Here is a 56474-nt window from a genome sequence, read left to right as displayed (position 1 = left end):
GTTGTCCTTGTTCACGAGCAGCGTCACGCCTGACGGTGACAGGCGTTTTGCCTCATGCACCAGCAGTCTTGCCGCATCCGAGCCCCAATGATTGGGATCGACGACGAGCTGGTCGAGATAGCCGTCGCCGTCGATGGTGACGAAACCCGTCAGCGCGCCGTCCTGTTCCGAGACCACGATCTGGGCCTTCGGCACCAGATCCTTGCGCCAGCGTTCGCGCCACCAGTCGAGCCGCGCGGCAAAATCGATCTGCGGATAAGCCTGCTGCCAGGTCCGATGCCAGAGGTCGATCGCGGCCGCCTCGTCGGCGTCTGCATAGGGGCGGAGGCGGAGCGCGCTCACTACCGCTCCGTCAGCTTCAGCTCGATGCGGCGGTTGCGCTTGTAGGCCTCTTCGGTGTTGGCGGTGTCGAGCGGCTGGAATTCGGCAAAGCCCGCGGCGACCAGCCGCTGGGCCGGCACGCCGAGCGAGATCAGATATTGCACCACCGAGATCGCGCGCGCCGATGACAGGTCCCAGTTCGACTTGAAGTTCGGGCCGTTCACCGGCCGCACGTCGGTGTGACCGTCGACCCGCAGCACCCAGGCGATCTCGGCCGGGATCTTCTTGTCGAGCTCGATCAGCGCGGCGGCGACCGTGTCGAGTTCGGCGCGACCCTCGGGCAGCAGCGTTGCCTGTCCGGTGTCGAAGAACACTTCGGACTGGAACACGAAGCGATCGCCGACCACGCGGATATCAGGACGGTTGCCGAGAATGGCACGCAGCCGCCCGAAGAACTCCGAACGATAGCGCGACAATTCCTGCACGCGCTGCGCCAGCGCCACGTTCAGGCGCGAGCCGAGATCGGCGATGCGGTTCTGCGATTCCTTGTCGCGCTTCTCGGACGCATCGAGCGCCTCTTCGAGGGCCGCCAATTGCCGGCGCAGCGCGCTGATCTGCTGGTTCAGCACCTCGATCTGCGCCAGCGCCCGCGCCGAGACCGCCTTCTCGGAGTCGAGCGCCTTGCCGAGTTCGGCGGTCTTGCCTTGCGCGTCGTTGCCGGCGTTGGCGAGGCCTTCATAGAGGCCCTTCATGCGGTCGCGCTCGCTCTCGGCCGAGGCGAGGCCGGCCTTCAACTGCGAGACCTGGTCGTCGAGCGAGAGCTTGCCGAGTTTCTCCAGCGACAGCAGCTCGGTGAGCTGGGCGATCTTGGCGTTGAGCTGCTCCAGCGCCTTGTCCTTGCCGGTCACCTCCTGCGACAGGAAGAACTGCACGACCAGGAACACCGACAGCAGGAACACGATCGACAGCACCAGCGTCGACAGCGCGTCGACGAATCCGGGCCAGTAGTTGAAGGCGCCTTCGCTGCGGCGGCCGCGGGCTAGAGCCATGCTCGCCTCTCAAATCTGATTGCTTAACTCTTCTCGGGCTGGCGCGCGATGCGCTCCAGCAGGCGGCGGATCTCGCGGTTCTGCTCGCCCTGGCCGTCGGCCCATTCGCGGATCATCTGCTGCTCGGTGCGCATGTGCGAGACCAGCGCCTGGATCGCTTCGGCAAGGCTCGCCATCGCTGCCGTGGTGCCGCGGCTGGCGCTGCCTTCCTCGAGCACGGAGCGCAGCCGTTCCACAGCCGCTTGAAGCTCGCCGCTGGCAACGCCGCCCCCGCCAGTGCTCGCGACGGCGGAGACTTCGCCGCTGCCATACTCACGCACGGTGGTGGCGAGCCAGTCTTCGAGGTCGGTGTAGAAGCGGTTCTGCGCCTGGCTCGATTGCAGATCGAGGAAGCCGAGGATCAGCGAGCCGGCGAGGCCGAACAGCGAGCTGGAAAACGAGATGCCCATGCCGCCGAGCGGGGCGGCCAGCCCCTCCTTCAGCGTGTCGAACAGCGCGCCGGCATCGCCGCCGACCTTGAGCCCGTCGATGACCTTACCGACCGAGCCGACCGTTTCGATCAGGCCCCAGAAAGTACCGAGCAGGCCGAGGAAGACGAGGAGGCCGGTCATGTAGCGGGAGATGTCGCGGGCTTCATCCAGGCGCGTCGCGATCGAATCGAGCAGATGCCGCATCGTGGTCTGGGTGATCGACATCCGCCCGGTGCGCTCGCCACCCAGGATCATCGCCATCGGCGCCAGCAGCTTTGGGTGCCGGGCCGGCGCGAGGCCGGGATCGGCGATGCGGAAATTGTTGACCCAGGACACCTCAGGATAGAGCCGGATCACCTGGCGGAAGGCCAGCACGATGCCGATGAACAGCACCGCCCCGATCAGGGCGTTCAGCCCGGGATTGGCGAAGAAGGCCAGGATGATCTGCTTGTAGAGCACCACGCCCACCAGCGTGCAGAGCACCAGGAAAACCAGCATCCGCACCAGGAAGACGCTGGGCGAGGACAGTTTTGTGTACTCGATGTCGATGGCGGAGCGGGGCGAGGCGCCTGACGGCATGGCCGGGATCATCCATTACGAAGCTTGCTTGCCTCCGCACTATGGCACAGGCCGGGTGCAAAAAAAGCGCCGGATGTGCGGATTTCGGGAAGGAGCGCGGAACCCAAAGCTGAAACCGGGCTTTGATATCCACGTATTTTGCAAAACTTCGGCATTCCACAGGCTTAGGTCGGATTTTTTGCATGGCGATGTTTCTTTGGGGATTGGCGGCCATCGCGCTCTCGCTCGCGGTCCTGATGGCATTCGCCTGGGTTGTGCAGCAGCGCAGCGGCAATTCCGGCTGGGTCGACACGATCTGGACCTTTGCGATCGGCCTGGTCGGCGCCGGCAGCGCGCTGTGGCCGCTCGCAGGCGAAGGGTCCAACATCAGGCAATGGCTGGTCGCCGGCCTCGTCGCGGTCTGGTCGCTCCGGCTCGGCACCCATATCGCGATTCGCACCGCCGGGATCACCGATGACCCCCGCTACGCCGCCTTTGCCGCGGAGTGGGGCCTCAATGCCCCCAGGCGGATGTTCATCTTCCTGCAAAACCAGGCGCTGGGCTCGGTGCCTCTGGTGTTTTCGATCTTTGTCGCCGCGCATGTCCCCGCGCCGGCCTTGCGCATTCAGGACGTTCTGGGAGCGGCGATCCTGCTGATCGGAATCGCCGGCGAGGCGCTGGCGGATGCGCAGCTGCGCCGCTTCCGCCACGACCCCGGCAACCATGGCAAGGTTTGCGACGTCGGGCTGTGGCGCTGGTCGCGCCATCCCAATTACTTCTTCGAATGGTTCGGCTGGCTCGCTTATCCCGTGATCGGGCTTGCGGCGGGCTACCCCTGGGGCTGGGCCAGCCTGCTCGCGCCGATCTTCATGTACTGGATCCTGGTCCACGTCACCGGCATCCCGCCCCTGGAAGCGCAGATGCTGCGATCGCGCGGCGAGCGCTACCGCGCCTATCAATCCCGAACCAGCATGTTCTTTCCGTTGCCACCGCGAGAGGGAATGGCCGCATGAGCGTCGTGTCCACGATCATCGGGACTGCCGAACGCGTGCCGCTGCCGGACCTCGTGGTCCGCGCCGCCATCCAGCGCCTGTGCTCGCGCACCGCAACGCGCCTCGCCGCGGACGCCGCCGCCGACGATGCCGCCTTCGCAGGAAAGATGATGCTGCGGCCGATCGCCGAGCATGCGGATGCCGCCAACACCCAGCACTACGAGGTGCCGCAAAGCTTCTTCGCCCAGGTGCTGGGTCCGAACCGGAAATATTCCTCCTGCTTCTACAAGACGGACGCGACCACGCTGCAGGAGGCCGAGGAGGAAGCGCTGCGTCAGACCGTCGAGCATGCGGGCCTTGCCGACGGCCAGACCATCCTCGAGCTCGGCTGCGGCTGGGGCGCGCTGTCGCTATGGATCGCGCGGCAGTTTCCGCATGCCACGGTGACCGCGGTGTCGAACTCGCAATCGCAGCGCGCCTATATCGAGGGCATCGCGCAAAGCCGCGGCCTGCGCAATCTGCGCGTCGTCACATCAGACATGAACGTGTTCGCACCCGAAGGCCAGTTCGACCGCATCGTCTCGGTCGAGATGTTCGAGCACATGATGAACTGGCGCAAGCTGATGACGCGCGTGCGGTCATGGCTCGCGCCGGACGGGCGCTTCTTCATGCACATCTTCACCCATCGCGCCGGCTCCTACGTGTTCGACCGCGCCAATCGCGAGGACTGGATCGCGCAGCATTTCTTCACCGGCGGCGTGATGCCGAGCCATCAGCTCGTCAGGCAATATGCCGATATCTTCCAGGTCGAGAAGGAATGGCGCTGGAGCGGCACGCATTATCAGCGCACCGCGATGGACTGGCTCGCCAATTTCGACGCGCATCGCGACGCGATCGAAGCCGCCTTGCGCAACGTCTATGGCGATGAGACTCACCTATGGATGCGCCGCTGGCGCTGGTTCTTCCTCGCCACCGCGGGCCTGTTCGGCTACGCCGACGGAACGGAGTGGGGCGTCAGCCACTACCGGATGAAGGCGACGGATTGATTGCGATGTTCTGTCGCAGAGCGCCGCGACGGAACCTGACTCACAATCCGGTGAGTCCCGAAAATCAGCCTGAACTCAGCGCGATAGCTCATGTGACATTGAGCCGCCTGCTGCATGCATTGCGTCGCAGCACGTCCATTCTATTTTGATCGCATCAGTCGCGCAGCATTGTCCAGGACGGGCGTTGCGCGTGCTCGATCAGTTTCAACAATCTTGGGGCACTTAACTTCATGTCAGGACTTCGAGCGCGATCGGCATGCGTTGCAATGATGCTCGCGGCCCTTGCGCCGCTGCTTGCTGCTTGCGACGAATCTTCCTCCGCCGTCTCCGCCGCCCAACCTGTCGAACCCGACGTCAGCATCGTCACGGTCAAGCCGCAACCGCGCGCCGTGGTGCGCGAGCTGCCGGGTCGGATTTCGCCGACGCGCGTCGCCGAAGTTCGTCCGCGCGTGTCGGGCATCGTGGTCGAGCGGCTGTTTCGCCAGGGCAGTGAGGTGAAGGCGGGCGATCCGCTCTATCGGATCGATCCACGCCCGTTCGAGGTCGAGGTGATGGCCAATGAGGCCGGGCTTGCCAAGGCCGAGGCCGCGTTGATGCAGGCGCAGCAGCAGGCGCGCCGTATCGCGACGCTGACCAGCCAGCGCGCCGCGCCCGAAGCCGAGAACGAAAAGACCATCGCCGCCGAGCGTCAGGCCCAGGCCGAGGTCGAGGGCCGCAAGGCCGATCTCGCGCGCGCCAAGCTCAATCTCGATTATGCGACCGTGCGCGCGCCGATCGACGGCGTGGTCGGCGCTGCCCTTGTCAGCGAGGGCGCGCTGGTCGTGCAAAACGAGACCAATCTCGCCACCGTGCAGCAGCTCGATCCTGTCTATGCCGACTTCACCCAGTCGGTGACCGAGCTCAATCAGCTTCGTCGCGCCTTCGAAAGCGGCGATCTCGATCGCATCGAGTCCGATGCCGTCAAGGTGCGCCTCGTGCTCGACGACAACAGCCTCTACGGGCTCGACGGCAAGCTGCTGTTCTCCGAGGCCAAGGTCGACGCCCATACCGGCCAGGTGACCTTGCGCGGCGAGTTTCGCAATCCCAAGCGCGAGCTGCTGCCGGGCATGTATGTGCGCGTTCGTCTCGACCAGGGTCTCGACAGCGATGCGATCGCGGTGCCGCAGCAGGCGGTCCAGCGCAATGGCGGCGGCGGCAGCGAGGTGTTCGTCGTCAAGGACGACAACCGCATCGCGGTGCAGCCTGTTCGCACCGGCTCGGTGCAGGACGGCATCTGGTTCGTCACCGATGGACTGAAGGCCGGCGACAAGGTTGTGGTCGAAGGCTTCCAGAAATTTGCAGCCGGCGACAAGGTCAAGCCGCAATCCTGGTCCGAGGCCGAGGCGAGCGCGGACAACAGACACGCCCTCAAGGTCACGCGGTAGCTGATCATGCCGAGCTTCTTCATCGACAGGCCGATCTTCGCCTGGGTCGTCGCGCTGTTCATCTGTCTGATCGGCGCGATCTCGATCCCGCTGCTGCCGATCGCGCAATATCCGATCATCGCGCCGCCCTCGATCTCGATCTCGACGAGCTATCCGGGCGCCTCGCCGGAGAACCTCTACAACAGCGTCACCCGCCTGATCGAGGAGGAGCTCAACGGCGCTTCCGGCATCCTCAATTTCGAATCGACCAGCGACTCGCTCGGCCAGGTCGAGATCACAGCCAACTTCCAGCCGGGCACCGACACCAGCGCGGCCTCGGTCGAGGTACAGAACCGCATCAAGCGGGTCGAGGCGCGCCTGCCGCGCGCGGTGATCCAGCAGGGCATCTTGATCGAGGAAGCCTCCAGCGCGGTGCTGCAGATCATCACGCTGAACTCGACCGACGGCAGCCTCGATGAAGTCGGCCTCGGCGACTTCATGATCCGCAACGTGCTCGGCGAGATCCGCCGCATCCCCGGCGTCGGCCGCGCCACGCTCTATTCGACCGAGCGCAGCCTTCGCGTCTGGGTCGATCCGGCCAAGCTCGTCGGCTATGGGCTCACGGCTGACGACGTCAACAAGGCGATATCAGCGCAGAACGCGCAGGTCGCCTCAGGCAGCATCGGAGCCGAGCCGTCGACCGCGACACAGCGCACCTCAGCGCTGGTTCTGGTCAAAGGCCAGCTGTCCTCGCCGGACGAGTTCGGTGCCATCATCCTGCGCGCCAATGCCGACGGCTCGACCGTGCGGCTGCGCGATGTCGCGCGCATCGAGGTCGGCGGCCTCAGCTATCAGTTCAACACCCGCCTCGACGGCAAGCCGACCGCGGGTCTCTCCGTTCTGATGTCGCCGACCGGCAACGCGCTGGCGACGGCGAGCGCCGTGGAAGCGAAGATGAAGGAGCTGTCGCGCTTCTTCCCGGCCAATATCTCTTACGAAATCCCCTACAATATCACGCCCGTGGTCGAGGCCTCGATCAAGAAGGTGCTGACGACGCTGCTGGAGGCCGTGGTGCTGGTCTTCGTGGTGATGTTCCTGTTTCTCCAGAACATCCGCTACACCATCATCCCGACCATCGTTGTCCCGGTGGCGCTGCTGGGCGCCTGCACCATTCTGCTGCTCGCCGGCTATTCCATCAACATGCTCAGCATGTTCGGTATGGTGCTCGCGGTCGGTATCCTCGTCGACGACGCCATCGTCGTGGTCGAGAACGTCGAGCGCATCATGGCCGAGGAAGGCCTGTCGCCGAAGGAGGCGACGCGGAAAGCCATGTCGCAGATCACCAGTGCCATCATCGGCATCACGCTGGTGTTGATGGCGGTGTTCGTACCGATGGCGTTCTTCCCGGGTTCGGTCGGCATCATCTACCGCCAGTTCTCCGTGACGATGGTCGCGGCGATCGGCTTCTCCGCCTTCCTGGCGCTGTCGCTGACGCCTGCGCTGTGCGCGACCCTGCTCAAGCCCGTCGCGGCCGGTCACGGCCACGCGAAGAGGGGTGTGTTCGGCTGGTTCAACCGCATGCTCGAAGGTGGCAAGGAAGGTTATTCCCGCACGGTCGGCTTCTCGCTGAAGCGCACCGGCCGCCTGATGCTGGTCTATGCCGCGCTGCTGGCAGGTCTGTCCTGGGCCTTCGTCAGCCTGCCCGGCGGCTTCCTGCCGGTCGACGACCAGGGCTTTGTCACCACCGACGTGCAGACGCCGTCGGACTCGTCCTACGGCCGCACCGAGGCCGTGATCGAGAAGGTTGAAAAATATCTGGCGCAGCGGCCGGGCGTCGACAACGTCACCTTCCTCACCGGCTTCAGCTTCTCCGGCCAGGGCATGAACACCGCGCAGGCGTTCATCACGTTGAAGGACTGGTCGGAGCGCGGGCCGAAGGAGTCGGCCGCCGCCATCGTCAACGACATCAATCGCGACCTGTCATCCTCGATCCGCGACGCAAAAATCTCGGCGTTGCAGCCGCCGCCGATCGACAATCTCGGCAACTCCTCCGGCTTCTCGTTCCGCTTGCAGGATCGCGGCCAGAAGGGCTATCCGGCGCTGATGCGCGCCGCCGATCAGCTGATCGCGGAGGCCAATTCGAGCCCGGTGCTGCAGAAGGTCTATATTGAAGGCCTGCCTGAAGCCGGCGTCGTCAATCTGGTGATCGACCGCGAGAAGGCCGGCGCCTTCGGCGTCACCTTCGAGGATATCAACAACACGATCTCGACCAATCTCGGCTCGAACTACATCAACGACTTCCCGAACCGCGGCCGTATGCAGCGCGTCGTGGTGCAGGCCGACAGCCGCGACCGCATGAAGACCGAGGACATTCTCAACTACAACGTCAAGAACAGTCGCGGCCAGCTTGTGCCGTTCTCCTCCTTCGCGACGGTCGAATGGTCGCGCGGCCCGACCCAGATCGCCGGCTTCAATTATTATCCGGCCGTGCGCATCTCGGGCGAAGCAAAGCCCGGCTTCACCTCGGGCGATGCCATCGCCGAGATGGAGAAGCTTGCCGGCAAGCTGCCGCGCGGGTTCGGCTATGAGTGGACCGGCCAGTCGCTGCAGGAAAAGCTGTCGGGCTCGCAGGCGCCGTTCCTGCTCGCGCTCTCGGTCTTCGTGGTGTTCCTGTGTCTCGCCGCGCTCTATGAGAGCTGGACCATTCCGCTCGCGGTGCTGCTCACCGTGCCGCTCGGTATCGTCGGTGCGGTGGTAGCGGCCATGCTGCGCGGCCTGCCCAACGACGTCTATTTCACCGTCGGCCTGATCACCATCATCGGCCTCGCCGCCAAGGACGCGATCCTCATCATCGAGTTCGCCAAGGATTTGCGCAAAGAAGGCAAGCCACTGGTCGAAGCGACGATCGAGGCCTGCCGCCTGCGCTTCCGTCCCATTTTGATGACCGGTCTTGCCTTCATCTGCGGCGTGCTGCCGATGGCGATTGCCCACGGCGCTGGCGGCGCCAGCCAGCAGGCGCTCGGCAGCGTCGTGATGGGCGGCATGATCGCCGTGGTGATCCTGGCGCTGCTGATGGTGCCGGTGTTCTTCGTCTCGGTGCAGCGCGTGCTGGCGGGGGACAGGGAGAAGGTGGGGGCGAAGGAAGGCGAGGCCTATGGGCCGCCGGCGCCAGTAAGGCCATAGGGCACACTGTCATTCCGGGGCGCGCGTAGCGCGAGCCCGGAATGACGAGCGGAGCTTGCCTTCCCGGGTTCGTCGATCCAGAGTGCATCCCTGGATTGAACGAACGTGCAGTCGCACTGCGCTGCGAATGCACACCTGCCGATGGTGAGCACCTGATGCGTCCGACCGATATTGTGATCTCGAACTATCGCTCGATTCGGCGGCTCTCCCTACCCATCCACCCCCTGTCCGTGTTCGTGGGTGAGAACGGCGTCGGCAAATCCAATCTGTACAAATCCCTATCGCTGTTGCGCGACGCGGCGACCGGGCGGATCACGCGCACGATCGCCGAGGAGGGCGGACTGAATTCAATCTGCTGGTCAGGCATCCGCAAACGTGGCGAGGATGGACGCCTGCGATTGTCGGCGAGATTCGATCGCCTGAAATATTCTATTGAGATCGGATTTCCTGCCCCCGCTGAGGCGGCGTTTTCCGGCGAGCCGATGATCAAGGGAGAAAGCATCGAGGCGACGCAGGGCAAGCGAACGGTTCTACTGATGGAGCGGAAGAATTCGCTCGTCAGCATCCGCGACGACAGCGGCGCATGGAGCAGCCACAAGGATGCCGTGCTGCCGTCCGAGCCGGCGCTTGCGGGCTTTTTCGACGGCAAGGAATGCCCCGAAATCGATGTGATCAGAAACGCAATGCTGGGCTGGCGCTTCTATCACGACTTTCGCACCGATCCGGCCTCACCGATACGAAAGCCGTGTCTCGCGATCACGACGCCCTCGCTCAGTGCCGATGGAAGCGATCTGGCTGCCGCCCTGGCGACGCTCTATACGATCAGGGGAGATGCCACCGACCTCCAGGACGCAATCCAGGATGCGTTCCCGGGCGCTGAGCTCCGCGCATGGGAACAAAACGGCCTGTGTGAGTTCGATCTGCAACTCGAAGACATGCCGCGTCCGTTTGGCGCTCATGAACTGTCCGACGGGACGCTGAAATACATTTGCCTGCTGGCGGTGTTCATGGGCTACCGGCTTCCGCCGTTCATTGCGCTGAACGAGCCAGAGACCAGCCTGCATCCGTCGCTGCTGGCGCCATTGGCCCGGCTGATCGTCAAGGCATCGGCCCGCGCCGACATCTGGATCGTGACCCACTCGGAGCAGCTGATGGAAGCCTTGCGAAGCGAGAGCTCGGTCCCGCTTCGCCGGGTGATCAAGTCAAAAGGCGCCACGATGATCGAGGGCCTGACCCTCGGCGGTGAGTATCGGGAGGAGGAGGCCGACGATGACGATTCTTAGTCGCTGCGGGTCGAACCGCCGGGTGACTACGCCGGCCGCTTCAAAATCTTAACCAGCTCCCCGTGCACGTACTCATTGCCGCACACGACGTCGCCCGTGACCAGCGCATCGCCCGATGTGTTGATGTCGGTCACCGTGCCGCCGGCTTCGCGCACCATCAGCATGCCGGCGGCGATGTCCCAGGATTGCAGGTTGCGCTCCCAGTAGCCGTCGAGGCGGCCGGCGGCGACGAAGGCGAGGTCGAGGGAGGCGGCGCCGAAGCGGCGCAGGCCCGCGACGCGGTCCTGGATCGCGGTCATCTCACGGCGGAATTCCTCGTGGTCGCCGCGGCCGATATGGGGCAGGCCGCAGGCCACCACGCATTCGTTGAGCTGGCGACGGCCGGCGACGCGCAGGCGCTGGTCGTTGAGGAAGGCGCCCTTGCCGCGCTCGGCGATGTACAGCTCGTCATTGGCGGGGTTGTAGATCACGCCGGCGATGATCGTACCCTCGCGCACGAGGCCGATCGAGATCGCGAATTGCGGGATGCCGTGCAGGAAGTTGGTGGTGCCATCAAGGGGATCGACGACCCAGGTGTGGCTCCCGTCGGTGCCCTCGCGCGTACCGCCCTCTTCGCCGATGAAGCCGTAGCCGGGCCGGGCCTTGGCGAGGTCCTGGTAGAGGATCTCTTCGGCGCGCTTGTCGGCGAGCGAGACGAAATTGGCCGGCCCCTTCAGCGAGACCTGGAGATGCTCGATCTCGCCGAGATCGCGCTTGAGGCTGCGGCCGGCGCGGCGCGCGGCTTTGACCATGACGTTGATAGTGGCGGAATACAGCATGAGCTCTGGTCTTGATCGGGGGGAGGGGGCGCGAAAGGGCGCCATTTGAGGAGATTGGGTGCCCCGCGAGGGGCCAAAGGTCAAGTCATTCAGGTCACCTGCGGGTCGTTTGCAGGCCATTTGGCGTCAGGTCATTTGGTCCCAAGCCATTTCTTGGCGGCGGCCTCCGCCTTGGCGCGGTCGTCTGCAGGCAGGTCGGACAGCTCCTTGTCGAGCTCCGGATCGCCCTTGCCTGATGTTTTGGCCACCAGGTGCCATTTGAAACCCTCGATCTTGTCCACGGGCGCGCCCATGCCGTTGATCAGCACCCAGGCCAGGCGGTTCTGCGCGATCGCGCTGCCCTGGCGGGAGGCCTTGCGCAGCAACGCCACGGCCGCGGGCTGGTTCTTCGGCGTGCCGGTGCCGTTGAACATGGCGATGGCGTATTCGACCTCGGCATCGACATTGTCGGCGAGCGAAGCCGCCTGCAGCAGCCGCACCGATCGTTCGGGATCTTTCGGCACCCCGGTCCCTTCCTTGTAGAAGGTCGCAAGCGCGTATTGCGCCTCGGGCAGTCCGGCGTCGGCTGCCTGGCGCAATAGCTCGGCGGAACGCTTGACGTCCTGCGGCAGGGTCTGTCCGTCAAGATAAAGCAGAGCGAGATTGTAGGCCGCCTTGGGCTCGCCGAGCTTGGCGGCTGAGGCCATCAGCTTGACCGCCTCGCCCTTGTCGACCGGGCCGCCGCGGCCGGCCATGCGCAGCATGGCCAGCGCAAACATCGCCTCGCGGTCGCCGGCATCGGAGGCGCGCTTGTACCACTCGACCGCCTTGGCGTAGTCGCGCCTGATGCCCATGGCGTTGGAATAGAGCTCGCCCAGCATGGTCATGGCCTTGGCGTCGCCGGTCTGGGCGCGCGCGCTGGCGAGGTCGAAGGCGGTCTTGTACTGGCCGCGCTGATAGGCGCCGAACACCAGGTCGACATTGGAATTGTCGGTCGCCGGCGCCGGGATCACGGTTGCCGGCAGCGTCGGGCTCGGCGAGGCCGACGGCTTTGGCGCCGGCTCCTTCTTCTTGGCGATCGTGTGCGGCGCGACCTTTGGTTTCTCCTTCGTCGATTCCTTGGCCTTCTGCTTGTCGGGCGGAGGGCTCGGGATCGTGGCCGGCGGCGTGATCTGGAGCTGCGCGGCCGCAGGCGCCGCCAGCAGCAGCGTGGCCAGGAGGGTGATGCGCGGGAGCGTCATGTCGGCTGCTAGCTCTCGCCCACGGCGGCCGCCGTGAAGGCCTTCTTGATCGCGGCGTCGGCCTCGATCAGCGCGGCCTTGGGCCCGCGCGGGTCGGCCCAGATGAAATCGCCGACCAGCACGAAATCGGCGCCGCTGGCGGCGAAGTCGTAGGCCTCTTCGATCGAGGTGGCGAAGCCGACACAGGGCGGCTCGAACAGCTCGGCCCACCAGTCCAGCCGCTCGGCGATCGCCTGGGCCTGGGGACGCTGGCCTTTCGCGTCAGGCTCGCCGAACAGCACGTAATCCGCGCCCATCTCGCCCGCGTTCATGGATTCGTGGCGCGTTTCGAGCCCGCCGACGCCGGCGATGCGATCCGGTTTCAGCGACGGCATGGCATCTTCCAGCGCCGCGATATTTGAAAGATGCGCACCATCGGCGCCGCCGCGCGCGACGATTTCAGGATGGCCGTCGACGAGCAGGGCCGCGCCGGCGTTCTGCACGACCGGCGCCAGCGCCTTGATCCGCGAGATCATGGTGCGCTGGTCGGTCTCCTTCAGCCGCACCAGCACGGCCGCGACATCGGCGGCTGCGAGCAGATCAGGCAATGCCGCGAGGAGCGAAGCGGGATCATCGACGTCTGGCGTCGCGAGATAGAGACGCGGCGCCGGGCGCGGCGGAGGCGATTTGTTCGACAAGGTCTAGGCTGCCTTCTTTTCCAGGCTGCTTTGCCATTCGCCTTTGGAGGCGAGGCCGTTCATGCGGGCACGATGACTGAATGCGTTTTGTCCGGCCGTAACATTCTCGGGCCGACCCGACCAGGCCTTCTGTGGCGCGGCCTGCAGCGCTCGGCCGTAGGAGAAGGTCAGGCCCCAGGGCAGCGGACCAAGCTTGTGCATGGCGTTGAGATGCGCGGTCGCCTCCTCGTCCGACTGGCCACCGGAGAGGAAAGCGATGCCTGGGACCGCCGCAGGCACGCAGGCTTTCAGCAGGCGGATCGTCTTCTCCGCGACTTCCTCGACGGAGGCCTGCTTTGGGCATTTCTTGCCTGAGATCGCCATGTTCGGCTTCAGCATCATGCCTTCGAGCGCGACGCGCTGCACGCGCAACTCCTGGAACGTCTTGTTGAGCACGCGGCTCGTCACCTCATAGCATCGGTCGATGTCGTGATCGCCGTCCATCAGCACCTCCGGCTCGACGATCGGCACGATCTGCGCGGCCTGGCACAGCGCGGCGTAGCGCGCCAGCGCATGGGCATTGACGCTGATCGCGGTCATCGAAGGAATCCCGCTGCCGATATCGATCACCGCGCGCCATTTGGCGAAGCGCGCGCCGCGCTCGTAATATTTCTTCAGCCGCTCGGCGAGCTTGTCGAGGCCGACGGTGATTGTTTCACCCGGGCACATCGGTAAGCCTTGCGTGCCCTCGTCGACCTTGATGCCGGGAATGGCGCCGCTCTGCTCGATCAATTTCACCAGCGGCGTGCCGTCCTTGGCATCCTGCCAGATCGTCTCGTCATAGAGGATCACGCCGGAGATGTACTGGCTCATGGCCTCCTTGGAGCGGAACAGCATCTCGCGATAGTCGCGGCGGTTGCCTTCCGTCGATTCCACGCCGATCGCGTCGAACCGCTTCTTGATGGTGCCGGAGGATTCGTCGGCGGCAAGGATGCCCTTGCCTGATACGACCATGGCGGTCGCAACCCTGTTGAGCTCAGTCAGATTCATCGAGAGGTCCTCCCAAAACGATTCTGCCCTTGCCTGTGAAAATAGACGGTTCTCGGGCAATTGCCGAGTTAACGTTGGTCGCAGGGTAAAAGGGGGGGACATCGGTCATTCCGGGGCGCGCCCCTTGGCGCGAGCCGGAATCCATTGATCCGCGTCGACGGTGGCACCATGGATTCCGGGCTCGCCGCTTTGCGGCGCCCCGGAATGACGGGAGTGGGTGCCTGCGGAGCGGTCTTACGCCACCCACGCGATCGCTTACGCGACGCGGGGATCCAGCTCGCCCTTGGCGTAGCGCTTGGCCATGTCGGCGGGGGTCAGGATCTTCTTGAACTTGGAGGCCTGGCCTGCGGTGTTGAACTCCTGCAGCCGCTGCTTGCACAGCTTGGTCATGGCTTCCATCGCCGGCTTCAGATATTTGCGCGGATCGAACTCTTCCGGGTTGTCCTTGAGCACTTTCCGGATCTGGCCGGTCATGGCCATGCGGTTGTCGGTGTCGATGTTGATCTTGCGCACGCCGTTCTTGATACCGCGCTGGATCTCGGCGACCGGCACGCCCCAGGTCGGCTTCATCTTGCCGCCATAGGCATTGATGATGTCCTGCAGGTCCTGCGGCACCGAGGAGGAACCGTGCATGACCAGATGCGTGTTCGGCAGCTTGCGGTGGATCTCCTCGATCACGTTCATGGCGAGGATGTCGCCGTCGGGCTTCCGGGTGAACTTGTAGGCGCCGTGCGAGGTGCCCATGGCGATCGCCAGCGCGTCGACCTTGGTCTCCTGCACGAACTTCACGGCCTCGTCCGGATTGGTCAGCAGCTGGTCGTGAGAGAGCTTGCCCTCGGCGCCGTGGCCGTCTTCCTTGTCGCCCATGCCTGTTTCGAGCGAGCCGAGCACCCCTAACTCGCCCTCAACCGAGATGCCGCCGAGATGGGCCATGTCGGTCACGGTCTTGGTGACGCCGACATTGTAGGTCCAGTCGCCGGGGGTCTTGCCGTCGGCCTTGAGCGAGCCGTCCATCATCACCGAGGTGAAGCCGGCCTGGATCGCGGTCATGCAGGTCGCGGCCTCGTTGCCGTGGTCGAGATGCACGCAGACCGGGATGTGCGGATAGATCTCGGTCACCGCGTCCATCATGTGCTTGAGCATGACGTCGTTGGCGTAGGAACGCGCGCCGCGCGAGGCCTGGATGATGACGGGCGCGTCGACCTGGTTGGCCGCGTCCATGATCGCCAGCGCCTGCTCCATGTTGTTGATGTTGAAGGCCGGTACGCCGTAATCGTTCTCAGCCGCATGGTCGAGCAATTGACGCAACGTGATCCGAGCCATCTGTTTTTCTCTCCGTTTGGGCCTGAGGGCCGCTTGTTTCCTGCCGTTTGATTACTTGCTGCCAAGTTACTTGGTGCGAAGCACTTCGACGCCGGGCAGGGGCTTGCCTTCCATCCATTCAAGAAACGCGCCGCCGGCGGTCGAGACATAGGTGAATTGACCGGCCACGTGGGCCTGGTTGAGCGCCGCAACCGTGTCGCCGCCGCCCGCGATCGAGATCAGCTTTTTCGCCTTCGTTCGTTCGGCCGCGTGCTTGGCGGCCGCGACGGTGCCGCGGTCGAACGGCTGCATCTCGAAGGCCCCGAGCGGTCCGTTCCAGACCAGCGTGGCGGCATCGTCGATCGCGGCCTGGACGCGCACGATCGATTGCGGGCCGACGTCGAGGATCATGCCGTCGGCCGGGATCGCATCGAGCCCGTAAGCATGCGAGGGCGCGTTCGCCGCGAAATGATAGGCGACGGTGGCGTCGACCGGGAGGATGATGGCGCAGTTGGCGGCTTCCGCCTTCTCCATGATGCGCAGCGCGGTGGCTGCGAGATCCTTCTCGGCCAGCGACTTGCCGACGCCGACGCCCTGGGCGTGCAGGAAAGTGTTGGCCATGCCGCCGCCGATCACCAGCGCATCGACCTTGGTGACGAGGTTTTCCAGCAGGTCGATCTTGGTCGAGACCTTGGCGCCGCCGATGATGGCGATGACGGGCTTGGTCGGCGAGCCCAGCGCCTTCTCCAGCGCGTCGAGCTCGGCCTGCATGGTGCGGCCGGCATAGGCCGGCAGCTTGTGGCCGAGGCCTTCGGTCGAGGCGTGAGCGCGGTGCGCCGCCGAGAAGGCGTCACTGACCCAGATGTCGCCGAGCTTTGCCAGCTCCGCGACGAAGGCCGGATCGTTCTTCTCTTCCTCTTTGTGAAAGCGGGTGTTTTCCAGACAGAGGATGTCGCCGTCCTTCAACGCCGCAACCGCCTTGGCCGCGGGTTCGCCGATGCAGTCGTCGGCGAAGCCGACCGGCTTGTTCACGACCTTCGACAGCGCTTCCGCAACCGGCTTGAGCGATTCCTTGGGGTCGCGGCCCTTCGGCCGGCCGAAATGCGCGAGCAGGATGACCTTGCCGCCCTTGTCGGCGATTTCATTGATGGTCGGCGCGACGCGCTCGAGCCGGGTCGCGTCGGTGACGCGGCCATTGTCCATGGGCACGTTGAGATCGACGCGCAGCAGCACGCGCTTGCCCTTCACGTCGACGTCGTCGAGGGTGCGGAATTTGTTGGTCATGGGATATCTCACCACTTGGATTGTCATTCCGGGGCGCGCGTAGCGCGAACCCGGAATCTCGAGATTCCGGGTCTGGTCCTTCGGACCATCCCGGAATGACCAAATCGCTGCGGAGTTAGATCACCTTGCTCATCGCAACGGCGGTGTCGGCCATGCGGTTCGAGAAGCCCCACTCGTTGTCGTACCAGGACATCACGCGCACCAGCGTGCCGTTCTGCACCTTGGTCTGGTCCTCGTGGAAGGTCGAGGAATGCGGGTCGTGGTTGAAGTCGATCGAGACGTTCGGCGCGCTGGTGTAGCCGAGCACGCCCTTGAGCTGCTGCTCGCTGGCGCGCTTCATCGCCGCGTTGATTTCCTTGGCGTCGGTGGCGCGCTTGGCGACGATCTTGAGGTCGACGACCGAGACGTTCGGGGTCGGCACGCGGATCGCGACACCATCGAGCTTACCCTTCAGCTCGGGCAGCACGAGGCCGATCGCTTTCGCAGCACCGGTCGAGGTCGGGATCATCGACATCGCCGCCGCGCGGCCGCGATAGAGATCCTTGTGCAGCGTGTCCAGCGTCGGCTGGTCGCCGGTATAGGCGTGGATCGTGGTCATGAAGCCGGTCTCGATGCCGACGAGATCGTTCAGCACCTTGGCGACCGGCGCGAGGCAGTTGGTGGTGCAGCTGCCGTTGGAGACGACCAGATGATCCCTGGTCAGCGTCTCGTGGTTGACGCCGAAGACGATGGTGGCGTCGGCGCCATCAGCGGGTGCGGAGACCAGCACGCGCTTGGCGCCGGCGGCGAGATGCGCGGAGGCCTTGTCCTTGGAGGTGAAGATGCCGGTGCATTCCAGCGCGATGTCGACGCCGAGATCCTTCCAGGGCAGCTTCGAGGGATCGCGCTCGGCGGTCACCTTGATCTTGCCGCTGCCGAGATTGATCGAGTCACCATCGACGGTCACCGTGCCGGGAAAGCGGCCATGAACGCTGTCGTAGCGGAGGAGATGAGCATTGGTTTCGACCGGGCCGAGATCGTTGATGCCGACGACCTCGATGTCCTTGCGGCCGGACTCGGCGATAGCCCGCAGGACGTTGCGGCCGATGCGACCAAAACCGTTAATTCCAACGCGGACTGCCATGTTTCGTCTCCTTATGACCGTTCAGTGACGGCTGTTCAATGACCCCATCATCCCGCACAACGCGCTTTGCGCGCCTGCGAGGGTTTTTTAGAGGCGGACGCCCGGTTCGGCCGGGCGGTGCTTGATCATATGGGACCTTACGTAGTCCTTTTTTTTGGCAAGCTCAACTCTCAGGAAACGCGCTTCAGCACAGCGTTAACTGCGGCCTCGGCGGTAATACCGAAGTGCTTGTAAAGGTCCTTCGCCGGTGCGCTCGCGCCGAACGAATGCATGCCCACGAATTCGCCATCCTGGCCGATCACGGCATCCCAGCCCCAGCGCACCGCGGCCTCGATTGCGACCTTGACCGGCGCGTTGCCGATGATGGCGGCGCGCTTGGCCTCTGGTTGCGCTAACAACAGTTCGAGCGAGGGCACCGAGACCACACGCGACGGGATGCCGCGCTCGGCGAGCTGCTTCTGGGCGGCCACCGCGATCTCGACCTCGGAGCCGGAGGCGAACAGCGTCGCCTTGGCTTCGCCCTGGGCGGCGACCAGCTCGTAGGCGCCGGCCGCGCAGGGACTTTCGTTCGGCGCAGTGGTGCGGAGCTGCGGCAGGTTCTGCCGCGTCAGTGCCAGCACGGTCGGACCGTCCACGCGATTCAGCGCAAGCTCCCAGCACTCGGCGACCTCGATGGCATCGCAGGGACGGAACACGCGCATGTTGGGGATGGCGCGCAGCGCTGCGAGGTGCTCGACCGGCTGGTGGGTCGGGCCGTCTTCGCCAAGGCCGATGGAGTCGTGCGTCATCACGTAGACGACGCCGGCGCCCATCAGCGCGGCGAGGCGCATCGCGGGCCGCGCGTAGTCGGTGAACACCAGGAAGGTTGCGCCGTTCGGTGCGAAGCCGCCATGCAGGAAGATGCCGTTCATCGCGGCACACATGCCGTGCTCGCGGATGCCATAGTGGATGAAGCGGCCCTTCGGCGTCTTCGCCGAGAAGGCGGTCGCAGACTTCGCCTTGTTGTTGTTGGAGCCGGTCAGGTCGGCGGAGCCTGCGAGGAATTCCATCGGCATCGCGCCGGCGATCACTTCGATCACGGCTTCCGACGACTTGCGGGTCGCCGCATTCATCGGCTTTTCCAGCAGCTCCTTCTTGTAGGCGCGCACGGCCTTGGCGAGCGAAGCAGGACGCTCGTGGCGCAGGCGGCGCTCGAACTCGGCGCGCTTGCGGCTGCCGAGCTCGCCGAGCCGTGCCTCCCATTCCTGCCGAGCCGTGGCGCCGCGGCTGCCTGCTGCGCGCCAGGCCTTCAGCACGTCATCGGGCACGGAGAACGGCTCGAGCGAGATGCCGAGATTTTCCTTGGCGGCCTTCAGCTCGTCGGCGCCGAGCGCTTCGCCATGCGCCTTCGCCGTGCCGGCCTTGTGCGGCGCGCCGAAGCCGATGGTGGTGCGGCAGGCGATCAGCGTCGGCTTGTTGGATTTCTGCGCGCGGGTGATCGCAGCTGCAATCGCGGCCTGGTCATGGCCGTCGATCTTCTCGGCGGCCCAGCCGCACGCCTTGAAGCGCTTCACCTGGTCGACCGAGTCGGCGATCGAGGTCGGGCCGTCGATCGAGATGCCGTTGTCGTCGTAGAGCACGATCAGCTTGCCGAGCTTCCAGTGGCCGGCCATCGCGATCGCTTCCTGCGACACGCCTTCCATCAGGTCGCCGTCGGAGGCGAGCACATAGGTGTGGTGGTCGACGATCTTCTTGCCGAACTCGGCGGCGAGCATCTTCTCGGCGAGCGCCATGCCGACCGCGGTCGAGATGCCCTGACCGAGCGGACCGGTGGTGGTCTCGATGCCCTTGGTGTGGAAGTTCTCGGGATGACCCGGGGTCAGCGAGCCGAGCTGGCGGAAGTTCTTCAGCTGATCCAGCGTCATCGCGGCGTTGCCCGTGAGGTACAGCAGCGAATAGAGCAGCATCGAGCCGTGGCCGGCCGAGAGCACGAAGCGGTCACGGTCGGGCCAGTCGACGGCTGCCGCATCGAATTTCAGGAACTGCGTGAACAGCACCGTGGCGATGTCGGCGGCGCCCATCGGCAGGCCGGGATGGCCCGATTTCGCTTTCTCGACAGCGTCCATCGAGAGGCCGCGGATCGCGTTGGCCATGCGGTTGTGGTCGACCTGCGTCATGTCTGAAATCCGTCTGAAATGAGGCGCTTGGCGGCAGTTCGCCCGCGCGGAAAGGAGCCTTTCGGCCGCTGGGGTCGCGGCTGGGATAGCATCTCGGTTCCGGGAGTCCAAGGTGGTCAAACGTCTGTTTGGCGGTAAACGCTGCTTAGCGGTGCATAGTTTCGCGGCGGCGTTGCGATTCGCTAGCTTGCCACGTAAATTTCTGCTTCTAACCGCTTGCCGAACCGAGTCTTTTGCCGGCCGGCAAGTCCCTGAGGTAAAGGCCACGGGCAAGGCCCACAGGTTCCGCCGCTGACTGCATGAACGATCGCGTATCCAAAAGCTCTGCCATGACGGAGTCCTCCGCCGTCGAGATCGAGATCGCGACCCGCAGACTCACGGCGGCGCTCGACGCGCTCGAAAGCGCGGTGGAGCGGCGGCGCGATGCCGATCGCGACGAGAACGAGCTTGCGACGCGAATCCAGGCGCTGGGCGCGGACCGCTCGCGCCTTGCCGACGAGCTCGATGGTGCGCTGGTGAAGGCGCGCAAGCTCGAGCGCACCAATCGCGAAATCTCCGACCGGCTGGATTCCGCGATCGTCACGATACGCTCGGTGCTCGATACCGGAGAGGACGGATGAGCCACATCAACGTCACCATCAATGCCCGGCAATACCGCATGGCCTGCGAGGAAGGCCAGGAGGTGCGGCTGCTCAAGCTCGCCGAAAGCCTGGAGACGCGCATCCAGTCGTTGCGCGGAAAGTTCGGCGAGATCGGCGATGCGCGCCTCACCGTGATGGCGGCGCTGACCGTCTGCGACGAGCTGGTCGATGCCGGCAACCGCATCCGCACCATGGAGCAGGAGCTGGTCGAGCTCCGGGATTTCCGCAACGCCGCCGTCGAGCGGGCCAGATTGACCCAGACCGCCGTGGTGAATGCGCTGAACTCGGCCGCCGAACGCATCGAGAAGTCGACCCAGGTGCTGAACCGGACCGTTGGCAACGGGATTGCGATCGGGTGAGAGTTGTTAGAGCGAAGGGGCGCGAGCCGGCAAAGGTGCCCACCTCTCCCGGAGGGAGAGGTCGGATCGCATCGTAGATGCGATCCGGGTGAGGGCCTACGGTCCTTCTGAGTGCCGCGGCCCCTCACCCGGATTGCACTGGACGATGCTTCGCATCGCCAGGCGCAATCCGACCTCTCCCCGCTGGGGAGAGGTGGGCACCGAGCCCCGCTCGCCGGGCTGGCGATTCGTCAGTATCGTTGTTACATTGCGCGAGCGAGGCTGCGACGCGCGTCAGGAGCCATATATCCCCGGGGCCTTATCGATCCTTTAGGGAACTGTCCCTGGCCGGGCCCGTGGGCCCGGACATATGGTGCCCACCTACTTTCGTAGGGAACTCCGGGATCGAGTGCTTCAACGGCGTTTGCGGCTTCGCACTTTTGTTTGCTTGCAATGCGTTCTTGTCGACTAGCTGTCCACGACAAACCGGCAGTGTCATGCCCCGGCTTGACCGGGGCATCCAGTACGCCGCGGCGTCGATGTTTCATCACTGGCGTCTCTGGAATACTGGATCGCCCGCATCCGCGGGCGATGACGGCGGAGCAAGGCTTCGCATTCGGAGCAAGCGCACATGACCAACACCAAATCCGAACTCCGCGCCAAAGCCCTCGCGGCGCGCGACGCGTTGAGCGAGAAGAAGCGCACCGCCGCCGCCGCAAAGCTCGCCAAGCGCGGGCTGCCGTTCAAGCTGCTGCCTGGCAGCATCGTCTCCGGCTATTCGCCGATCCGCAGCGAGATCGACCCCCTGCCGCTGCTGAAGAAGCTCGCCGAGGACGGCGCCAGGCTGGCGCTGCCCTGCGTCACCGCGCGCGGCCAATCGCTGGTCTTCCGCATCTTCCATCCGAACGACCGCCTGATGCTCGGCCCGCTCGGCATTCCCGAGCCGTCGCCGGCGGCCGCCGAGGTCATCCCCGACATCATGCTGACGCCGCTCGCCGCCTTCGATCGTCTTGGCCATCGCATCGGCTATGGCGCGGGACATTACGATTTCACCTTCGCGCATTTGCGGAAGACCAAGAACATCGTCGGCATCGGGCTTGCTTTTGCGGCGCAGGAGATCAAGGCGGTTCCGGCACTGGCCCACGACGTCGCGCTGGATTATGTGCTAACGGAATCCGACGTGTTCGATTTCCGGAGTTCTGAAGTTGCGCATTCTGTTCGTGGGTGATGTCGTCGGCCGTAGCGGTCGCAACGCCATCGCCGAATATCTGCCCGGCATGGTCAAGGACTGGTCGCTCGATTTCGTCGTCGTCAACGGCGAGAATTCCGCCGGCGGCTTCGGCATCACGGAGGCGATCTATCAGGAGTTTCTCGACGCCGGTGCCGACGCGGTGACCTTGGGCAATCACTCCTGGGACCAACGCGAGGCGCTGGTGTTCATCGAGCGCGCCGAGCGCCTGGTGCGTCCCGCGAACTATCCGCGCGGCACGCCCGGCCGTGGCGCTGCCTTGGTCGAGACCAAGAACGGCAAGCATGCCCTCGTCGTCAACGCGCTGGGCCGCGTCTTCATGACCCCGTTCGACGATCCCTTTGCAGCGCTCGAGCGCGAGCTGGGCGCCTGTCCGCTCGGCGTTGCCGCCGATGCCATCGTCGTCGATTTCCATTGCGAGGCGTCCAGCGAGAAGCAGGGCATCGGCTTCTTCTGCGACGGCCGCGCCAGCCTCGTCGTCGGCACGCATACGCATGTGCCGACCGCCGACCACCAGATCCTGTCAGGCGGCACCGCCTACATGACCGATGCCGGCATGACCGGCGATTACGATTCCATCATCGGCATGCAGAAGGAAGAGCCGCTGCGGAGGTTTACGTCGGGGATTCCGTCGGGCCGCTTCGAGCCGGCCGCGGGCGTTGCGACGCTCAGCGGCGTTGCGGTCGAGACCGATGATGCGACGGGGCTCGCGCTGAAGATCGCGCCGGTGCGCGTCGGTGGACGACTGGAGCCGGCGACGCCGAAATTCTGGTTGAGCTGAAGAACGAAGCTACACGATCAGAAATCGTAGGGTGGGCAAAGGCGCACTTGCGCCGTGCCCACGATCTCTCTCCATGTTCGCAAAAAGTGCGTGGGCACGCTTCCGCCTTCGCTCTTCGAGCTTCGGCGGACAAGTCGCTTTGCCCAGCCTACGACTGGTTAAGCTAGCAGCGGCGCCACACACTCGGTGTCGTCCCGGCGAAGGCCGGGACCCATACCCACAGGGAGTGGTTGCTGCGCGAAGCCGGTCACTCCGAGCCTTCGCAAAACGATTGCTGCGGCGCATGGGTGCCGGATCTGCGCTGCGCTTGTCCGGGACGACAGCGGACTTCGACGCGCGACCGCGCATCAATCTCGCCGCAGGTCACGCCGATTACCTACTCCGCCGTCTGCTCCCGCAGCTCAGCCACATCCTTCGCCGTCAGCTTCGAGCCCTTCGTCCCGAACCGCGCCGTGACGTAGTTCGCCACCGCCGCGATCTCGTCGTCCGTATACGCATTGCCGAACGCGGGCATCGACAGCGCACCGTCAGGCGTATGGCGCTTGGTGCCCGAGATCACGATCTGCGCGACGTTGGTGGCGGCGGGGTCGTTGACGGCCCAGGTGCCGGTGAGTGTCGCCATCGGCGAGACCGGGCTCTCACCGCTCCAGCCGTGGCAGCTGGCGCAGGCGCTGGCGAACACCTTCTTGCCACGGGCGTCTGCTGTGACGCCGTCCTTGTGCGAGGCCGGCGCGACCGGCGCCGTGGTGGCCGGCAGGTCGGGCGAGGAGACCGGCGGCACGCTGCGCAAGTAGGCAACGATGGAACGGATGTCCTCCGGCGCGAACTGGCTGAAGCTGTGGTCGACCGCTTCGCCCATCGGACCCGAGGCCGAGCCATGGCCGGGCGCGTGGCCAACCGACAGGTACGAGATCAGATCCTCATCGCTCCAGTTGCCGAGGCCGGTCGCCTTGTCGGAAGAGATGTTGAAGGCGTGCCAGCCGGCGGTGATGGCGCCGGCGAACTTCTTGCGGTTGTCGAGCGCGAAGCCGAGATTGCGTGGCGTGTGGCACTCCCCGCAATGCGCCAGCGCTTCCGCCAGATACGCACCTCTGTTCCACTCCGGGCTCTTCGAGGTATCAGGCGCAAAGCGCGTGTCCGGATTGAACACGGCGGACCAGAAGATCATCGCCCAGCGCTGGTTGAACGGGAACGACAGCGTATTGTCGGGCGCCTTGGCGCGCACCGCCGGCAGGCTGAACAGATAAGCCTTCACCGCCAGCACGTCCTCGTCGCTCATATAGGTGTAGGACGTGTAGGGCATCGCCGGATAGAGCCGCGCGCCGTCATGGCGCTTGCCGCGCTGGACGGCGTTGAGGAAATCCTGGTCGCTGTAATTGCCGATGCCGGTGTCCTTGTCAGGCGTGATGTTGGTCGAATAGAGCGTGCCGAACGGCAGCTTGAAGGCGAGCCCGCCCGCATAGTCCTTCTCACCCGGCTTGGTGTGACAGACCATGCAGTCCGCCGCCTTGGCGAGATATTCGCCGCGTTCGACAAGGCTTGCCTTCTCGAGCTTGGCCGGCACGCCTGCGGGCTTGCCGGCGCTGTAATCGCCCAGAGCCACCTTCGTGCCGCCGGCAAAATCGAGCGGGCCCGGCCCGCGGATGATCCATACGCCGATCCCCACCGCGACGATGGCGATCACAACGATGCTTGCGAGGATACGCATTGTCCTGCTCATGCCTTCTTCCCCGCAGCCAGCAGTTTCCGATCGATTGGCAGGCGCCGCAGCGCCACGCCTGACGCGGCAAGAATCGCATTGCGCAGCGCCGGCGGTCCGGCGTTGACGCCGGCCTCGCCGATGCCGCCGGGGGCTTCGCCGCTTTTGACGACGGTCACTTCGATCTTCGGGGTCTCGTTGATGCGCATCATGCGGTAGTCGTGGAAGTTCGACTGCTGCACGCGGCCCTTGTCGATGGTGATTTCGCCATAGAGCGCGGCAGTGAGGCCGAAGATCAAGCCGCCTTCGATCTGTGCCTTCACCGTATCGGGGTTGACGGCGATGCCGGTGTCGACGACGGAGGTGACGCGGCGGAGCACGATCTCGCCGATGTCGTCGATCTCGGCCTCCACCACGGTCGCGATGAAGCTCGCGAAGGACGGCTGCACACAGACGCCGCGGCCGACGCGCGGCGGCAATTTCTCACCCCAGCCGGATTTCTCCGCGACCTGGTTGAGTACCGCAAGCATGCGCGGGTTCTTGGTCAGCATGGCCCGGCGGAATTCGATCGGGTCCTTTCCGGCTTTGCGCGCCAGCTCATCCATCGCGCATTCGACCGCGAACACATTGTTGTTTGGGCCGACGCCGCGCCAGAAGCCGGTGGGCACCGACAGCGGCTCGGCGCGGACATATTCGACGTGGAAATTGGCGAAGTCGTAGGGTGCGTCGACCGCGGCGTCGATCGCATCGATGTCGATGCCCTTCTGGAACGCGGGCGGCAGCCAGCGCGCCAAAATGGCGGAGCCGGCGACCTTGTACTTCCACGCCGCGACCTTGCCGTCGACCAGCGACGCCGTGATCTGGTCGCGATAGACAGGACGATAGACGTCGTGCTGGATGTCCTCCTCGCGGGTCCAGATCACCTTGACGGGATAGTCGACCTGCTTTGCGACCTTCACTGCGGCGACGACCATGTCCGGCTCGAGCTTGCGGCCAAAGCCGCCGCCGAGCAGATGCTGGTTGACGATCACCTTGTCGACGGAAACGCCGGCGGCCTTCGCCGCCTCGGACTGCACGCGGGTCATGATTTGCGTGCCGGTCCAGATCTCGCAGGAATCGTTGGTGACCCGCACGGTCGCATTGATCGGCTCCATCGAGGCATGGGCCAAAAACGGTAGCTCGTAGGCCGCCTCGAACTTGTCGCCGGTCGCGAGCGCCTTGGCGATGTCGCCGGTGGATTTCGCCACCGCGCCCTCCTTCGCGCTGGCCTTGCGGAGGTCGTCCCAGATGTCTTGTGTTGTGATCTTTGCGTTAGGCCCTTCGTTCCACTCGATCTCGAGCGCTTCGAGGCCTTTCTTCGCCGCCCACATGTGATCGCCGATCACGGCGACGGCGTCGTCGAGCACGACGACCTTGCGCACACCGGCGATCTTCATCGCCGCGCTGTCGTCGACCTTGCCGACCTTGCCGCCGAACACAGGGCAGTTGGCGATCGCCGCGATCTTCATGTCGGGCAGCATCGCGTCGATGCCGTAGAGCGCCTTGCCGTTGACCTTGTCGGGTGTGTCGAGCCGCTTCAGCGGCTGGCCGATCAGGACGAAATCCTTGGGATCTTTGACCGCGACATCCTTCGGCGGCGTCTGGCTTTGGGCTGCAAGCGCCAGCTCGCCGTAGCCGAGCTTGCGGCCGCTCGCGGCATGCGCGATCTCTCCCCTCGATGCCGTGCAGCTTGCGGGCTCGACGCCCCATTGGCTGGCCGCGGCTTGTATCAACATCGCGCGTGCGGTGGCGCCGGCCTTGCGCAGCGGCGTCCACCAGGCGCGGATCGAGTTCGAGTTACCGGTGACCTGCAGGCCGAAGGTCGGATTGGCGTAGAGCTTGTCGTTGGGTGGTGCGTGCTGCACCTCGACCTTGCTCCAGTCGGCATCGAGCTCTTCGGCGATCACGGCCGAGATCGAGGTGTAGGTGCCCTGGCCCATCTCGACCTGGGGCATCATCAGCACCGTGCGGCCGTTCCTGTCGATGCGGATGAAGGCGTTGGGTGCGAATTTGCCGTCGGTCGTGTCCTTCTGCACCGGCTCGTTCGGCGCGGCGCGCAGCGGCAGATGGAAGGCGAGTAGCACGCCGGTGGCAAGGCCGCCGGTCAGGAGCGTGCGGCGGGAGACGCTGTTCTGTGCATTCATGGCGGATCTCACGACTGGCGGCCGGAGGCGGCGAGCTTGATGGCCTCGCGGATGCGCACATAGGTGCCGCAGCGGCAGATGTTGCCGGCCATCGCCGCATCGATGTCGGCATCGTCTGGATTGGGCGTTGCCGCCAGCAGCGCCGCGGCCGACATGATCTGGCCGGACTGGCAATAGCCGCACTGGATCACTTCGGCCTCCAACCAGGCCTTCTGCACCTTCGCACCCGAAGGCGTGCTGCCGACATGCTCGATGGTGGTGATGGCGCGGTTCGCGACGGTGCTGATTGGTAGTACGCAGGAGCGTACGGCCCTGCCGTCGACATGCACCGTGCACGCGCCGCACTGCGCGATGCCGCAGCCGAACTTGGTGCCGGTCATCCCTAAGATGTCGCGCAGCACCCACAGCAGCGGCATGTCCGGTGGCGCGTCGAAGGATTTCGTTTCGCCGTTGATGGTGAGAGTTGTTGCCATATGCATTCCCTTCTTCGCCAGATCGCTGACGGCGATCTCGTCGGCGAAAATTTCGCGCGACCATAATCATACCGATGCGAAACGATGAAGCTTTCAAATTCGCAGCAATGCATATCTGCGCATGCGAAGCGTCAGGCCATGACGTTCACGAATTTGTGCAGGAATGAATGCAGCAGTTTTGGGCTAAGTGATATGATAGGCGTCATGTTTTGACGCTTTTTCGTCATGCGCGCCGTTGATCGCCGCAGATCATCGTGCGAATGCGCAAAACCATGCGATGACGAAACTCGTGCGATTGGGAAAGTCGAGCAGTGGTGAGCATGTCCGGCGGACTAATCGAGGGGGCCGATTGTTGTGCGCTCTCCCCTCGCGGGAGAGGGCGACGGCGCATGGCGATTTCGGAATAATAGCATTATGCGCCTGTTTTGCCCGACGCGTCAAGGGTTCGTCGGCGCCCGAACCGCGACGAGGCGCTAAGCCGTTGATTGCCTGCGCCCTCGCTACTGTGCATGGGGTTGTTTTCGAGATTTGACTCTAGCTCTGCCGGAAACCCATCCGGAACGCACCCCAGTGCTTGCCGCGGACCGTGATCGGCGAGGACAGGTCCTTCATCAGCACGAACTGTCCGCCACCCATGTCGCGGCGGTAGGTCTGCAGCAGGAACGGCTTTGTGTTCGCCGCGACCTTCTTCACCGCGCGATCGGTGAACAGGCGGCGGTTGCGGCAATTGGCGTTGTTCCAGACCGGGTCCTTGCCTTGCGGCAGGCGGTAGTTCGGATTGTGGGTCGGCAGGTAGCCGCCCTTGGCCCAGGCAACGCAGAACACGATGCGGGGATCGGACTTCTGAATCGGGTCCTGGATCGCAGGCAGCAGGCGATCGGTGAAGTCGACATAGGCGGTGTTGTATTGCTTGGGATCGGTGCCAGCGATCTCCCGGTAGTTCTCGTCCATCAGCTGGTCGAGCGTGATCTCGCCGCGACCGATTGCGGCCTCGAACTCGGCCGAGATCCGCTTGGCGGTCTCGACGACGACACGGATCAGCGGCGCATCCGAGGTCTCGACGCCGCTGTCGGCGATCAGCGCGATCAGGTCTTCGGAGGTGTCGAGCAGCTTTGTCACGCGCTGGTCGGCACTCTTGAGGTCGCGTGAGGAAAGGTCGACGCCCTTGGCGAGCTCGTTGAGCTCGTTGATGACGGTGTCGCAATGGCCGAGGTTGGAGGTCGCCGCGCGCGTGACGCTGTCGATCTCGGCTTCGACCGAAGCAAAGCCTTGCTGGACCCGCGAGATGATGCCGGAGATCGCTTGCGCGCCTTCGCCCGCGGTCTTGGCGCGCTGCGAGGCGTCGCTGCTCTCGCCGATCAGGCCCTCGATCTGGCCGTCGAGATCGCGCACGGTGTCGGAGATCTGGTGCGTCGCCTGCCGCGTCGCCTCCGCGAGGTTCTTGACCTCGCTTGCGACCACGGCGAATCCGCGTCCGGCGCTGCCGGCCCGCGCGGCCTCGATGGTTGCGTTGAGGGCGAGCAGATTGGTTTGCTTGGCGATCGCCTCGATCGAGCCGGAGACTTTGGCCACCTGCGCCAGCGCCGAGCCGACGGCGGCCAGGCGCGCCTCGATGCGCTCGACGGCTGCAACGAGTTCGGAGATGTGGCTGACCGCGGTATCGACCGCGCCGCGCGACTGCGCGATCTCGCCAACCGCGGCCGAAGTGGTCGACTGCACCGCCTGCGAGGCATTGGCGATGTCGTGGTTGGCGGAGACCATGGTCTCCGCCGTCTTCTGCAGGTGGTGGAACCGCTCCGACTGGTTGGCGACGCGGTTGGCGACTTCCTGGACGTTGCCGGCGATGTCGGCAAGCTCGACGCCGAGGCCGCCGATGCGGTCGGCGAGCTGGTCGATCAGCCGTTCGGCGAGCGTCCGGTTGGATCCGGTGTCGAGCACTGCAACCTGTGCAAGGGACATGTACGGGCTTTCTTTAATCGGAGCCGTTCGCCGGCCCTCCGCGGCATTCCCATTCCAGGCTCGAGCTTAAAGGATGATTCGCGCGCCCCGTTTTGCCCGAGAGTGCACGAGAGGCGCCCTAGAGCTTGTAAGCAGTGCGAAATCCGCCCCAGTGCCGGCCCTGCACGCGGATCGGAACGTCGATCTCGCGCATCATCACCGTGTTGCCGTTCCCCATGTCGCGCGCATAGCTCTGGATCAGGTACGAGCGCTGGTTGTGCGCGGCTGCCAGCCCCGCCGGATCGTTGAAGATGCGCCGGTTGCGGCAATTGGCCGTGTTCCAGGCGACATCGCCCGGCCGCTGCGGATGCGAATAGATCTTGTTGTGAACAGGCAGGAAGCCGTTGCGGTCGACCATGGCGCAGAACGCCATGCGCGGTTCCTTGGCGAGGAACGCTTCCTGGAATGGCGGCAGCGCGCGGTCGGCCCAGTCGAGATATTTCGTGCGGTATTGCTGCGGGTTGGTGCCTGATATCTCCGCGTAATCCGTGTCGAAGAGGTCATCCATCTTGACCTCGCCGCGGGTGACGGCCTGCTCGAAGATCTTTGTCAGCGCGTTGCCCGCCTCCATCGCGCGGGTGACAAACTCGGTATTCTCCTCGTGGATCGACCAGAGCTTGTCTTCGATCTTTTCGCGCAGCTCGGCATTGGGGCTGACGAACTGCGTGCGGGCGCCGGCCTTGGATTGCTCGATCACGCGCAGGCGGCAGGCGCCGATATCTTCGAGGCTGCCGTCGATGATCGCTTGCGGCGCGAGCCGGCCTGCTTCCGCTCCGCCGATCAAGACGCCGTCCATCGCGATCTCATAGACCGGCAACACGCCGCGCGCGCCGTCGAATTTGAGATGGCAGGGCAGCCGCTCGGTCTTGCGGCGGTCGTCGTGCTCGCTCTGCTTGAGAAGCACGGCGCAGCGCGATTTCAGCTTCTGTGCGAAGGTCGTCACGGCTTTGCCGGCGCTGGCGACGTTTTCGCCATGGGTTTCGGCCGCCTTGGTCGCCGCGTCGATCTCGGCCGCGCTCTCGCCGACCGCGATGATGAATTGCGAGGCGCTGCTCGCGTTGCCCGAGACCTCGTTGGTGGTGGCGTTCTGCTCGGCCACCGCGCCGTTGACGGTGTCGAACACCGGGCGGATCGCCTCGATCGCCTGCGAGATCCGATGCACCGCGTCGGCGGAGCCTGCGGCGTCGCGCTGCAGTGCGTCGATCTTCTTGGAGATCTCCTCCGTCGCGCTCTGGGTCTGCACCGCCAGTGCCTTCACTTCGGTGGCGACGACTGCAAAGCCCTTGCCGGCTGCGCCGGCGCGCGCGGCCTCGATGGTCGAGTTGAGTGCGAGGAGGGTGGTCTGCCGCGCGATCTGGGCGATCAGGTTGACGACGTTGCCGATCGCCGCGGAGGACTCGCGCAGGCGGTCGACATTGGCGCGTGCTTCCTGCGCGGCATCGCTGGCCTGATCGGCGAGCTTGCCGGCCTCGCGGACCTGCGCGCCGATCCCTTGCGCGGATTGGGTGAATTTGTCGGCGGCATGGGCGAAGCTCGAGGCGTTGGACTGCGCCGCATTGGTCCGCCCGGTCAGCGCGTCGGTACGCTGGCGGATGTCGGCGAGGGTCGCCGCCGTTGCCTCGGCGCCCCCCGCCACCGAATTGGCGGCGCGCTCGAGCTGGCGGATCATCGCGCCGAGCTCGAGTTCCAGCAGTTCCAGGATTTCCCGGGCCGAATCGGCATCAGTGGCCGGAGCCGGCGCGGACTGGGCTGCCGGCTCAGCCGTCTGCGGGGCTGCCGCCGGCGCGGCCGTGTCTGGCAGGCGCTTCCGGAAAAATGCAAACGCCATTGGGTCTACTCTTGTCGGGAGATGGGCGGACGCTATTTTTGCAGGCCGGAATGAAATCAGGGTTAACGGTGCCTGACTTCTGGGCAAAGGCCTCTACGATCTTACCTTAAAGTATGAGAAACTCTTTCATTCCGGTGGGTTGGCGGCCTATAACGCCGCGCTTCCCCACGCTCACCTTTGACGCACGATTCCCTAGAGAAGATCACGCATGGCCGGACATTCCCAATTCAAGAACATCATGCACCGCAAGGGGCGGCAGGATGCCCAGAAGTCGAAGCTGTTCGGCAAGCTGGCGCGGGAAATCACCGTCGCCGCCAAGCTCGGCACGCCTGATCCCGCCATGAACCCCCGCCTGCGCGCTGCCGTGATCGCCGCCCGGCAGGAGAACATGCCGAAGGACAATATCGAGCGCGCCATCAAGAAGGCGCTCGGCAACGACGGCGAGAACTATGACGAGATCCGCTACGAGGGCTACGGCCCCGGCGGCGTTGCCGTCATCGTCGAGGCGCTGACCGACAACCGCAACCGCGCCGCCTCCGACATCCGCTCCTTCTTCACCAAATCCGGCGGCAATCTCGGCGAAACCGGCTCGGTCTCCTTCATGTTCGACCGCACCGGCGTCATCGAGTACGACCGCAGCGTCGCCGATGACGATTCGGTGCTCGATGCCGCGATCGAGGCCGGTGCCGACGACGTGGTCTCGGGTGAGGGCGGCCACGAGATCTACGCATCGACCGAAGGCTATCGCGACGTCGCCAAGGCGCTGGAAGCCAAGTTCGGCGAGCCGCGCAAGGCCGCGCTGATCTGGAAGCCGCAGAACACGGTCGCGGTCGACGACGAGACCGGTGAGAAGCTCTTGAAGCTAATGGACCTGCTCAACGAGCACGACGACGTCCAGAACGTCTACGCCAATTTCGAGATCTCGGACGCGCTGGTCGCCAAGATGGGCGGGTAGGGCTCTAGCCGCCTTTCCCCGGGGGACTTCTGTTCTGTTTCTGTTTCGCTATCATGGGCCAACCGCTATCACTGGCCCATGACCGCGCTCCCGATTCGCCAACCCATTCGCATCATCGGCATCGATCCCGGCCTGCGCCGCACCGGCTGGGGCGTGATCGAGGCTGAGGGCAACCGTCTGATCTACGTCGCCTGCGGTTCGGTGGAACCGCCGGACGATTTGCCGTTGTCCAGCCGGTTATTGGCGATCCATGAAGGGCTCGCGGCCATTCTCTCCAGCCACCGGCCGACGGAAGCGGCGGTCGAGCAGACTTTTGTGAACAAGGACGGCGTCGCGACGCTGAAACTCGGCCAGGCCCGCGGCGTCGCCATGCTGGCGCCCGCAATGTTCGGGATCTCCGTCGCCGAATACGCGCCGAACCAGGTGAAGAAGACGGTGGTCGGCGCCGGGCACGCCGACAAGCAGCAGATCGCCATGATGCTGAAGATATTGCTGCCCAAGGCCGAACCGCCGTCGGCTGACGCCGCGGATGCGCTGGCCATCGCCATCACCCACGCCCATCACCGCCAGAGCACGGCGCTGCGGCTGAAGGTGGCGGGACTATGATCGGCAAGCTCAAGGGCCTGATCGATTCCTACGGCGAAGATTTTGTCATCCTCGACGTCGGCGGCGTCGGCTATCAGGTGCATTGCTCCTCTCGCACCTTGCAGCACTTGCCATCGCCAGGTGAGGCGGCCGTATTGTCGATCGAGACCTATGTCCGCGAGGATCAGATCAAACTGTTCGGCTTCCGCACCGACCAGGAGCGTGAATGGTTTCGGCTGCTGCAGACCGTGCAGGGCGTCGGCGCCAAGGTCGCACTCGCGGTGCTTGGCACGCTGGCGCCGGCCGATCTCGCCAATGCGATTGCTCTGCGCGACAAGGCCGCGGTGGCGCGCACGCCCGGCGTCGGGCCGAAGGTCGCGGAGCGCATCGTTACCGAATTGAAAGACAAGGCGCCGGCCTTCGCCAATGTCGATCCCGCCGTCGTGCACCTCGCCGGCGCCGTCGACGACCAGCGCGCGCCGCGGCCCGTCGCGGATGCGATCTCCGCGCTGGTCAATCTTGGCTACGGTCAGCCGCAAGCGGCTGCGGCGATCGCATCGGCATCGCGTAGCGCCGGTGAGAACGCCGAAACGGCGCAGCTCATTCGTCTTGGCTTGAAGGAACTCTCGAAGTGAGCGATCCCAAGGCCAACCGCATGGTTTCGCCCGAGCGCCGCAGCGACGACGTCGGCGACACCGCGCTACGCCCGCAATCGCTGTCCGACTTCGTCGGCCAGCAGCAGGCGCGCAAGAATCTCTCGATCTTCATTGAAGCGGCGCGCAAGCGCGGCGAGGCGTTGGATCACGTGCTGTTCGTCGGGCCGCCCGGTCTTGGCAAGACCACGCTGGCGCAGATCGTGGCGAAAGAGCTTGGCGTCGGCTTTCGTGCCACGTCGGGCCCCGTGATTGCCAAGGCCGGCGATCTCGCAGCTCTCCTCACCAATCTCGAAGAGCGCGACGTGCTCTTCATTGACGAGATTCATCGTCTGAGCCCTGCCGTGGAAGAAGTGCTCTATCCCGCGATGGAGGATTTTCAGCTCGACCTCATCATCGGCGAAGGGCCCGCGGCGCGCTCGGTCAAGATCGAGCTGTCCAAATTCACCCTCGTCGGCGCCACCACGCGCGCCGGCCTCCTCACTAATCCCCTGCGCGATCGCTTCGGCATTCCGATCCGGCTCAACTTTTATACGATCGAGGAGTTGGAGAGCATCGTCACCCGCGGCGCGCGCGTGCTCAATGTCGGCATGAGCGCCGATGGCGCCAACGAGATTGCGCGCCGTGCTCGCGGCACGCCGCGTATCGCAGGGCGCCTGTTGCGTCGCGTGCGCGATTTCGCCTCCGCTGCCAATGCCGACAAGATCGATCGCAAGATCGCTGATCATGCGCTGAGCGCACTCGAAGTGGATGCCGCCGGCCTCGACGCCATGGACCGGCGCTACCTCACGACCATCGCGACGAACTATGGCGGCGGCCCGGTTGGCGTGGAGACGATGGCCGCGGCGTTGTCCGAGCCGCGCGATGCGATCGAGGACATCATCGAGCCGTATCTGATCCAGTGTGGCTATTTGCAGCGCACCCCGCGCGGCCGCCTGCTCACCTCGCACGCCTTTCGTCATCTGGGTATCGCCGAGCCATCGCGCGATGCCGCGGCCCAGTTTGGCCTGTTTGGCACGGACGAGAGCGACGAGTAATTTGCGGTAACGCGCATTGCTCCGGCCGTCATGAACTTTCGGTAATCCTGTGCAGATGATCTGCACAAGCGCACCCCAATTTCGCTCCATTCAAACCGCATCACGGAAGCACATCACCAGCAGGCTTCTATGATCTCTCGGCGTCATCTCATCCGTTCCGTCGGCGGCCTTTCGGCACTCGGCATCTCGACGGCCGCCTATGGCGTCGGCGTCGAGCCGGAACTGCGGCCGCGCATCACGCGCTACCATCCGACGCCGCGGCAATGGCCTGTGGACTTGCCGCTGAAGATCGCCGTGATCGCCGACATCCACGCCTGCGATCCCTGGATGTCGCTGGAGCGGATCGAGGCCATCGTCGACCAGACCAACGCGATCAAGCCCGATCTGATCGCTTTGCTCGGCGACTATGTTGCCGGCCATCACCACGTCACGCGCATCATCCCGGCCGCAGAGTGGGCGAGGCCGTTGGCTGGCCTGAAGGCGCCGCTCGGTGTTCACGCCGTCATGGGCAATCACGACTATTGGGACGACAAGGTCGTACAGCGCGCCGGGCACGGGCCGACGGTCGCACATCGTGCGCTGGAGGCGGCCGGCATTCCCGTTTACGAGAACGATGTTGCGCGTCTCACCAAGGATGGCCGCTCGTTCTGGCTCGCGGGCCTCGGCGATCAGCTCGCTTACGTTCCGGGGCCGCGCTATGGCCACGCGCGGAGTTTCGGGGCCGACGATCTCAATGCGACGCTGGCAAAGATCACCGACGATGCGCCGATCGTTCTGCTCGCGCATGAGCCCTATATCGCGACGCGCGTGCCCGCGCGCGTTGCGCTGCAGCTGTCCGGTCACACCCACGGCGGACAAGTCCGCTTGCTCGGTTGGTCGCCGGCGCTTCCGCGGCAGCATGGCGTTCCGCTCGTCTATGGCCATCTGCGGCTGAAGTGCGACGTCGTCATCTCCGGCGGCCTCGGTTGCAGCATCATTCCGGTCCGCGTCGGCGTGCCGCCGGAGATTGTCGAGGTGACGCTGGGGCGGGCGCCGGTGGAAACCGTGTCCTAGCCGCGCTTGCGCTGCCGGCCGTTTTTGCGCAAAACGGACCTCTAGCGACAAGCGAAGAGGCTCGCGACGTGACAGCTCATCTCGACGGCGAGATCCGCGATGGCCGCCACCACATGCAGGTCCGCGTCTACTACGAGGACACGGATTTTTCCGGCATCGTCTATCACGCCAATTATCTGCGCTACATGGAGCGTGGACGGACCAATCATCTGCGGCTGATGGGCGCCGAACAGCAGGCTCTGTTCGACCAGCCCGAGACCGAAGGCGCCGGCTTCGCCTTCGTCGTGCGCTCGATGCATCTCGACTTTCTCAAGCCCGCGCGGATGGACGATGTGCTCGACGTCGTAACCTGGCCGGTTGCGGTGAAGGGGGCATCGATCCTGCTGGCGCAGGAGGTGCGGCGCGGCGAGGACGTGCTGGTCAAGGCGGAGGTGCGTGTCGCCTTCATCAGCGGTGGCCGCGCGCAGCCGATCCCGAAGTCGATCCGCACTCTGATGAAGGCCGATCTGATTTCGTGATTGCCCGATAGGCGATCGCCTCTCGACTCCATCGCGTGCAGGGATAGATTGCGGCCCCGCAACCCGATGAGGCCCCCATGTCGCGCCCGCCACTTCCGCCCTTCACCCGAGAGACCGCCGCGCAGAAAGCGCGCATGGCCGAGGATGCCTGGAATTCGCGCGATCCGGTGCGCGTTTCGCTCGCCTATACCGAGGACAGCCGGTGGCGCAATCGCTCGGAAGTGTTCCAGGGCCGCGAGGCCATCGTCGCGTTCCTCACCCGTAAATGGGAGAAGGAGCAGGATTATCGCCTGATCAAGGATCTCTGGGCCTTCGACGAGAACCGCATCGCGGTGCGCTTCCAGTACGAATGGCACGACGCAAGCGGCCAGTGGTATCGCTCCTACGGCAACGAGCAGTGGGAGTTCGACGAGCACGGCCTGATGCGCCGGCGCGAGGCGTCAATCAACGACATCGCGATTGCGGAGAAGGATCGCCGGTTTCACTGGCCGGCGCCCGGGCCGCGGCCGGCGGACGTGCCAGGGCTGGGGACGGAACCGTTTTGAGATGCCTTCCTCTCCCTCTCCCCGTTCTTACGGGGAGAGGGTTGGGGTGAGGGGCTTTCACCGCGCAAATGATGGCAGCGAGACCTGCGGAGGCTCCCCCTCACCCGGATCGCAAGAGCGATCCGACCTCTCCCCGCAAGCGGGGCGAGGTGAAACTCAGCGCTTCGCCAGGAACCTGGTAATCGCTCCACCAAGCTTCGCGTTATCGAGCGGCTGCGCCAGTGAATCCCGGGCGGTGGCAACAACATCCTCCGGCGCCTTGCCGTCGCGCAGCTCGCAGCACACCTGGGCAAATCCCACGTCGAACTCCGGGTGCGGCTGCACCGTCAGCGTTGCGCCGTTGGCGTAGAGCAGGCCGGCATGCGGGGTGAATTCGGATGAGAGGATCGTCAGCGCATCATCAGGCGCCTCTATCACCTGGTCCTGATGCGAGCAGGCGATGGCAACCGCTTCGCCGTCGACGACACCGTTCTCGGGCAGCACCTGATAGACATGCCGGCCGATGCCCCAGCCCTTGTCGGACTTGCGCACGGTGCCGCCGAGCGCCTGCGCGATCAACTGATGGCCAAAGCAGACACCGACCATCGGCGTCTTGTTGGCATAGGCACTACGGACGAAATCTTCCAGCGGCGCGATCCAGTCGAGCCCGTCATAGACGCCCGCAGCAGCGCCGGTGATCAGCACGGCCTCAAGCTTGGACGGATCGGGCAGCGCATCGCCGTTCGGGATGCTGACGACGTCGACCTCCGCGGTCGGATCCTCGGCGCGGACCATGCGCTCGAACATGTCCGGAAAGGAGCCATGCTGCTCGCGATATTTTGGTGGGACCTGCCCGGTCTCGATGATGGTGATGCGTGCCATATGCCCCTCAGGTCAAAGGTAAGCTCAGTCGCTTCCTGCCCCATCTTGCTGGTGTGGCGCTGCGCGCGCCAGAAGCGCGCTCTCCTTGCGGATTTCGCCGAGAAAGGCTTTCGCCAGACGCGACAGCGGTTCGGCCTCCGACCATAGCATATAGGCGACCGCGCGTGTCGTCGGTATGAACGGACGGACCACAAGGCCGTGCCCGCCGTTCTGCCGCGGCGAGAAGGGGTCGACCACGGCGGCGCCGACGCCGGCGGCTGCGAGCACGCAGGCCGTATTGCAATAGCGCACCTCGACGCTCGGCCGGAACGGCGCGCCGGCGCGCGCAAAACTGTCGCGCACGGCCTCTCCAAGCCGCGTGCCGCGTTCGAGCCCGATGAAGGGCAGGCCGGAGAGATCAGAGGCTGAGATAACAGGCTTGCCTGCGAGCGGATGCTGCGGCGGCAGCACGCAGACCATCTCGCCGGTGTGCACCACTTCATGCGCGATACCCGGGTGATGCGTTAGCCCAAGCGCGAAGCCGAGCTCGGCGACGCGGCTGAGCACGCCTTCGATGATGCCCTCGTAGCGCCGCACGTCGAAGAACACGCGCGTCTCCGGGCGGCGGCGCAGGAAGCCGGACAGCGCGGAAGGAATGATGCTGTAGGCGAGCGGCGGCGTCGCCACGATGGCGAGATGTCCGGCGCGGTTTTCGCGCAGATCGCGCACGCGGTTCTCGAGCTTGGCGTGAAGCGCGAAGATTGCCTCGCTCTCCTTGTAGAGCGCCATCGCCTCTGCAGTGGGAAACAGCCGGTTGTTGACGCGCTCGAACAGTGCAAAGCCCGCCTGCGCCTCCATCGTCTTCAGCGCGTTGCTGACTGCCGGCTGCGACAGGGCCAGCTCGTCGGCCGCCGCCACCGTAGTGCGGTGGCGGATGACGGCACGCAGGATCTCGAGCTGGCGCAGGTTCATATCACTAGCATTTATATTCTGGGCCAAAAGATCATAGCACGATGAATTGCATTTGCAGCCCGCCTTGCGCCTAATGCCTCAGGATTTGCACGCTGGATCAAAGGGTTCACTAGCCCATTGAGGCAGCATTGCGCACAGATTGGAGGCAATCTTGGTTCGTGTCCTTCGCGCCGCCGCCGCCCAGATGGGGCCGACGCAAAAAGCTGACACGCGCGAGCACACGCTGTCGCGGATGCTGAACATGCTGGAGGAAGCGGCGAACCGGGGCGCCAGCCTCGTGGTCTTTCCCGAGCTCGCCTTCACCACCTTCTTTCCGCGCTGGCTTCTGGAGGGCGAGGCGCTCGACCGCTATTTCGAGCACGGCATGCCGAACCCGGCCGTGGCCAAATTGTTCGATCGTGCCCGTGCGCTGCGTGTCGGCTTCTATGTTGGCTATGCCGAGCTGACCCCCGACGGCCGTCGTTACAATTGCGCCATCCTGGTTGATCGCGACGGCGAGATCCTCGGCCGTTACCGCAAGGTGCATCTGCCTGGCTCGGTCGAGCCGCGCGCGGGCGCACGCTACCAGCAGCTCGAGAAGCGCTACTTCGAATATGGCGATCTCGGCTTTCCGGCCTTCCGCGCCGGCTCGGCCTGGGCCCATGCGATCATGGGCATGATGATCTGCAATGATCGGCGCTGGCCGGAATCCTGGCGCGTTCTTGGCCTGCAAGGCGTCGAACTCGTCTGCATCGGCTACAATTCGGCGGCCTACGATCCCAATGGCGGCACCACGGAAGATGCCTCCTTGCGCACCTTCCACTCGACGCTGGTGACGCAGGCCAACGCCTACATGAACGCGACCTGGGCGATCTCGGTGGCCAAGGCCGGCGACGAGGACGGCTCGGGGCTGATCGGCGGCTCCTGCATCGTCGATCCCAACGGCCGCATCGTCGCCCAGGCCGCGACGCTGACCGACGAGGTCATCGTCGCTGACATCGATCTCGACCTCTGCCGCCAGGGCAAGGACAAGATGTTCAATTTCGCCGCCCACCGGCGGCCCGAGCAATACAGGGTGATCACCGAGCGCGCCGGCGTCATCGAGCCGGCCGTCCTCGACGCAGACTGAATTTGGCATGGCGCTGGCAATGGTTCGGTCAAGGAAAAGGTTGAAGGAGCTGACATGACACGCCTCTCGCATTTCCTCGCCTTCGCAACGCTGGCTGCAGTGACCTCAGTACAAGCCGCCGAGCTTCCGGCTGAGATCAAGCAGGCGGGCGTGCTCAAGCTCACGGTCAACTCCACCTACGCGCCGATGGAATATCGCGATCCCGCTAGCAACGAGCTGGTCGGGCTCGACATCGATCTCGCCAATGAGCTTGCCAAGCGGCTCGGCGGCCTCAAGATCGTCTGGAGCGAGACCCCGTTCGCCGAGCTGATCCCCTCGCTTCAAACCAAGCGTGCCGATTTCATCATCTCGGGGATATCCGACCGCGCCTCGCGTCGTGAGACCGCCGATTTTGTCGACTATCTGACGACAGGACCGCAGTTCTTCGTGATGGCGGAGAGTGACGCCAAGGCCGCCACAGATCTCTGCGGCAAGAAGGTCGGCACCACACGCAGTACCAGCTTCCCGGTCGAGATCGAGAAGTGGAGCAAGCAGAATTGCGAGGCGGCCGGCAAGCCAGCCATCCAATACGTGCCGGGCGAGAACTCGATCGACGTGCGCAACCAGCTCAAGCAGGGCCGCATCGACGCCGCCGTGCAGGGCAGCGAGACGCTGCCTTATGCGCAGACGCAGGAGCCCGGCAAATACCGCATCGTCGGCGAGGCCTTTGCCAAAGGCTACCAGGGCATCATGTTCCGCAAGGACGATGCCGCGCTTCGTGAGGTCGTGACGGAGAAGCTCGCGGCGATGATCGCCGACGGGTCTTACAAGGCCGTCCTCGACAAATGGGGCCTGGGTGCGAATATGGTCACTCAGCCCATGCTGAACGCGGCGCCGCAATGAAGCCGGCGCCGGCACTCGCGGAGGGTTTTCCCGATCTCTCGGGAATGCCGATTGCGCGCGAGCCGCACTGGTTTCGCTGGATCAGCGCGGCCTTGATCGTCCTGGTGCTGGCGGCGATCGCGCGCGCCTTCGCCAATGGCCAGATCGAATGGTCCTATGTCAGTCGCTTCATCACTGCAAAGGTGATCCTCGAAGGTATCGTCAACACCATGGTGATGGCGGTGCTGGCGATGGTGCTCGGCATTGTCCTCGGCATCGTCGTTGCGATCATGCGGCTGTCGCCGAATCCGGTGCTGAAGACGGTCGCGGCCGGCTACACCTGGCTGTTCCGCGGCACCCCGCTGATCCTGCAATTGCTGCTCTGGTTCAACCTCGCGCTGGTGTTTCCGGCCATCGGCATTCCCGGCCTGTGGAGCGCGCGTGCCGTCGACGTCATGACGCCGTTCCTTGCCGCGCTGCTCGGGCTCGGCATCAACCAGGGCGCCTATACGTCCGAAGTCATGCGCGCCGGCATGCTGTCGGTCGATATCGGGCAATATGAAGCGGCGCAGGCGATCGGCATGGGGCGGCTGCGCGCTCTGCGCCGGATCATCCTGCCGCAGGCGATGCGCGTGGTGATCCCCCCGCTCGGCAACGAGTTCATCGGCATGGTGAAGGCGACCTCGCTGGCCAGCGTGATCCAGTATCCGGAAGTGCTGCACAACGCTGAAAACATCTATTACGCCAACTCCCGAGTGATCGAGCTCCTGATCGTCGCCGGGCTCTGGTACCTGCTCGTCGTCTCGATCCTGACGCCGCTCCAGATGCTGCTCGAACGCCGTTTTGCGCGCGGCACAACGCAGTTTGCCCGATGACAAAGCCCCTCGTCGCGATCCGCTCCGTCAGCAAGAATTTTGGAGAGTTCAAGGCTCTCAAGAATGTTTCGCTCGACGTCTGGCCCGGCGAGGTGATGTGCCTGATCGGTGCTTCCGGCTCGGGCAAGACCACGCTGCTCCGTTGCATCAACCAGCTCGCAATCATCGATAGCGGCGGCATCTGGCTCGATGGCGAGCTCCTGGGCGTGCGCGAGCAGGGTGAGCGGCTTTATCGGCTTTCCGAGCGCGAGATCGGGCGGCAGCGGCTGAAGACCGGCATGGTGTTCCAGCGCTTCAACCTGTTTCCGCACAAGACCGCGCTGGAGAACATCACCGAAGGGCCGCTCCAGGTGCAGGGCCGCAAGCCAGATGAGGTTAGCGCCGAGGCGCTGGAGTTGCTCCGGCGCGTCGGGCTGTCGGCCAAGGCGGATTCGTATCCGATGCAGCTCTCCGGCGGCCAGCAGCAGCGCGTCGCCATTGCGCGCGCGCTCGCGATGAAGCCGATGCTGATGCTGTTCGACGAGCCGACCAGCGCGCTCGATCCTGAGCTGGTCGGCGAGGTGCTCGCGGTGATGAAGGAGCTTGCGAAGAGCGGCATGACCATGATGGTGGTGACGCACGAGCTTGGCTTTGCCCGCGAGGTTGCCGACCGCGTCGTCTACATGGACCAGGGCGCGATCGTCGAGCAGGGCCGCGCTGCGGATGTGCTGGGCACGCCGCGCGAGGAGCGGACCAAGGCGTTTCTTTCGGCTGTGATCTGAAATGGGGGCATGTTGATGAAGAGAGTTTTGGTTGCCGCGGCGCTGTTCGGCGCCATGACCGTATCGGCCTTGGCGGTCGAACTGCCGCCTGACATCGCCAAGCGCGGCAGCATCAAGGTGGCGTTGGTGCCGAACTATCCGCCAATGGAGTTCCGCGATCCCGCCAACAACGCGCTGTCGGGCTTCGATGTCGATCTCGGCGAGGCGCTCGGGCGCAAGCTCGGCGTCAAGATCGAATGGACCGAGACCAGTTTTGCCGAATTTATGCCGTCGATCTCGACGGGCCGCGTGGATGCGATCCTGTCCGGCTTCACCGACTATGCCAGCCGGCACGAGATCGCCTCCTTCGTCGATTATCTGCGCAGCGGTCCAAAATTCTTCGTGCAGCAGTCCCGCGCGTCCGAGTTCAAGGACATGGCGTCGCTTTGCGGCAAGAAGGTTGGCGCCAGCCGCCGCACGATGTTTCCGACCGAAATTGACAAGTGGAGCCAGAAGAATTGCTCCAGCAATCCGATCCAGTTCGTCGGCACCGACGGCTCGGCCGATGCGCGCACCCAGCTCAAGCAGGGCCGGATCGACGCCGCTGTGCAGGGCAACGAGACGCTGCCCTATCTGATGGATCTCGAGCCGAACGCCTATGCGCCGGTCGGCGCTGCCTTCGCAACGCAGTTCACGGGCATCGCACTGCCGGTCAAGGAAAAGGCGTTGCAGCAGGCGTTCGTCGAAGCACTCGACGCGCTGATCGCCGACGGAACCTATCGTACGCTGCTGGCGAAATGGAAATTGAACGACAACGGAATAGAAGAGGCGACCATCAATGCTGGACAGTAAGGCACTCCAGAGCATCCCGCTCACCCCAGCCAACACCGCGGATCCCGCGCCGGAATATCCTTGGCCGAAGCCGTACAGATCGGCGATGTTCCTGTCGTTCGACGTGGACGCGGAGAGCGCCTGGACCAGCAAGGACGCGGTGCATGCGCAGCGGCTCATCACCATGAGCTATGGCGGCTACGAGGCGCGGGTCGGCACGCCGAAGCTTCTGGAGCTGCTCGACCAGCTCGATCTCAAGGCGACGTTCTTCGTCACGGGCTGGTCGGTCGACGCGCATCCGGCGATGGCCGAATCCATCCTCAAGGCCGGCCACGAGATCGGCCACCACGGCTATCACCATCTCTTGCCCGATCCCGGCGATCCCTGGATCGAGGAGGAGCTGGAGCGCGGTTTCGAGGCGCTGAAGCGCCGGCTTGGCGTGAAGCCGACCGGCTATCGGGCGCCTTACGGCGAGTTCACCGAGGAGCTGCGCGTCGCGCTGGTGCGTCACGACATCGTCTACACGTCGTCGTTCCGCGACGACGTGCGGCCCTATCGTCATCGCCTCGCCGACGGCAAGCCCGGCACGATCGAGCTGCCGGTCACTGCGAGCTACGACGACTGGATGCATGGCCTCTCGGCCCGCTTCAGCCCGCGCTCGATCTTCCCCAAGGAGCACGTGCTCTCGATCTGGAAGGACGAGCTGGATGAGGTTCGCGACTGGGGTGCGATGGTGACGACGGTGCTGCATCCGCAATGCAGCGGCCGCCCTATGCGGCTGCGCCTGTTGCGCGAGTTTCTGACCTACGCAAAGTCCTGCCCTGACGTCTGGATCACCACCGGCGAAAGGATCGCGGAAAACTTCCTGCGCCACGAGGCCGCCAACCGTTGAGAAGTGCCATGACCCGTCGCCGCATCCTCGTCATCAACCCCAACTCCTCGGCGTCGGTGACGGCGGCGATCGACGACGCGGTCGCGCCGCTCCGGACATCAGGCGGACCTGACATCGAGGTGGTCGGTCTTGCCGAGGGGCCGCCGAGCATCAGCTCGCAGCGCGATGCCGACAGCGCGGTGATGCCGCTCGTCAACCGTGTGTCGCGCGATGACGCGGATGCCTTCGTGCTCGCCTGCTTTAGCGATCCGGGCCTGCATGCGGTGCGCGAGGCGGCGGGCGGGCGCCCGGTGTTGGGCATTGCCGAGTGCGGCATCTTCCGCGCGCTGATGCTGGGCGAGCGTTTCGGCATCATCGCGCTATCGCCCTCGAGCATTCGCCGCCAGCAGCGGATGGCACGGGTCATGGGCGTCGACAGCCGTTATGGCGGAAGCTGGTCGGTAGGCGCGAGCGCGGCCGAGACGGCGAGTGCCGACATCCGCGGACGCTTGATCGAAGCCGGCCGTGCGTTGGTCACGCAATATCGTGCCGATGTCTTGGTGATGGGCTGTGCGGGAATGGCCTCGCACCGCGCCGCGATCTCGGACGCCATCGGCGTGCCCGTGGTCGAGCCGGCGCAACAGGCGGTCGCTGTCGCGATCGGTGCGGTCTTGTTGAATACGTAGGTTACCTTCAGGAGCTCTTGGAATGCCGATCTCCCGCCGCTCGCTCCTCAAGGCCGCCGCAGGGATGCCGGCGCTCTCATTGCCGGGCATCGTGCGTGCCGAATCGCAGTCGACGCTGCGCTTCATCCCCGTCATCGATCTCGCCTTCGTCGACCCCATCTACTCGACCGCGCAGGTGTCGCGAAACCATGGCTTCATGGTCTACGATACGCTCTACGGCATGAGCTCTTCGCTCCAGGTCTCGCCGCAGATGCTGTCGGGCCACGTCATCTCCGGCGACCAGCTCCAGTGGGATCTGACGCTGCGCGACGGCCTGTTTTGGCATGACGGCGAGCGCGTGCTGGCGCGCGACTGCGTGGCCAGTATCCGCCGCTGGGCCGCGCGCGACGGCTTCGGTGGCGAGCTGATGGAGGCGACCGCCGAGCTCTTGGCCGTGGACGACCGCACCATCCGCTTCCGTCTCAAGCGCCCGTTCCCGCTGCTGCCGCAGGCGCTCGGCAAGGCCGCGATCAATGCCTGCTTCATGATGCCGGAGCGGCTCGCGAGCCAGGATCCGTTCAAGCCGCTGACCGAAGTCGTCGGCAGTGGCCCGTTCCGCTATCTCGCCGACGAACGCGTGCAGGGCGCCCGCAACGCCTATGCCAAATTCGAGCGCTACCAGCCGCGCACCGACGGCAAGCCGGATTGGACCGCGGGTCCGAAGATCGTGCATTACGACCGCGTGGTCTGGACCACCACGCCCGACGCCGGCACCGGCGTCGCCGCGCTCCAGACCGGCGAGCAGGATTGGCAGGAGACCACGCCGAACGATCTGTTGCCGATCATCAGGGCTGCCGGCGACATCGAGACACGCATCCTCGATCCCCGCGGCTATGCCTGCATGCTGCGCCTCAATCATCTCCAGCCGCCGCTCGACAATCCCGCCATCCGCCGTGCGCTGCTCGGCGCGATCGACCAGTCCGCTTTCATGACCGCGGTCGCCGGCACCGATCCGGCCTTCCAGGTGTCGCCGATCGGCTTCTTCGCGCCTGATACCCCGATGGCGAACGAGGTCGGCCTCGACGTGTTCCGCGGTCCGCGAAACTACGACAAGGTCAAGGCTGGTTTGAAGGCTGCCGGTTACAATGGCGAGAAGATCGTGTTGCTCGTTCCCACCAATTCACTGGCGCAAAAACCGCTCGGCGAGATCGCGGTGGATTCGCTGCGCAAGGCCGGCATGAACGTCGAATATGCCGGGCTCGATTTCGCCGTCGTGTTGCAGCGCCAGCTCAAGAAGGACCCGATTGGGCAGGGCGGCTGGAGCGCGGCAGTCGGCAACTGGCAGGGCATCGACTGGCTCAACCCGGCCGGCAACACCAACATCCGCGGCGAAGGCAAGGTCGCCGGCTGGTACGCGAGCGAGAAGATGGGGCCGTTGCGCAGCCAGTGGCTGGCGGCCTCGGAGCTTGCCGAGCAGCAGCGCATCTGCCGCGAGATCCAGGCGGTCGCGTTCGAGGAAATCCCCTATATTCCGATCGGCCTGTATAGGCAGCCGACCGCCTATCGCAAAGCCATCACCGGCATTCTCGACGGCACCGCCGTGTTCTGGAACGTACGTCCCACATGAGCACCACAGCAATCTTCGGGAGCTATGTGCTGTCACGCAAGGACGGCGCGCAGGACGTGCTGCGCGACCATTGGGTCCTGGTCGAAGGCAAAAAGATCGCGGCAATCACGCGCGACAAGCCGAGTGCGGACGTGGTCTACGATCGCCCCGGCCGCTTCGTCTTGCCGGGCCTCTTGAACCTGCACAATCATTGCTTCTCCGAAGCGGTGGCGCGCAGCCACAGCGAGGACGGCAACGGCCGCAAGAACAATCAGAGCATCGTCTACACGGTGCTGCTGCCGCTCACCAAGCGTGGCGCTGAGATCCTGTCGCCTGAAGAACGTCTCGCGGTGGCGCGGCTCGGCATCCTCCAGCTGCTCACGGGCGGCGCCACCACGGTGATGGAGCCGTTCCGCAACTCGATTCCCGAGATGTTCGACGCGGCGGAAGAGATGGGCATCCGCTTCTACGGCGCGCCCTATCTGTTCTCGACCTCGGACGCCAAGGCCGGCCCCGACGGCGTGGTGCGCTATTCCGGCGACGACGGTGCCGCCGACATGGCGACGTGGGACGCGCTCTACCACCGCTGGAACAATCGCGGCGATGGCCGCATCTCGCTCGCGATAAGCCCGCATGCCACCGACACCTGCGGTCCCGATCTCTTGAAGGCCTGCGCCACGCGGGCGCGCGAGCTTGGCGTGCCTATCACGACTCACATGGCGCAGAGCCGCGCCGAGGTCGAGACCATCGGCAAACGTTATGGCGGCCGCACGCCGGCGGAGTACCTGGACTGGCTCGGCCTGCTTGCGCCCGATCTCATGGCGGCGCATTGCATGTTCAGCAGCGACGACGATCTCAAGCTGATGGCCGCGCGCGGCATGACCGTGTTGAACTGCCCGCGTGTATTTGCACGTGCCGGTGTGACCGCTGCGTTCAGCCGGTTCGCGGAGCATGGCGTCCGCACGGTGGTCGGCACCGACGGCTACAACATGGACCTGCTCGGCGAGCTCAATGCGGCCTCGCTGATCTCCAAGGTCACCTCGCAACGCGCCGATGTCGCGAACTCGCCGGAGCTGATCGAGGCGAACACGGCAGTCGCCGCGGACGTCATCAAGCGGCCGGACCTCGGTCGGATCGAGCCGGGCGCCACCGCCGATCTCACCGTCGTCGATCTCACCCATCCGCATCTCCAGCCTCTGTTCGATCCGCGCCGTGCGCTGATCGCGCTCGCCAACCGCGCCAATATCGACCAGGTCATGGTCGATGGCCGTGTGCTTGTCGATGAGGGACGCTACGTCGGCGCCGATGAGGCTGCGATCACGGCCGCAGGCACCGCTGCAATCGGTAAGATCTGGGACCTGCCGGAGGCGCAGGCCGCGTTCAACGGCTAGCTCTCGAACTCCGCGAGCGACTTGCGCATGGTCTCGACCAGATCGAGCGCCACCGGCGAGGGGCTGCGCTGCGCCGGAAACACCGCGGAGAACTCGAAGTCGATGCGCGGCAGGAAGCGGCGCACGATGACACCTCGGGTGGAGAATTCCTGCGCGGTGAAGGGATCGCAGATCGCGACTCCCAGCCCCGACGACACCATGCCGCACATGATCTCGGACAGTGCGGTCTCAACCCGCAGCACGCGGCGGACATCGTGACGATGGAAGATCTGGTCGACGAGGTGCCGGCTCGAGGATCCCGCCGAGAGCGAAATGAATGTCTCGCCCTCGAAGTCGCGTGGCTCCAAGACTTCTTTTTCCGCGAGACGATGACCGGTTGGCAGCACCGCAACGCGGGCGGGTGCGGGCAGCTTCTGGCTCGGCAGTCCCGAATGCGCAATCGGCACCTCGGCAAAGCCGACGTCGCATTGGTTGTTCAGCACCCAATCGACCACGATCGGCGAGATCACGCCGAAGAAGGCGAGGTTGAGGTTCGGCCGCTCCTTCAGGAAGTGACCTGTGAGCCGCGGCAAATAGCCGTTCGACAGCGCCGGAAGTGCCGCGATCCGCAGCGAGCCGGTGCGACGACCGCGGATTTCTTCCGCGGCCGCGGTGATGCGTTCCAGGCCAACGAAGGAGCGCTCCACTTCGGTGTAGAGCGCCATCGCTGCGGCGGTCGGCACCAGGCCGGTGCCACGCCGCTCGAACAGCTCCATCTTCAGCAGCGCCTGGAGGTCACGCAGCAACCGGCTGACCGCAGGCTGGGTCACTGCCATCAGCGTCGCCGCTTCGGTGACGCTGCCGGTCAGCATCATTGCCCGGAAAGCCTCCACTTGCCGCGAATTGATCCGCGCCATGCAAATCCCATTCATAACATTTAGGCATGTAGAGGGTGCCATTATTCATTGGACGATGGAAGCTGGGGTTTGCGATCTTTTTCATCAGAGCTGAAGACAGACCGCTTTTTCGGCAGATGGGGCCCAAAACACCCCAGATCGCGTCAAAACCCGTCGAGCAGGGGCCGGAGCCCTGCTTCAAAGGGGATCGGTGCGGAAGGAAATGCGGAAGGGTGCTCAGCCAGCGAATTGTCGGCACGTCACCTCATTCCGGTATTGGAGATCGGTCCACATGAAGACTTTCCGCCTTCTGACCGCAGTCAGCATCGCAGCGCTCATCGCCATCCCCTCGGCCGTCTCGGCCCAGCAAAAGACACTCTATGTCGCCGGCTATGGCGGCTCGTTCGAGAAGACCATCCGCGACGAGGTGATCCCGACCTTCGAGAAGGAGAACAACGTCAAGGTCGAGTACGTCGCCGGCAACTCCACCGACACGCTTGCAAAGCTGCAGGCGCAGAAGGGCAACCAGCAGATCGATGTCGCCATCGTCGATGATGGCCCGATGTACCAGGCGATCCAGCTCGGCTTCTGCGGCAAGCTCGACGGGTTGCCGGCCGCCGATCTCTACGATACCGCGCGCTTCAAGGACGATCGCGCGGTTGCCATCGGCATCGTCGCCACGGGCCTGATGTACAACACCAAGGTGTTCGCGGAGAAAGGCTGGGCACCGCCGACCTCTTGGAATGATCTGAAGGACACGAAATACGCAAAGCAGCTCGTGATCCCGCCGATCAACAACACCTATGGTCTCGAAGCGCTGGTGATGCTCTCGAAGATGAACGGCGGCGGCGAGTCCAACGTCGATTCCGGCTTCAAGATCTTCAAGGAAGAGATCAATCCGAACGTGCTCGCCTATGAGCCGTCGCCGGGCAAGATGACCGAGCTGTTCCAGTCCGGCCAGGCGGTCATCGCGGTGTGGGGCACGGGCCGTGTGCAGAGCTTTGCCAATACCGGCTTCCCCGTCGACTTCGTCTATCCGAAGGAAGGCGCCGCGACCCTGCTGACGACGGCGTGTCCGATCGCAAAGCCCAACGCCTCGCCGCTGGCATCGAGCTTCGTCAAGATGCTGCTCGATCCAAAAATCCAGCTCGTGATGCTGAGGGACTACGGCTACGGCCCGGTGCTGAAATCGCTGAAGGTGCCGCCGGACCTCGGCAAGATGGCGCCGATCGGCGAGCGCGCGGCCAAGCTCTATAATCCTGATTGGACCGCCATCAACGAGAAGCGCGAGGAGTGGACCAAACGCTGGAATCGCGAGGTCGAGCGCTGATCTGATCGTTCGCAGCGGAGACAGCGTATGGCCTATCTCGAGCTCGATCGGGTCTCTAAGCAGTTCGGTACCACGACCGTGGTCGATGACTTCAGTCTGGCGGTGGGCAAGGGGGAGTTCATCTCCTTCCTTGGCCCCTCCGGCTGCGGCAAGACCACGACCTTGCAGATGATCGCGGGCTTCCTCGATCCCACGGGCGGCATGATCCGCCTGGAGGGCAAGGACCTGACGGCGGTCCACCCCGCCAAGCGCGGGCTCGGCATCGTGTTCCAGAGCTACGCGCTGTTTCCGCACATGACTGCGGCGGAGAACGTCGCCTTCGGTCTGGAGATGCGCAATGTGTCGGGCAATGAGCGGGCCGAGCGCGTCCGCGCGGCGCTCGCGATGGTGGGTCTTGCCGGCTACGAAGACCGCCATCCCCGTCGCATGTCCGGCGGACAGCAGCAGCGCGTGGCGCTGGCTCGCGCCCTGGTGATCAAGCCGAGCGTGCTGCTGCTCGACGAGCCGCTATCGAATCTCGACGCAAAACTGCGCGAAGAGATGCAGATCGAGCTGCGCCAGATCCAGCGCACTATCGGCACCACCACGATCCTCGTCACCCACGACCAGAACGAGGCGATGTCGCTGTCCGACCGCATCGTGGTGATGAGCCAGGGCAAGATCGAGCAGATCGGCACGCCGCAGGAGACCTATGAGAAGCCGGCCTCGACCTTCGTCTCGCAATTTTTGGGCAAGACCAACGATTTCGCCGGAACGATCGATCGAACCGCGGCACCCGTGCGGATCGTCGCTGGTTCGTGGAGCGCACTGGCGCCCGCTGGCCTGAACGGTGCAGTCACGGTCAGCATTCGCCCCGAACGCATCGGCTTCGGCGATGCCGGCCTTAACGCAAGAATCGTCACGCGCATCTTCCAGGGCAATCACTGGCTGTTCCAGTGCGACAGCGAATGCGGCCCGGCGATCGTGATCCGTCAGAATGACGGCACGGCGCAGCCGGCCGAAGGCGAGGCGGTTCGCTTGACCTGGCGTCCCGAGGACATGAGCGTTCGCGCGAGGGCTGGCGCATGAGCATGGCCGCCGAGGAGCGCAGTGTACGTGTGCCGTGGGCGCTGACGGCGCCCGCCTTGATGCTGTTCGTCGGCGTGCTGCTGATCCCGCTGGCGATGACCGTGATGCTGTCGTTCCACGATTGGGGCCAGTACAAGGGCATCGAGCCGGTCTTCATCCTGAAGAACTGGAAGGAGATCGCGACCGATCCCTACTATGCCGAAATGTTCTGGCGGACCTTTCGCATCGCGATCCTGACCACGCTGCTCACCGCATTGCTCGGCGCTCCCGAAGCCTACATCCTCAACCGCATGAGCGGCCGCTGGAAGAGCTTTTTCCTGCTCGTTATTCTCGGCCCGCTGCTGATCTCCGTGGTGGCGCGCACGCTCGGCTGGGCGCTGCTGTTTGGCGGCAACAACGGTCTCGTCAACAAACTCCTGATGACGCTCGGCGCGATCCGTTCCCCCATTCCCTTCATGTTCACCGAAACAGGCATGGTGGTCGCGCTCGCGCATGTGATGATGCCGTTCATGGTGCTGTCGGTATGGGCGGCGCTTCAGCGGCTCGATCCGCAGATCGAGAATGCCGCGATGTCGCTCGGCGCGCGACCGCTCACCATCATCCGCCGCATCATCATGCCGCAGATCATGCCGGGCGTGCTGTCGGGCGCGATCATTGTGTTCTCGCTCTCGGCCAGCGCCTTCGCGACACCTGCGATCATCGGCGGCCGCCGGCTCAAGGTCGCGGCGACGCTGGCCTATGACGAGTTCCTCAACACGCTGAACTGGCCGCTCGGCGCGGCGGTCGCGACGCTGCTCTTGGTCGCGCTGGTGCTGATTGTCGTCGGCAGCAATGCCTTGATCGAACGCCGCTATGCGGAGGTGTTCCGATGAGGCGGAACGGCCCGCTCGCGCTGATCTTCCACACCATCTTCGTCATCGTCATGGTGGCGCCGATCCTGGTGGTCTGCCTCGTTGCCTTCACGCCCGAAGGCTTTCTGTCGCTGCCGACCAACGGCTTTTCGCTGCGCTGGTTCAGGGCGATTGCCCAGTATCCAGAATTTATCCACGCCTTCTGGGTTAGCCTCGGGCTCGGCGCACTTTCGTCCTTCGTGTCGCTGTTGTTCGCGGTGCCGGCGGCGCTGGCAATCGCGCGCTATCGTTTCCGCGGCCGCGATGCGCTAGCGGCACTCTTCCTGTCGCCGCTGATGATCCCGCATGTCGTGCTCGGCATCGCCTTCCTGCGCTTCTTCACCTCGGCCGGCCTCGGCGGCAGTTTTGCGGCGCTGATCATCGCGCACGTCATCATCGTGTTTCCGTTCGCGCTGCGGCTGACGTTGGCGGCGGCGACCGGCATGGACCGCACGGTCGAGATGGCGGCGGTCTCGCTCGGCGCCGGCGGCTGGACGCTATTCCGCCGCGTCACCCTGCCGCTGATCCTGCCCGGCGTCATCAGCGGCTGGGCGCTTGCCTTCATCCAGTCGTTCGACGATCTCACCATGACCGTCTTCCTCGCCGCGCCCGGCACCGAGACATTGCCCGTTCGCATGTTCCTTTATATCCAGGACAACATTGATCCGCTGGTGACGTCGGTCTCGGCCTGCGTGATCGCTGTCACCATGACCGCCCTCATTCTGCTCGACCGCTTCTACGGGCTCGACCGCGTGCTCGCCGGCAAGGGCGATGCCGGGCGATAGGAGAACCAATGTCTAGAGAATACGACGTCGCCGTGGCCGGCGGCGGATTGCTCGGCTCCGCCATCGCCTGGGGCCTCGGCCGGCTCGGCAAGAGCGTGGCCGTGCTCGACGAAGGTGACATCACCAAGCGCGCCTCGCGAGCGAACTTTGCGCTGGTGTGGGTGCAGAGCAAGGGTCTCGGCATGCCGGCCTACACGGTCTGGACCGTGCAGGCCTCGCAGGCGTGGGGCCGGCTGGCGTCCGAACTGAAACAGCAGACCGGGCTCGACGTCGTGCTTCAGCAGAACGGCGGCTTTCACCTTACGCTCGGCGAGGACGAATTCGGCCAGCGCACCGAGCTGGTCAAGCGCATGCACAACCAGACCGGCGCCGCCGACTACAAGATGGAGATGTTGCGCCCCTCCGAGATCAAGACGGCGCTGCCGCTGATCGGGCCCGAAGTCTCTGGCGGCAGCTATTGCCCGCTCGATGGCCACGTCAATTCGCTGCGGACGTTCCGTGCCTTCCATACCGGCTTCAAGGCGTTCGGTATCGACTATTTTCCGGAGCGTCCGGTCTCGGCGATCAGCAAGAGCGGCGGCGAATTCCGTCTGACCACACCGAAAGGCGAGCTTCGCGCCGCTAAAATCGTGCTCGCTGCCGGCAACGCCAACCAGACGCTGGCGCCGATGGTCGGCCTCTACGCGCCGATGGGGCCGACCCGTGGCCAGGTCGTCGTGACCGAACGCACCATGCCGTTCCTGCCGCATCCCCTCACCACGATCCGTCAGACCGACGAAGGCACGGTGATGATCGGCGACAGCAAGGAAGACGAGCTGGATGATCGTACGCTGAAGCCTTCGATCAGCGGCGTGATGGCTGATCGCGCGCAGCGCATGTTTCCGCACCTGTCGCGACTCAACGTGGTCAGGAGCTGGTCCGGCATCCGCGTCATGCCTCAGGACGGCTTTCCGATCTACGACCAGTCGGAGACGCATCCCGGCGCCTTCGTCGCCTGCTGCCATTCCGGCGTGACGCTCGCCTCCAACCATGCCTTCGAGATTGCGCGCATGGTCGCGCAGGGCGCGCTCGAGCCGGAGCTGGTCGGTGCGTTTTCGGCCAGCCGCTTCGGCGGCGCCGGCGCTGCGAACAACAGCGGCTACTAAAGATACTTAAGGAGCCACGAGGCATCCCATGTTTAGACGATCCGAACAGGACAAGCGTCCTCCAGTGCAGATCTTCGTCGACGGCGTCGTCGTCGCGGCGCGGGAGGGCGACACCGTTTCCGCTGCGTTGTTGGCCTCCGGCCAGGACGCACGGCGTTCCACGGCAGTCAGCGGTGCGCCGCGGCTGCCTTACTGCATGATGGGCGTGTGCTTCGACTGTCTCGTCACCATCGACGGTGTCGGCAACCGGCAGGGTTGCCTCGTGCCAGTGGCTGAGGGCATGCAGATCGAGATCCAGAAGGGCAAGCGGGAGATCGGAAGATGAGCGTTGCTCCCAAGCGCGAAGACTACGACGTCGTGGTGATCGGCGCGGGGCCCGCGGGCCTTGCGGCCGCTGCGACCTCTGCCGAAGCTGGCCTGTCGACGCTGCTGCTCGACGAGAACGCCGGCCCTGGCGGCCAGGTGTTCCGCGCCATCTCCTCAACGCCGGTGACCGATCGCAGCCAGCTCGGCGCCGATTATTGGGTCGGTGCCGAGCTCGTGCAGTCGTTGCGCGCAAGCACTGCCGAGGTCATCCACCGCGCCACGGTCTGGAGCCTCGACCGCAATCTCGATATCGCCGTCTCGATCGGCGGCGCCTCCGCTTTCGTCAAGGCGAAGCGCGTGATCCTGGCGACGGGCGCACTGGAGCGGCCGTTCGCAATTCCTGGCTGGACGCTGCCGGGCGTGATGACCGCGGGCGCGGCCCAGACCATGTTGAAGTCGTCGGGGCTGGTGCCTGACGGCCGCACTGCTATCGCAGGGCAGGGGCCTCTGCTTTGGTTGCTCGCCGCACAGATCCTGCGCCTCGGCGGCCGCATCGATCGCATCCTCGACACCACCGAACGCGGCAACTATCTCGCCGCGCTGCCGCACGCCTTCGCGTTCCTCACCTCGCCCTATTTCACCAAGGGCCTGTCGATGATGCGCGAGGTGAAGGCGAAGGTCGAGGTCGTCTCCGGCGTCACAGAGCTTGCCGCGGCCGGCGAGGGCCAACTCGCCGGCGTCAGCTACGTCGCGGGTGGCAAACGCGAGACCATTGCTGTCGATCTGTTGCTTCTGCATCAGGGCGTCGTGCCCAACGTCAATCTAGCGATGTCGGCCGGCATCGAGCATCGCTGGGATGATCTGCAATTGTGCTGGTCACCCGTGCTGGATGCGAACGGTTCTTCGTCGGTTGCCGGTATTGCGATCGCCGGCGACGGTGCCGGCATCGGCGGCGCGAATGCCGCGGTGGTGCGTGGCCGCATCGCGGCCCGTGCGGCGGTGGAAGCACTGGCGCCCGCCGCTGCTGCGAAGCTGCCCGCGCTGGCGACGCTTCGCCGCGATCTTGCCAAGGCCGAGCGCGGCCGCGTTTTTCTCGACACGCTGTTTCGCCCGGCGCCGCAGTTCCGCATTCCCTCGGGCGATACCATCGTCTGTCGCTGCGAGGAGGTGACCGCCAACGACGTGCTCGAATCCGTTGCGATCGGCGCGACCGGGCCGAACCAGCTCAAGGCCTATCGTCGTACCGGCATGGGTCCATGCCAGGGCCGGCTCTGCGGTCTCACCGTGACCGAATTGATGGCGCAGGCGCGCGGCAAGACTCCGCAGGAGATCGGCTACTACCGGCTGCGCGCACCGGTGAAGCCGATCACCCTCGCCGAGCTCGCCGCGGTCCCGAAAACGGAAGAAGACGTCAAGGCGGTGGTGCGCGGATGACCACGAACGTGGATGCGATCGTCATCGGCGGCGGCATCCACGGATGCTCGACGACGCTCCATCTGTGTCTCGCCGGCCTGAAGCCGGTGCTGATCGAGAAAGACTACGCCGGTCGTCACGCCTCCGGCGTCAACGCCGGCGGCGTCCGTCAGCTGGCGCGGCACATCCCCGAAATCCCACTCTCGATCCGCTCGATGGGGATCTGGGAAAAGATCAACGATCTCCTCGACGACGATTGCAGTTTTGAGAGCCACGGCCAGGTGCTGGTCGCGGAGAATGAGGAAGAGCTTGCGGTCTGCCGCGCGCGCGTGGCCGAGCTCAACGCGCTCGGCTTCACCCATGAAGAGTTGATCGACGCGAGCGAACTCCGGCGTCTCGTGCCGGCGGTCGCCGAGACCTGCCCCGGCGGCGTGGTGTCGCGCCGCGATGGCGCGGCCAATCCGGCGCAGACGACGACGGCGTTCCGCCGCAAGGCCGAGCAACTCGGCGCTACCGTGCGCGAAGGCGTGGCCGCCGGTAATATCCGCTACAGCGATGGCCTCTGGCACGTCGATGTCGGCTCCGATAGCTACGCCGCGCCGGTTCTCGTCAATGCCGCCGGCGCCTGGGCCGGCAAGATCGCTGCCGCGCTTGGCGAGCCGGTGCCGGTCGAGACGGTAGCGCCGATGCTGATGATCACCTCGCGCGTGCCGCATTTCATCGACCCCGTCGTGATCCTGCGCGGACGAAAGCTCTCCTTCAAGCAATTCAAGAACGGTACCGTGCTGATCGGCGGCGGCCATCTGGCAACGTCCTATCAGGATCGCAACGAGACGGTGCTGGACTGGAAGAGCCTCGCCATCAGCGCCCGTACCGTGTTCGAGCTGTTCCCGGTGATGCGCGGCGCCACCATCGTGCGCGCCTGGGCCGGCATCGAGGCCAAGATGAAGGACGACATTCCCGTGTTTGGCCCGAGTTCGCGACATAAGGGCCTCTATCACCAGTTCGGCTTCTCGCTGCACGGCTTCCAGCTCGGGCCCGGCGCTGGTGCCGTGATGGCGGAGCTGATCGTCAATGGCGGCACCCAGACCCGCATCAGCGATCTCGGCATCGAGCGTTTCCATCGTTCGGCCGCCCGCTAAAGCATGGCTTCACTCATTCCGACTTGGCGAACATTCCGACCAGGGTCTCGCGCAGCCAGCGCTGCGCGGGCACGGTGTCGTTGCGCTGGTGCCAGAACAGGCTGACGATGCGCGCCGGCGCCTGCAGTGGCAGCGGCATCGCATGCAGGAACGGGGCGTGGCGCGACTGCGAACGCAGATCGCTCGGCAGCACGGCGATCAGATCGGTCTGGCGCACGATCTCATAGGCGGCGCTATAATGATTGACGGTCGCGACCAGATTGCGCGACAGCCCGCGCGAGGCGAGGAAGAGATCGTAGGTCGGCAGGCG

General features: G+C 64.9%; 53 protein-coding genes and 1 other RNA gene (2 of these 54 running past the window's edge). 34 read left to right on the top strand and 20 right to left on the bottom strand.

Translation table 11 applies throughout. From position 1 onward, the window contains the following. The 3 genes in view from L6639_RS17940 to L6639_RS17930 are tightly spaced (at most 23 nt apart) and all read right to left on the bottom strand, a layout consistent with a single transcriptional unit that may run on beyond the window. Positions 1-342 carry the 5' portion of a GNAT family N-acetyltransferase gene (locus L6639_RS17940; protein WP_237863046.1) on the bottom strand. The gene continues 105 nt to the left of window position 1, outside the view, so only the first 342 of its 447 coding nucleotides appear in the window; it begins with the start codon at positions 340-342; its stop codon lies beyond the left edge, outside the window. Then, entirely contained in the window at positions 342-1370 is a 1029-nt protein-coding gene (locus L6639_RS17935; protein ID WP_237863045.1) for a peptidoglycan -binding protein, read from the bottom strand. The genes L6639_RS17940 and L6639_RS17935 overlap by 1 nt, the downstream gene beginning before the upstream one ends. A 23-nt stretch (positions 1371-1393) precedes the next feature. Then, positions 1394-2419, bottom strand: coding sequence for a flagellar motor protein MotA (locus tag L6639_RS17930; RefSeq protein ID WP_237863044.1), 1026 nt, complete (start codon positions 2417-2419; stop codon positions 1394-1396). 182 nt (positions 2420-2601) lie between these two features. On the opposite strand from L6639_RS17930, the gene L6639_RS17925 reads away from it, so the two are divergent. From L6639_RS17925 to L6639_RS17905, 5 genes are all read left to right on the top strand, one after another. Beyond that, positions 2602-3411 (top strand): DUF1295 domain-containing protein, encoded by an 810-nt coding sequence (locus L6639_RS17925; protein ID WP_237863043.1) that lies wholly within the window; start codon positions 2602-2604, stop codon positions 3409-3411. Further along, positions 3408-4436, top strand: coding sequence for an SAM-dependent methyltransferase (locus tag L6639_RS17920; protein ID WP_237863042.1), 1029 nt, complete (start codon positions 3408-3410; stop codon positions 4434-4436). Before L6639_RS17925 ends, L6639_RS17920 begins: the two co-directional genes overlap by 4 nt. A gap of 230 nt (positions 4437-4666) precedes the next feature. Continuing rightward, on the top strand, positions 4667-5860 hold the full coding sequence (locus L6639_RS17915) for an efflux RND transporter periplasmic adaptor subunit (protein ID WP_237863041.1): 1194 nt from the start codon (positions 4667-4669) through the stop codon (positions 5858-5860). 6 nt (positions 5861-5866) lie between these two features. Continuing rightward, a complete protein-coding gene (locus tag L6639_RS17910) occupies positions 5867-9022 on the top strand; it encodes a multidrug efflux RND transporter permease subunit (RefSeq protein ID WP_237863040.1) in 3156 nt (1051 codons plus the stop codon). A gap of 155 nt (positions 9023-9177) precedes the next feature. Beyond that, positions 9178-10305, top strand: a complete 1128-nt coding sequence (locus L6639_RS17905) for an AAA family ATPase (protein WP_237863039.1) — start codon at positions 9178-9180, stop codon at positions 10303-10305. Positions 10306-10331: 26 nt separating this feature from the next. Here the strand turns inward: L6639_RS17905 and L6639_RS17900 are convergent, their stop codons facing one another. The 8 genes from L6639_RS17900 to tkt all read right to left on the bottom strand — a co-directional run bounded on the left by L6639_RS17900 (position 10332) and on the right by tkt (position 19914). Then, positions 10332-11123 carry an inositol monophosphatase family protein gene (locus L6639_RS17900; RefSeq protein ID WP_237863038.1) on the bottom strand — a complete coding sequence of 264 codons (792 nt, stop codon included), beginning with the start codon at positions 11121-11123 and terminating at the stop codon, positions 10332-10334. A 131-nt stretch (positions 11124-11254) separates the two neighbouring features. Further along, on the bottom strand, positions 11255-12343 hold the full coding sequence (locus L6639_RS17895) for a tetratricopeptide repeat protein (protein ID WP_237863037.1): 1089 nt from the start codon (positions 12341-12343) through the stop codon (positions 11255-11257). An 8-nt stretch (positions 12344-12351) separates the two neighbouring features. Next, entirely contained in the window at positions 12352-13020 is a 669-nt protein-coding gene (locus tag L6639_RS17890) for a thiamine phosphate synthase (protein ID WP_237863036.1), read from the bottom strand. Positions 13021-13023: 3 nt separating this feature from the next. Further along, positions 13024-14049, bottom strand: coding sequence for a class I fructose-bisphosphate aldolase (locus L6639_RS17885; RefSeq protein WP_237863035.1), 1026 nt, complete (start codon positions 14047-14049; stop codon positions 13024-13026). A gap of 255 nt (positions 14050-14304) precedes the next feature. After that, the gene (gene fba / locus L6639_RS17880; protein WP_128949805.1) at positions 14305-15372 is read right to left on the bottom strand and encodes a class II fructose-bisphosphate aldolase; all 1068 of its coding nucleotides are present in this window, start codon (positions 15370-15372) and stop codon (positions 14305-14307) included. Positions 15373-15438: 66 nt separating this feature from the next. After that, positions 15439-16635 (bottom strand): phosphoglycerate kinase, encoded by a 1197-nt coding sequence (locus tag L6639_RS17875; RefSeq protein WP_237863034.1) that lies wholly within the window; start codon positions 16633-16635, stop codon positions 15439-15441. A gap of 115 nt (positions 16636-16750) precedes the next feature. Next, a complete protein-coding gene (gap, locus tag L6639_RS17870; protein WP_237863033.1) occupies positions 16751-17758 on the bottom strand; it encodes a type I glyceraldehyde-3-phosphate dehydrogenase in 1008 nt (335 codons plus the stop codon). A 170-nt stretch (positions 17759-17928) separates the two neighbouring features. Continuing rightward, a complete protein-coding gene (tkt, locus tag L6639_RS17865) occupies positions 17929-19914 on the bottom strand; it encodes a transketolase (RefSeq protein ID WP_237863032.1) in 1986 nt (661 codons plus the stop codon). 329 nt (positions 19915-20243) lie between these two features. On the opposite strand from tkt, the gene L6639_RS17860 reads away from it, so the two are divergent. The 5 genes from L6639_RS17860 (at position 20244) to L6639_RS17840 (ending at position 22923) form a co-directional block, all read left to right on the top strand. Then, entirely contained in the window at positions 20244-20534 is a 291-nt protein-coding gene (locus L6639_RS17860) for a DUF4164 domain-containing protein (RefSeq protein ID WP_084292232.1), read from the top strand. Then, on the top strand, positions 20531-20914 hold the full coding sequence (locus tag L6639_RS17855) for a cell division protein ZapA (protein WP_128949809.1): 384 nt from the start codon (positions 20531-20533) through the stop codon (positions 20912-20914). The genes L6639_RS17860 and L6639_RS17855 overlap by 4 nt, the downstream gene beginning before the upstream one ends. 255 nt (positions 20915-21169) lie before the next feature. Further along, positions 21170-21330: non-coding RNA, 6S RNA (ssrS, locus tag L6639_RS17850), on the top strand. Positions 21331-21524: 194 nt separating this feature from the next. Next, on the top strand, positions 21525-22121 hold the full coding sequence (locus L6639_RS17845) for a 5-formyltetrahydrofolate cyclo-ligase (RefSeq protein WP_237863031.1): 597 nt from the start codon (positions 21525-21527) through the stop codon (positions 22119-22121). Then, positions 22099-22923, top strand: coding sequence for a TIGR00282 family metallophosphoesterase (locus L6639_RS17840; RefSeq protein ID WP_237863030.1), 825 nt, complete (start codon positions 22099-22101; stop codon positions 22921-22923). The genes L6639_RS17845 and L6639_RS17840 overlap by 23 nt, the downstream gene beginning before the upstream one ends. A gap of 376 nt (positions 22924-23299) precedes the next feature. Here L6639_RS17840 and L6639_RS17835 read toward each other — a convergent pair whose 3' ends face one another. From L6639_RS17835 to L6639_RS17815, 5 genes are all read right to left on the bottom strand, one after another. Further along, complete coding sequence (locus L6639_RS17835) at positions 23300-24643, bottom strand: c-type cytochrome (RefSeq protein WP_237863029.1); 1344 nt, start codon at positions 24641-24643, stop codon at positions 23300-23302. After that, on the bottom strand, positions 24640-26805 hold the full coding sequence (locus tag L6639_RS17830) for a xanthine dehydrogenase family protein molybdopterin-binding subunit (protein WP_237863028.1): 2166 nt from the start codon (positions 26803-26805) through the stop codon (positions 24640-24642). Before L6639_RS17830 ends, L6639_RS17835 begins: the two co-directional genes overlap by 4 nt. 8 nt (positions 26806-26813) lie before the next feature. Continuing rightward, on the bottom strand, positions 26814-27278 hold the full coding sequence (locus L6639_RS17825) for a (2Fe-2S)-binding protein (protein WP_237863027.1): 465 nt from the start codon (positions 27276-27278) through the stop codon (positions 26814-26816). A 534-nt stretch (positions 27279-27812) separates the two neighbouring features. Next, positions 27813-29237, bottom strand: a complete 1425-nt coding sequence (locus L6639_RS17820) for a methyl-accepting chemotaxis protein (protein ID WP_237863026.1) — start codon at positions 29235-29237, stop codon at positions 27813-27815. A gap of 118 nt (positions 29238-29355) precedes the next feature. Beyond that, complete coding sequence (locus L6639_RS17815) at positions 29356-31104, bottom strand: methyl-accepting chemotaxis protein (protein WP_237863025.1); 1749 nt, start codon at positions 31102-31104, stop codon at positions 29356-29358. Between the two features lie 208 nt (positions 31105-31312). Between L6639_RS17815 and L6639_RS17810 the strand changes: the two genes are divergently transcribed. The 7 genes from L6639_RS17810 to L6639_RS17780 all read left to right on the top strand — a co-directional run bounded on the left by L6639_RS17810 (position 31313) and on the right by L6639_RS17780 (position 36450). Beyond that, positions 31313-32059, top strand: coding sequence for a YebC/PmpR family DNA-binding transcriptional regulator (locus tag L6639_RS17810; RefSeq protein ID WP_237863024.1), 747 nt, complete (start codon positions 31313-31315; stop codon positions 32057-32059). A gap of 78 nt (positions 32060-32137) precedes the next feature. After that, a complete protein-coding gene (gene ruvC, locus L6639_RS17805) occupies positions 32138-32665 on the top strand; it encodes a crossover junction endodeoxyribonuclease RuvC (RefSeq protein WP_237863023.1) in 528 nt (175 codons plus the stop codon). Further along, positions 32662-33279, top strand: a complete 618-nt coding sequence (ruvA, locus tag L6639_RS17800; RefSeq protein WP_237863022.1) for a Holliday junction branch migration protein RuvA — start codon at positions 32662-32664, stop codon at positions 33277-33279. Before ruvC ends, ruvA begins: the two co-directional genes overlap by 4 nt. Beyond that, a complete protein-coding gene (gene ruvB / locus L6639_RS17795; RefSeq protein WP_128949819.1) occupies positions 33276-34334 on the top strand; it encodes a Holliday junction branch migration DNA helicase RuvB in 1059 nt (352 codons plus the stop codon). Before ruvA ends, ruvB begins: the two co-directional genes overlap by 4 nt. A 129-nt stretch (positions 34335-34463) precedes the next feature. Further along, positions 34464-35387 carry a metallophosphoesterase gene (locus tag L6639_RS17790; protein WP_237863021.1) on the top strand — a complete coding sequence of 308 codons (924 nt, stop codon included), beginning with the start codon at positions 34464-34466 and terminating at the stop codon, positions 35385-35387. A 68-nt stretch (positions 35388-35455) separates the two neighbouring features. Next, complete coding sequence (ybgC, locus tag L6639_RS17785) at positions 35456-35905, top strand: tol-pal system-associated acyl-CoA thioesterase (protein ID WP_237863020.1); 450 nt, start codon at positions 35456-35458, stop codon at positions 35903-35905. A 77-nt stretch (positions 35906-35982) separates the two neighbouring features. Further along, positions 35983-36450 (top strand): nuclear transport factor 2 family protein, encoded by a 468-nt coding sequence (locus L6639_RS17780; RefSeq protein ID WP_237863019.1) that lies wholly within the window; start codon positions 35983-35985, stop codon positions 36448-36450. Positions 36451-36606: 156 nt separating this feature from the next. Here L6639_RS17780 and L6639_RS17775 read toward each other — a convergent pair whose 3' ends face one another. Continuing rightward, complete coding sequence (locus tag L6639_RS17775; protein WP_237863018.1) at positions 36607-37311, bottom strand: type 1 glutamine amidotransferase; 705 nt, start codon at positions 37309-37311, stop codon at positions 36607-36609. Between the two features lie 24 nt (positions 37312-37335). Beyond that, positions 37336-38262: a LysR family transcriptional regulator gene (locus tag L6639_RS17770; protein ID WP_237863017.1), complete on the bottom strand. Its 927-nt coding sequence runs from the start codon at positions 38260-38262 to the stop codon at positions 37336-37338. Between the two features lie 151 nt (positions 38263-38413). Here L6639_RS17770 and L6639_RS17765 point away from each other — a divergent pair, with 151 nt between their 5' ends. The 9 genes from L6639_RS17765 to L6639_RS17725 are packed head-to-tail and all read left to right on the top strand — an operon-like array spanning position 38414 to position 47210. Then, positions 38414-39370 (top strand): N-carbamoyl-D-amino-acid hydrolase, encoded by a 957-nt coding sequence (locus tag L6639_RS17765; protein ID WP_271607867.1) that lies wholly within the window; start codon positions 38414-38416, stop codon positions 39368-39370. A gap of 54 nt (positions 39371-39424) precedes the next feature. Beyond that, on the top strand, positions 39425-40252 hold the full coding sequence (locus L6639_RS17760; RefSeq protein WP_237863016.1) for an ABC transporter substrate-binding protein: 828 nt from the start codon (positions 39425-39427) through the stop codon (positions 40250-40252). Then, positions 40249-41106: an amino acid ABC transporter permease gene (locus tag L6639_RS17755; RefSeq protein WP_237863015.1), complete on the top strand. Its 858-nt coding sequence runs from the start codon at positions 40249-40251 to the stop codon at positions 41104-41106. The genes L6639_RS17760 and L6639_RS17755 overlap by 4 nt, the downstream gene beginning before the upstream one ends. Further along, positions 41103-41867 (top strand): amino acid ABC transporter ATP-binding protein, encoded by a 765-nt coding sequence (locus L6639_RS17750; protein WP_237863014.1) that lies wholly within the window; start codon positions 41103-41105, stop codon positions 41865-41867. The genes L6639_RS17755 and L6639_RS17750 overlap by 4 nt, the downstream gene beginning before the upstream one ends. Before the next feature lie 15 nt (positions 41868-41882). After that, entirely contained in the window at positions 41883-42698 is an 816-nt protein-coding gene (locus L6639_RS17745; RefSeq protein ID WP_237863013.1) for an ABC transporter substrate-binding protein, read from the top strand. Beyond that, a complete protein-coding gene (locus L6639_RS17740; RefSeq protein ID WP_237863012.1) occupies positions 42685-43569 on the top strand; it encodes a polysaccharide deacetylase family protein in 885 nt (294 codons plus the stop codon). Before L6639_RS17745 ends, L6639_RS17740 begins: the two co-directional genes overlap by 14 nt. 8 nt (positions 43570-43577) lie before the next feature. Continuing rightward, complete coding sequence (locus L6639_RS17735; RefSeq protein ID WP_237863011.1) at positions 43578-44234, top strand: aspartate/glutamate racemase family protein; 657 nt, start codon at positions 43578-43580, stop codon at positions 44232-44234. Between the two features lie 22 nt (positions 44235-44256). Next, entirely contained in the window at positions 44257-45840 is a 1584-nt protein-coding gene (locus L6639_RS17730; protein ID WP_237863010.1) for an ABC transporter substrate-binding protein, read from the top strand. Further along, positions 45837-47210 (top strand): amidohydrolase family protein, encoded by a 1374-nt coding sequence (locus tag L6639_RS17725; RefSeq protein WP_237863009.1) that lies wholly within the window; start codon positions 45837-45839, stop codon positions 47208-47210. The genes L6639_RS17730 and L6639_RS17725 overlap by 4 nt, the downstream gene beginning before the upstream one ends. Here the strand turns inward: L6639_RS17725 and L6639_RS17720 are convergent. Further along, the gene (locus L6639_RS17720; RefSeq protein WP_237863008.1) at positions 47207-48106 is read right to left on the bottom strand and encodes a LysR substrate-binding domain-containing protein; all 900 of its coding nucleotides are present in this window, start codon (positions 48104-48106) and stop codon (positions 47207-47209) included. The two genes, L6639_RS17725 and L6639_RS17720, sit on opposite strands and share 4 nt — an antisense overlap. A gap of 271 nt (positions 48107-48377) precedes the next feature. On the opposite strand from L6639_RS17720, the gene L6639_RS17715 reads away from it, so the two are divergent. Genes L6639_RS17715 through L6639_RS17680 form a run of 8 tightly spaced genes read left to right on the top strand, consistent with a single transcriptional unit; the run spans position 48378 to position 56164 of the window. After that, entirely contained in the window at positions 48378-49415 is a 1038-nt protein-coding gene (locus L6639_RS17715) for an ABC transporter substrate-binding protein (protein WP_237863007.1), read from the top strand. 27 nt (positions 49416-49442) lie between these two features. After that, on the top strand, positions 49443-50483 hold the full coding sequence (locus L6639_RS17710) for an ABC transporter ATP-binding protein (RefSeq protein WP_237863006.1): 1041 nt from the start codon (positions 49443-49445) through the stop codon (positions 50481-50483). Continuing rightward, the gene (locus L6639_RS17705; RefSeq protein ID WP_237863005.1) at positions 50480-51355 is read left to right on the top strand and encodes an ABC transporter permease; all 876 of its coding nucleotides are present in this window, start codon (positions 50480-50482) and stop codon (positions 51353-51355) included. The genes L6639_RS17710 and L6639_RS17705 overlap by 4 nt, the downstream gene beginning before the upstream one ends. Continuing rightward, a complete protein-coding gene (locus L6639_RS17700) occupies positions 51352-52158 on the top strand; it encodes an ABC transporter permease (RefSeq protein WP_237863004.1) in 807 nt (268 codons plus the stop codon). Before L6639_RS17705 ends, L6639_RS17700 begins: the two co-directional genes overlap by 4 nt. Positions 52159-52166: 8 nt before the next feature. Then, positions 52167-53303, top strand: coding sequence for an NAD(P)/FAD-dependent oxidoreductase (locus L6639_RS17695; RefSeq protein WP_237863003.1), 1137 nt, complete (start codon positions 52167-52169; stop codon positions 53301-53303). 28 nt (positions 53304-53331) lie between these two features. After that, positions 53332-53628 (top strand): (2Fe-2S)-binding protein, encoded by a 297-nt coding sequence (locus L6639_RS17690; protein ID WP_237863002.1) that lies wholly within the window; start codon positions 53332-53334, stop codon positions 53626-53628. Beyond that, positions 53625-55043, top strand: coding sequence for an NAD(P)/FAD-dependent oxidoreductase (locus tag L6639_RS17685; protein ID WP_237863001.1), 1419 nt, complete (start codon positions 53625-53627; stop codon positions 55041-55043). Before L6639_RS17690 ends, L6639_RS17685 begins: the two co-directional genes overlap by 4 nt. Then, positions 55040-56164: an NAD(P)/FAD-dependent oxidoreductase gene (locus L6639_RS17680; RefSeq protein ID WP_237863000.1), complete on the top strand. Its 1125-nt coding sequence runs from the start codon at positions 55040-55042 to the stop codon at positions 56162-56164. The genes L6639_RS17685 and L6639_RS17680 overlap by 4 nt, the downstream gene beginning before the upstream one ends. A gap of 13 nt (positions 56165-56177) precedes the next feature. On the opposite strand, the gene L6639_RS17675 is transcribed toward L6639_RS17680, so the two are convergent. Next, positions 56178-56474: the 3' end of a LysR family transcriptional regulator gene (locus tag L6639_RS17675; RefSeq protein ID WP_237862999.1), read on the bottom strand. It continues 627 nt past the right edge of the window; the window shows 297 of its 924 coding nt (coding positions 628-924); the start codon falls outside the window, past its right edge — the gene reads right to left on this strand; the stop codon is at positions 56178-56180.

Origin of the sequence: Bradyrhizobium zhengyangense, assembly GCF_022012555.1 — a bacterium.
Classification (GTDB): Bacteria; Pseudomonadota; Alphaproteobacteria; order Rhizobiales; family Xanthobacteraceae; genus Bradyrhizobium; species Bradyrhizobium zhengyangense.
The sequence above is the reverse complement of the archived record's forward strand: the minus strand, read 5'-3'. Positions and strand labels throughout refer to the sequence as shown.

Coding starts and splice junctions, on each gene's coding strand:
- L6639_RS17935 (WP_237863045.1), bottom strand. CDS start 1,370: ATGGCTCTAGCCCGCGGCCGCCGCAGCGAAGGCGCCTTCAACTACTGG.
- L6639_RS17930 (WP_237863044.1), bottom strand. CDS start 2,419: ATGCCGTCAGGCGCCTCGCCCCGCTCCGCCATCGACATCGAGTACACA.
- L6639_RS17925 (WP_237863043.1), top strand. CDS start 2,602: ATGGCGATGTTTCTTTGGGGATTGGCGGCCATCGCGCTCTCGCTCGCG.
- L6639_RS17920 (WP_237863042.1), top strand. CDS start 3,408: ATGAGCGTCGTGTCCACGATCATCGGGACTGCCGAACGCGTGCCGCTG.
- L6639_RS17915 (WP_237863041.1), top strand. CDS start 4,667: ATGTCAGGACTTCGAGCGCGATCGGCATGCGTTGCAATGATGCTCGCG.
- L6639_RS17910 (WP_237863040.1), top strand. CDS start 5,867: ATGCCGAGCTTCTTCATCGACAGGCCGATCTTCGCCTGGGTCGTCGCG.
- L6639_RS17905 (WP_237863039.1), top strand. CDS start 9,178: ATGCGTCCGACCGATATTGTGATCTCGAACTATCGCTCGATTCGGCGG.
- L6639_RS17900 (WP_237863038.1), bottom strand. CDS start 11,123: ATGCTGTATTCCGCCACTATCAACGTCATGGTCAAAGCCGCGCGCCGC.
- L6639_RS17895 (WP_237863037.1), bottom strand. CDS start 12,343: ATGACGCTCCCGCGCATCACCCTCCTGGCCACGCTGCTGCTGGCGGCG.
- L6639_RS17885 (WP_237863035.1), bottom strand. CDS start 14,049: ATGAATCTGACTGAGCTCAACAGGGTTGCGACCGCCATGGTCGTATCA.
- fba (WP_128949805.1), bottom strand. CDS start 15,372: ATGGCTCGGATCACGTTGCGTCAATTGCTCGACCATGCGGCTGAGAAC.
- L6639_RS17875 (WP_237863034.1), bottom strand. CDS start 16,635: ATGACCAACAAATTCCGCACCCTCGACGACGTCGACGTGAAGGGCAAG.
- gap (WP_237863033.1), bottom strand. CDS start 17,758: ATGGCAGTCCGCGTTGGAATTAACGGTTTTGGTCGCATCGGCCGCAAC.
- tkt (WP_237863032.1), bottom strand. CDS start 19,914: ATGACGCAGGTCGACCACAACCGCATGGCCAACGCGATCCGCGGCCTC.
- L6639_RS17860 (WP_084292232.1), top strand. CDS start 20,244: ATGACGGAGTCCTCCGCCGTCGAGATCGAGATCGCGACCCGCAGACTC.
- L6639_RS17855 (WP_128949809.1), top strand. CDS start 20,531: ATGAGCCACATCAACGTCACCATCAATGCCCGGCAATACCGCATGGCC.
- L6639_RS17845 (WP_237863031.1), top strand. CDS start 21,525: ATGACCAACACCAAATCCGAACTCCGCGCCAAAGCCCTCGCGGCGCGC.
- L6639_RS17835 (WP_237863029.1), bottom strand. CDS start 24,643: ATGAGCAGGACAATGCGTATCCTCGCAAGCATCGTTGTGATCGCCATC.
- L6639_RS17830 (WP_237863028.1), bottom strand. CDS start 26,805: ATGAATGCACAGAACAGCGTCTCCCGCCGCACGCTCCTGACCGGCGGC.
- L6639_RS17825 (WP_237863027.1), bottom strand. CDS start 27,278: ATGGCAACAACTCTCACCATCAACGGCGAAACGAAATCCTTCGACGCG.
- L6639_RS17820 (WP_237863026.1), bottom strand. CDS start 29,237: ATGTCCCTTGCACAGGTTGCAGTGCTCGACACCGGATCCAACCGGACG.
- L6639_RS17815 (WP_237863025.1), bottom strand. CDS start 31,104: ATGGCGTTTGCATTTTTCCGGAAGCGCCTGCCAGACACGGCCGCGCCG.
- L6639_RS17810 (WP_237863024.1), top strand. CDS start 31,313: ATGGCCGGACATTCCCAATTCAAGAACATCATGCACCGCAAGGGGCGG.
- ruvC (WP_237863023.1), top strand. CDS start 32,138: ATGACCGCGCTCCCGATTCGCCAACCCATTCGCATCATCGGCATCGAT.
- ruvA (WP_237863022.1), top strand. CDS start 32,662: ATGATCGGCAAGCTCAAGGGCCTGATCGATTCCTACGGCGAAGATTTT.
- L6639_RS17790 (WP_237863021.1), top strand. CDS start 34,464: ATGATCTCTCGGCGTCATCTCATCCGTTCCGTCGGCGGCCTTTCGGCA.
- L6639_RS17780 (WP_237863019.1), top strand. CDS start 35,983: ATGTCGCGCCCGCCACTTCCGCCCTTCACCCGAGAGACCGCCGCGCAG.
- L6639_RS17775 (WP_237863018.1), bottom strand. CDS start 37,311: ATGGCACGCATCACCATCATCGAGACCGGGCAGGTCCCACCAAAATAT.
- L6639_RS17770 (WP_237863017.1), bottom strand. CDS start 38,262: ATGAACCTGCGCCAGCTCGAGATCCTGCGTGCCGTCATCCGCCACCGC.
- L6639_RS17760 (WP_237863016.1), top strand. CDS start 39,425: ATGACACGCCTCTCGCATTTCCTCGCCTTCGCAACGCTGGCTGCAGTG.
- L6639_RS17755 (WP_237863015.1), top strand. CDS start 40,249: ATGAAGCCGGCGCCGGCACTCGCGGAGGGTTTTCCCGATCTCTCGGGA.
- L6639_RS17750 (WP_237863014.1), top strand. CDS start 41,103: ATGACAAAGCCCCTCGTCGCGATCCGCTCCGTCAGCAAGAATTTTGGA.
- L6639_RS17745 (WP_237863013.1), top strand. CDS start 41,883: ATGAAGAGAGTTTTGGTTGCCGCGGCGCTGTTCGGCGCCATGACCGTA.
- L6639_RS17740 (WP_237863012.1), top strand. CDS start 42,685: ATGCTGGACAGTAAGGCACTCCAGAGCATCCCGCTCACCCCAGCCAAC.
- L6639_RS17735 (WP_237863011.1), top strand. CDS start 43,578: ATGACCCGTCGCCGCATCCTCGTCATCAACCCCAACTCCTCGGCGTCG.
- L6639_RS17730 (WP_237863010.1), top strand. CDS start 44,257: ATGCCGATCTCCCGCCGCTCGCTCCTCAAGGCCGCCGCAGGGATGCCG.
- L6639_RS17725 (WP_237863009.1), top strand. CDS start 45,837: ATGAGCACCACAGCAATCTTCGGGAGCTATGTGCTGTCACGCAAGGAC.
- L6639_RS17720 (WP_237863008.1), bottom strand. CDS start 48,106: ATGGCGCGGATCAATTCGCGGCAAGTGGAGGCTTTCCGGGCAATGATG.
- L6639_RS17715 (WP_237863007.1), top strand. CDS start 48,378: ATGAAGACTTTCCGCCTTCTGACCGCAGTCAGCATCGCAGCGCTCATC.
- L6639_RS17710 (WP_237863006.1), top strand. CDS start 49,443: ATGGCCTATCTCGAGCTCGATCGGGTCTCTAAGCAGTTCGGTACCACG.
- L6639_RS17705 (WP_237863005.1), top strand. CDS start 50,480: ATGAGCATGGCCGCCGAGGAGCGCAGTGTACGTGTGCCGTGGGCGCTG.
- L6639_RS17700 (WP_237863004.1), top strand. CDS start 51,352: ATGAGGCGGAACGGCCCGCTCGCGCTGATCTTCCACACCATCTTCGTC.
- L6639_RS17695 (WP_237863003.1), top strand. CDS start 52,167: ATGTCTAGAGAATACGACGTCGCCGTGGCCGGCGGCGGATTGCTCGGC.
- L6639_RS17690 (WP_237863002.1), top strand. CDS start 53,332: ATGTTTAGACGATCCGAACAGGACAAGCGTCCTCCAGTGCAGATCTTC.
- L6639_RS17685 (WP_237863001.1), top strand. CDS start 53,625: ATGAGCGTTGCTCCCAAGCGCGAAGACTACGACGTCGTGGTGATCGGC.
- L6639_RS17680 (WP_237863000.1), top strand. CDS start 55,040: ATGACCACGAACGTGGATGCGATCGTCATCGGCGGCGGCATCCACGGA.